Origin of the sequence: Mesorhizobium sp. LSJC280B00, assembly GCF_000502835.1 — a bacterium.
GTDB lineage: Bacteria > Pseudomonadota > Alphaproteobacteria > Rhizobiales > Rhizobiaceae > Mesorhizobium.
The window spans coordinates 278,951-336,621 of sequence record NZ_AYVL01000005.1; the positions used below are offsets into that span (position 1 = coordinate 278,951).

Here is a 57,671-nt window from a genome sequence, read left to right on the forward strand (position 1 = left end):
GATCGAGATAATGCACGCCGGCACTGGCCGCCGCCTCGGCGATGCGCGTGGTCAGATGGAAGGGCGCGGCGCTGAGCACCGCGAACTTGCCGGCCAAGGCGGCTTCGAGCGTGCCGGCGGCTTCGATATCGAGTTCCAGCGTCTCGACCGTTTCAGACAGTTCGGCCGCGCCGAGCTGCGCCGCCGAGCGGTCGATGAGCGTGACATGGTAGTCGCCCGTGGAAGCCAGCATCTCGGCAATGGTCGAGCCGATCTTGCCGGCGCCGACGACGATGATTTCCTTCATGACCGGTCCCTCGCACCAATGCTAAATTCACGGTTAGAATCGCAGCTTGCCTGTCGAAAGGAAGCGTGAGATTGTACGAAACGCAGCCTCTCTTTGGGCAATGTGCCGGTAAGGTTCGTCGAAATGCTCAGCGATGCCGACCAGGCTCTGCTTTCCCTGCTGCGCACCAATGCGCGCGCCTCGACCGCCGAACTGGCGCGGCGGCTCGGCGTCTCACGAACAACGGTGCAAAGCCGGATCGAGCGGCTGGAACAGCGCGGCATCATCGCCGGCTACGGGGTCAGGCTGTTGCCGGATTACGAGCAGGGGCTGGTCAGGGCGCATGTCCTGCTCACCGTCACCCCCAAGCTTGCCGACAAGGTGGTGCGCAGCCTGCAGGCGCTGGCACCGGTTCGCACGCTGCACTCGGTCAGCGGCAATTTCGATATGATCGTCATCGTCGAGGCGCCGTCGATCAGGGATCTCGACACGCTTCTCGACCAGATCGGCGCCATGGACGGAGTCGAGCGCACGTCGTCGTCGATCATCCTGTCGACGCGGATCGACCGCTGAGCCGGCTGGTGTCGCGGGTCCAGACGCTGTCGGGACAGCGCCCCCCTCTCTGCCCTGCCGGGCATCTCCCCCTCCAGGGGGAGATTGGATGTCACCGCGGCTTTCGCCAATCTCCAAGGTGGCTGAATGGATGCTATCGGCGAAGCTGCCGATCTCCCCACTAGAGGGGGAGATGCCAAGTGATCGCAAAGAGGGCAGGACAGAGGGGGTCGCGAAGGATCACCAAGGGCGGTGATCGTTGTGGCGTTACCGCAGCAAAGCGATATAGGCTTTCAAAATGTGGATCGATGGCGTGCAGCCGCCCCCTATCTCTCGCAGCACCGCGCGTTCACCCAAAGAACCTAGACAGGAGGCCTCCTTGCCCAAGCAGTGTTTTGGAAAATCCCATGTGCCGTTGTCGCCGGCGGTCAGGGCCGGCGATTTCGTCTATGTCTCAGGCCAGGTGCCGGTCGGCACAGACGGGCTGGTGGTCAAGGGCGGCATCGCCGAACAGACCGAGCAGGTGCTGTCGAACGTCAAGGCGGCACTGGCGCTGGCCGGCTGTACCCTCGACGACGTAGTCAAGACGACGGTCTGGCTCGAAGACGCCCGCGATTTCGGCATTTTCAACACCGTCTATGCCAGGCATTTCCCGAAAGACCCGCCGGCGCGCACGACAGTGGAGTCGCGGCTGATGATCGACATCAAGATCGAGGTCGAGGCCGTTGCCTACAGGCCGGCCTGACGGGAAAGTGGAGACAGGCGCGATGCAATTCGATCTCCTGATAAAAGGCGGCCGCCTCATCGATCCGGCGTCCGGCCTCGACGCGCAGAGCGATCTGGCGATTGCCGACGGCCGTATCGCCGCGATCGACACCGAAATCCCCTTCGAACGTGCCGCCCGCGTCATCGATGCCACGGGCTCCATCGTCGCGCCGGGCCTGATCGACCTGCACAGCCATGTCTATTGGGGCGGCACGTCGCTCGGCGTCGATGCCGACCGGCTCGCCGCAAAGAGCGGCACCACCACCTTCATCGATGCCGGAAGTGCCGGCGCCGGCAATTTCCTCGGCTTTCGCCGCCACGTCATCGAGCGCTCGAAAGTCCGCATCCTGGCCTATGTCAACATTTCCTTTGCCGGCATATTCGGCTTCTCGCAGACCGTGGCGGTCGGCGAGTGTAGCGATCTCCGGCTCTGCGAACCGCGCGAGACGGTAGCGGCGGCTCGCGAGCACGCGGACGTGGTTGTCGGCGTCAAGGTCCGCTCGGGTCGCCATGCCGGCGGCACCAGCGGCATCGCGCCGGTCGATCTCGCGCTCGAAGCCGCCGACAAAGCCGGCCTGCCGCTGATGGCGCACATAGACGAGCCGCCGCCGGGCCGCTCGGAAGTGCTGCCGCGGCTGCGCAAGGGCGACATCCTCACCCACTGCTTCCGGCCGTTTCCCAACGCGCCGGTCTTCGCCTCGGGGGCGGTGCGGCCAGATATGCGGCTGGCGCGCGAGCGCGGCGTCATCTTCGACATCGGCCACGGCATGGGCTCGTTCGATTTCGAAGTGGCGAAAGCGATGCTCAGCGAGGGGCTGGCGCCGGACGTGATCAGCAGCGACGTGCATCTCTACTGCGTCGACGGGCCGGCCTTCGACATCCTGGTCTGCATGTCGAAGCTGCTGGCGCTCGGCATGCCGCTGGTCGAGGTGCTGCGCGCCGCCACGCAGCGCCCTGCCGAAGCGATCGCCAGGCCCGATCTCGGCAGGCTTGCGGTGGGTGCGGTCGGCGACATCGCGGTGTTGCGGCTGCGTCCGGGCCGCTTCACCTTTGTCGATTCGGTCGGCGCCTCGCTGGTCGCCGAGCAAAGGCTGGTCTCGGACGGAATCGTGGTCGGCGGCAGCTGGTGGCCGAACGAGGCGGTGGACGATCTCGGCGAGACCGAACGCTTCGAAGCGCATGCGCACGACACTCATGTCGATGTGGCGAGCCGGCATTTCGGGCGTGGGTGATCTCCCCCCTTGAGGGGGAGATGTCGCCGAAGGCGACAGAGGGGGTCGGTTCGACCGGGCTCGTCTTCCTGCAACGGATGGAGGTTGGCGCTCGACGCGCGGCGCCCCCCTCTGGCCTGCCGGCCATCTCCCCCTCAAGGGGGGAGATCGGCCGTCACCGCCCCGGCGCTCCATAGACCGGCGTCGCAATGCCTTCCATGCGCGCCTTGATCTGCAGCGCGACGTACTTCGAATAGAAGCGCGACAGCGCCAGATTGCCGCCGTGGAACCACAGCGCTTCCTGTGCCGTCGGCTTCCACATGTTGCGCAATTCGCCTTGCCACGGACCCGGGTCGCCTTTCACGCCCGAGCCAATCCCCCAGCACGGGCCGACCTTGTCGGCGACTTCGCGCGAGACGATCGCCGCCACGGTTTCGTTCATCGAGAGATAGCCGGTGCAGGCGATGATTGCGTCGGCCGCCAGTTCGGTGCCGTCGTCGAAGAGGATGCCTGTCTGCGTCAGCGACTTGATCCCGACGCCACTGCGGATGCCGATCTCGCCGTCGATGATCAGGTCGCAAGCGCCGACATCGATGTAGAAGCCCGAGCCGGTGCGGTAGGCCTTCATCAGGAGCCCGGTCTCGTCGTCGCCGAAATCGATGGCGAAGCCGGCGCCGCGCAAGCGATCGTAGAAGGCCGCGTCGCGCGCCTTGATGATGTCGTAAAGCGCCCGCTGGCCTTGCGGCAGCAGCGCGAACGGCGTCGAGGCGACGATCATGTCCGCTTTCTCGGTGGTGATGCCGCGGGCCAGCGCCTTTTCCGAAAAGATCTCGAAACCGATCTCCATCAGCGTGTCCGACTTGACCACCGTCGTCGGCGAGCGCTGGACCATGGTCACCTCGGCGCCGCTCTCCCAGAGGTCGACGCTGACGTCATGGCCGGAACTTGCCGCGCCGATGACGGCGACCTTCTTGCCGCGGAATTTTTCGCCGCTGGAATACTGGCTGGAATGCAGGATTTCGCCGTCGAAGACCTCGGCGCCCGGCAGGTCGATGCGCCTGGGCGGGCCATAAGCACCGGTTGCAAAGACGATGTGCTTCGGCTTTAGCGTGATGCGCTCGCCGGCGCGGTCGAGCTCGACCGTCCAGACCTTTTCGGTCTCGTCATAGGACGCGCTGACGCATGTCGTGGAGGTCCAGTAGTTGAGCTCCATGACGCGCGTATACATCTCCAGCCAGTCGCCCATCTTGTCCTTGGGCGTGAACACCGGCCAGTTCTCGGGAAACGGGATGTAGGGCAGATGGTCGTACCAGACCGGGTCGTGCAGCACGAGCGAGCGGTAGCGATTGCGCCAGGAATCGCCGGCCTGGGTGTTCTTCTCGATGACGATGGCCGGCACGCCCAATTGCCTGAGCCGCGCCCCCAGCATGATGCCGCCCTGGCCGCCGCCGATAACCAGGCAGTAGGGCTGTTGGCTAACGCCGAGGTCACGCGCCTCGCGGCGCCTCGCCTCCAGCCAGGTTTCGCGTTCCGGGTCTGCCTTGTGGCGGACACCCAGCGGCCGCGCCGGGCCCTTGCGCTCCTCCAACCCCTTGAGATCGCTCATCGCCGTAAACAGCGTCCGGCATTTGCCGTCCCTGAGGCGCATGACGCCTTGACCCCACGCCGATGACGTCTCGAAGCTGAACCAGGCTTCGATCATGCCCTCGTCCGAAGTCGCTTCGCCGCTGAGCTGCCATCGGGCAGGCTTTGTCGTTGCCAGCGTCGCCGCCAGCATGTCGCGGATCGCGGCGCGGCCTTCCATCGTCTTGATGTTCCAGGTGAAGGTCAAGAGATCGCGCCAGTAGCAGTCCTCGACGAACAGGTTGATTGCGGCCTCGACGTCGCCGGCCTCGAGTGCTCGCGCAAAAGAACCAAGCCAGGTGGCCGCCTGTTTCGTCGGTGCGATGTCGAGCATCTGTCTTCCCTAACTTCCAGTGACGTTTGCGCTGCCCTCATTCTTACCCTTTCCGGGTTCTTTGCGGGAGAGGGTGAGGGCAGCGCAAACAGTCCGGAAGCTAAGGGGCCAACGTAGGCCGAAGCGATCGCCGCTGCCGTCAGGCCCGCGCGCGGGCCTGATCCGAACCGCTATCCAGCCATGCAAGATCGTCCGGCGAAAGTGAAATGTCGAGCGCCTGGAGGCTGTCTTCCAATTCGTCGAGCGTGCGCGGCCCGATCAGCGGGACGGACGGAAAGGGCTGCGCCAGGACATAGGCGAGCGCGACGTGGATCGGGCTTTTGCCCAGCCGTCTGGCGAGCTCGATGGCGCGGTCGCGACGGCCGAAATTCCTCTCCGAATACCAGACCCGGACCAGCTCCTCATTGTCGCGCCGGTCGCGGCCGGCGCGGTCGGTGAAGAAGCCGCGGCCTTGGCTCGACCAGGCGAAATTCGGCATCTGCCGGGCGGCGAGCCAGGCCTTCCATTCGTCGCTGGAGGAGGTGACGCAGCCTGCCCAGATCGGCTCCAGCATTTCGGCCAGCGAGAAATTGTTGGAAAGCGCACCGGGCTTCTGCTTGCCGGTGCGCTCGGCATAGGCAATCGCCTCATCCATGCGTTCCATCGTCCAGTTCGAGCCGCCGAACGGACCGCGAATGCGGCCGGCCTTGACCTCGCGGTCCATCGCATCGACGAACTCGTCGACCGGCACATCCGGATTGTCGCGGTGCATGAAATAGACGTCGATATGGTCGGTCTGCAGCCGTTCGAGCGACTGGGTAAGCTGTTTGCCGATGACGTCGGGATAGCAGAGCGGCGAGTGCGCGCCCTTGCCGATGACCACCGACTGCTCGCGCACGCCGCGGTTCTTCAGCCACTGGCCGAGCAGCGTCTCGGTATAGCCGGAACCGTAGACGAAGGCGGTGTCGAACAGATTGCCGCCGGCCTCGAAATAGGCATCGAGCAGGATGGCGCCCGACGAAAAGGTGCGGAAATCCTCGAAGCCGAGCGCCAGGCACGAGGCCGGCCGCGGCAGGCCCGGAATGCTGCGCTTGGGGATGGCGGTTCCGCCGGAGCGCAGCTTCCGTCCGGAGATCGTGTTGACGCGCTTTGCCGGTTTCTCGATGTCGTATTCGAGCCCGATTGCGGCCCGCCATTTGTCGAGCACGCGCAGATTGCCGAGACTGTCGGCCCAGCCCATGCCGGGCCAGGCGAACTCCTGCTTTCCGCCGAGAATGGCCTCGCCGGCGGCGTCGACCTCAAATGCGTACAGCCAGCCGTCCTCCGTGACCTCGACCACCTCGGTGTCACCCGGACGGATGATGCGGATTTCGCCGGTGCCGCCTTGCTGGCCGCCGGCATACCAGAAATCCGCCACCTCGATGCGGCCTTTGCTGCCGACAATACGCAAGACATTGTCCTGAGCGAGCGAGATGCTGCAGGACACTTCCGCGACGATGCCGCCCGGAAAATGCAACAGCGCCGACGCCCATTCGTCGACGCCGGATTGGCCGAGATGCGCAGCGCCGACGACTTTGTCCGGCTCGGCGAAGGGCTTTCCCGCCGCGGCGCCGGCAATCAGCCGCGCCATCGAGACGGGATAACCGCCGACATCGAGAATGCCGCCGCCGGCGAGATCCTTGGCGTAGAGACGGTGCTCCGGCATGAAGCCCGGCATGGCGAAGCCGAAGCTGGATTTGATCATCTTGATGTCGCAGATCGCGCCGGCCCTGATCAGCTCGACCAACTTGGCCGTCTGCGGATGCAGCCGGTACATGAAGGCTTCGCCGAGAAAGGTGCCGGCCTTGCGCGCGGCATGGATCATGGCGTCGGCTTCGAATGCGGTCAGGCCAAGCGGCTTTTCGCAAAGCACGTGCTTTCCGGCCTCGGCCGCCTTGATCGCCCATTCGGCATGGCTCGGATGCGGCGTCGAAATATAGATCGCGTCGACATCCGGATCGCCAACCAAAGCCTCGTAGCCGTCCAGGATGCGAGCGCCGGGGAAAGCCTCGGTGAGCCCCGCCTTGCCGGGATTGCGCGCCCCTAAGGCGACCAATGTGCCGGTGCGCGAATGGGCGACGCCCCCGGCAAAAGCCTTGGCGATGTTGCCGGGCCCGAGAATGCCCCAGCGAACTTTTTCTGGTTTGGACGTCATGTCAAATCTCCGTGGGGTGGCCGCGAGCAATCGCGATCGGACAAAAGAAAGATGGGTTAGCGAATGCGTGCGCCGGTGGCGTCGAAGAGAAGCGAGCGGTCGGCTTTGATCGACACCACCAGGTCGTCGCCGTTCGCGCGATGCCGCGAGGCCTCGCGCTCGATGATCAGTTCCTCGCGTCCGCCCCCGGTACCGGAATTGGCATAGACATAGCTCACCGATCCCAAGTGCTCGGCGACGTCGGCCTTGAGGGTAAGGTCGCAGTCGCCCTGGCCGGCGTCGAAGAAATGCTCCGGCCGCACGCCAAGCACGACATCGCCGCCTGTTGCAGGCAAGGCATCCGAAAGCGGCTTGCGCAGTCGCGCGCCGCGATGATTGACCAGTTCGACGACCGCCGCACCGTTGTCGGCCCCGACCATTTTTGCCGCCAGGAAGTTCATTTTCGGCGAGCCGACGAAGCCGGCAACGAAGCGGTTGGCGGGGTCGTCGTAGAGATCGAGCGGCGCGCCGATCTGCTCGATATTGCCGGCGTTGAGCACGACGATCCTGTCGGCCAGCGTCATCGCCTCGGTCTGGTCGTGCGTCACATAGACCATGGTAACGCCGAGTTCCTTATGAAGGCGCGATATCTCGACGCGCATCTGCACCCGGAGCTCGGCATCGAGATTGCTGAGCGGTTCGTCGAACAGGAACACTTGCGGCTCACGCACGATGGCGCGGCCGATGGCGACGCGCTGGCGCTGGCCGCCCGACAATTGCCGCGGCCGCCGCTTCATCAGCTCGGCGATGCGCAGGATTTCGGAAGCCCGCTTCACCCGCCGCTCGGTATCTGCCTTGGGGTTGCCGGTCATTCTCAGGCCGAAGCTCAGATTCTGCTCGACCGTCATGTGCGGATAGAGCGCGTAGGACTGGAACACCATGGCGATGCCGCGATCGGCCGCCTCGACGTCGTTCACCACCTTGCCGCCAATGGCGATCTCGCCGTCGCTGATGTCCTCGAGCCCGGCGATCATCCGGAGCAGCGTGGACTTGCCGCAGCCGGAAGGGCCGACGAAGACGACGAATTCGCCGTCATCGATGTCGATATTGGCGCCGTGGACGATCTCGAAGACGCCGAAGCGCTTGATGACGTTTTTGAGTGTGACTGCCGCCATGCTGATCCTTACTTGATGGCGCCGGCGGCGATGCCGGCAACGAAATGGCGCTGCAGAAGCACGAACACGACGAGCATTGGCGCCGTCAGCATCACCGCGCCCGCCATGATGCCGCCCCAGGACACCTTGGTGAGACCGATCAGCGTGCCGAGCGCCACGGGCGCGGTCATTGCGCCCGGCTTGGAATTGATCAGCAGCGGCCAGAGATAGTTGTTCCAGGAGGCAAGGAAGAGGATGATGGCGAGCGCCGCCAGCATCGGCCGCGCCAGAGGCAGTGCGACGAACAGGAATATCCGCCATTCCTTGACGCCCTCGACCTTGGCGGCGTCGAACAGCTCGTGCGGCATCATCGAAAAACTCTGCCGCATGAAGAGCACGCCCAGCGAATTGAACAGCGGCGGCACGATCAGCGCTACCCAAGTGTTGGCGAGCTTGAAGTCGCGCGCCACCATGATGAATTGCGGGATCAGCACGACCGCATAGGGCAGCGTGATGGTGCCGAAGATGATGGCGACGACCATGCCCTTGCCGAAGAAGTTGTAACGCGCCAGCGCCCAGCCGGCCATCGAGGTCAGCATCACCGACAGGAAGGTATAGGTCACCGCCACCGAGACGGAGATGCCGATGGCACCGATGAAATTGGTGCCGCGCTGCAGATTGCTGACATTGTCGAGGAAATTGCCATGCGGCAAAAGCTCGATGTCGGGGCTGAAGATGCCGTTGTCGGGCATCGTCGAAAAAACCACCATCATCCACAGCGGAAACAGCCAGACCAGCGCCAGCGGCGTCAGGAACAGATGCAGCGCGATGCTGCGTCCCAATCTGGCCTGGGAACGGCTGACTCTTGAGTGCGAGGTCATTTCGGTTCCCTCGTCAGCCATATCTGCACCAGCGAAATGGCAATCGCCAGCCCGGCCATGGTGTAGGCGACGGCCGAAGCGTAGCCGAAATTGAGCGACCGGAAGCCCTGGCGGTAAAGCAGCAGCCCGAGCGTTTCGGTGCCGCCGCCCGGCCCGCCGCGCTCGGTGATCAGGAAGGGCTCGGTGAACAGCTGCATGGTGCCGATGATCGACAGCACGGCGCAGAACACGATGATCGGCTTGAGCAGCGGCAGCGTGATGTAGAAGAACTGTTTGACCTTGCTGACCCGGTCCAGGGTCGCCGCCTCGTAGACATCCTCGGGAATCGACTGCAGGCCGGCGAGCAGGATGATGGCGTTGTAGCCGGCCCAGCGCCACGTCACCGCCATCATGATCACCGCCATCGCCGGGGTGACGTTGGTAAACCAGTCGACACTGGGCAGGCCGATGCCGTTCAGCAATTTGTTGATGATGCCGTAGTCGAGATTGAACATCAGCCGGAAAACCGCCGAATAGGCGACCTCGCCGACCACGACCGGCGCGAAGAAGGCAAAGCGGAACAGGCCACGGGCCTTGAGCAGTGGCGAATTCAAAAGCACCGCCATCACAATCGCCAGGGAAATCATCACCGGCACCTGGATGACAAGGATCAGCAATGTGTTCTTCAAGGCATTGAAGAAGGCCGGATCGCCGATCAACCGGCCCCAGTTGAAGGTCGGCGCGAAGCGCCACGGCACAGTGCGCGTCGCCTGGAACGAGATCAGGAAGGAATCGATGATCGGCCACAGCCAGAAGATCGAAAAAATCAGCAGATACGGCGCGAGGAAGCGATACGCCGTGGCGTTCTGGTAGCGCATCGTTTTCCTCCTTTCTGCTTTCAAGTTCTTGCCTTCTCCCCTTGTGGGAGAAGGTGGATCGGCGCGTAGCGCCGAGACGGTTGAGGGGTGATGGCCGGAGTGCCGCCGGCGCCAAGCTGGAGCACCCCTCATCCGTCGCCTTCGGCGATACCTTCTCCAACAAGGGGAGAAGGAGCCGCGCGCTCGGAGCCGCCTCGTCTAGATCACGACTTGACCGGCAGGCCGGTCGCCGCGGCGATCTGGCTTGCGGCATCGTCGAGAGCTGCCTTGGCGTCGGGATAGCCGCCGGCCAGATATTTGGTCTGCACCGCGCGGATGATGATTTCGGCGTCGCTCTGGAACGGCGTGCCGCGGCTGGGGACGACCTTGGGCAAGGTGCCGAGGATGTCCTTCCACACGGCCTGGCCACCCCAATAGGGCAGGCCTTCGGAGACATAAGGGTCGTTGAGCGCCGAGATCAGCGACGGCACCAGGCCGAAGCCTTTCAGCATGGTGATCTGGCCCTCATTCGTCGCAAGCGTGTATTTCAGATAGGCGTAGGCGGCTTCCTTGTTCTTAGACACCGAGGTGATGGCGAGCGAGGAGCCGCCGAGATTGGCGGCGCGCGGACCGTCGGCGGTCAGGCTCGGCATCAGATAGACGCCCCATTTGCCTGCCCCATCGGGCGATTCGGTGCGCACGGTGCCTTCATACCAGCCGCCATACATCTGCGTGGCGACCTTGCCGGCGGTATTGTTGGTGATCTTGGTGCTCCAGTCGGCAGAGGAAATGATGCCGGCGTCCTTCATCTCCTTGATCTTGGTCATGGCATCGACGCATTTGGGCTGGTTGACCGTGATCGATTGCCCGTCGGCGGAGAAGTAGGCGCAACCCTGCTCGTTGGAGATCATGCGGAAGAATTCGGAATCGCCGTTGAAATCGGCGTTGGTCATCGTGACGCCGGGATTGGCGGCCTGGATTTTCTTGGCGGCGGCGATGAAATCGTCCCAGGTCTTGATCGAGGACGGATCGACGCCAGCCTTCTCGTAGAAGTCGCGGCGGTAGAACATCGCCACTGGACCGGAATCCCAGGGCATCGCATAGGCCTTGTCGTCAACCTCGAGCTCGGTACGCTTGAAGTCGGGGAATTTTGCCTGGTCTTCCGCGGTGTAGCCGAGCGTATGCAGGTCGACGAAGCAATCCGGGAACTGGCTCCAGTAGTTTTCGGCTTCGCCGTTCTCAATCGTAACGATGTCAGGCAGCCCCTCGCCGCCGGCGGCACAGCCGGCGATCGATTTGTCGTAGGTCGGCTGGTTGCCAAGGTCCTCGACCGTCACCTTGATGTCGGGATACTGCTTGTTGAAGCCCGCTATGGTCGCCTTCAGCGACGAAGCGGCGATATTCCAGCTCCAGATCGTGATTTCACCGGACTGCGCAAAGGCCGGGCTGGAGCCCAAGGCAAGCGCGAGCGCGGCGCAGGTCAATTTTATGCGCATTGAAATCCTCCCATTTCAGTTGCTCTCTGTTTGCGAGCGTGGCTAGACTAGGCCTCGGGAAAGCCTTGTCCGCGACAAAGGGAATAAGAAATGAGCGGAAAGTAAGATGCCGGAAAGGCCGTTTTACCAGCCTGGCGCCAGCAGCGTGGAGGGCCTGCCGCTGCTGCTGCAGATGTTCCACACCCAGCCCCTGGTGATGCTCAAGCCGCATTGGCACGCCCAGGTCGAGGTGAATTTCATCGTGCGTGGCGCCGTGCATTACCGCATGGACGGGCACGGGCTTTCGCTTTCTGCGGGCGACATGTGCCTGTTCTGGGGCGGCCTGCCGCACCAGATGGACGAAGCCTCCGACGATGCCATCTATGCCGGCGCGCATTTGCCGCTGGTGCATTTCTTCCGGCTGCATTTGCCCGTCGAGGTCCGCAACAGACTGATGACCGGGGCGACGCTGGTGACCGACGCCACCGACCGTTCGGACGACCACAATTTCGAGCGCTGGAACCGCTATGCCCGCTCCGGCGACCCGGTCAAGGCCGAGCATGCCGTCAACGAGCTGTTGCTGCGGCTGGAGCGGGTGCGCTTCGAGCCTTACCGGCTGGTGCCCGAAACCCCGGTCGAACAGGAGATAGGCAGTCCCTTCGATCAGCAATCGCTGCGCAATGTCGGGCGCATGTGCGACTTCATCGCCGAGAATTTCCTCTACGAGATCGATTGCGTCGACATCGCCGCGGCGGCCGATATCCATCCCAAATACGCCATGAGCATCTTCAAGAAATCGACCGGCATGACGCTCAATGAATATGTGAATTTGCTGCGCCTCAGCTACGCGCAGGCGCTGCTGATGCATCAGGATGCCAATGTGCTGCGCGTCGCCATGGAATCGGGCTTCGGCTCGCTCAGTGCCTTCAACAAGTCGTTCCGCAAGCTTTCCGGCATGTCGCCGTCGGATTTCCGCAGGGGCGTGGCCGGCGCCAGATAACGGCTGGATTCAGCCGATAATATCCAGGCGCCTCGGCAGGCGGTTCATCGGCGACGGCCCGTTGGCGGTGATCAGGAACTGGTCCTCGAGATTGAAGCTGGCGAGACCGTCGATGTAGAGCGGGATCTCGAATGCCAGCACCATGCCGGCCTCGATCACGACATTGCTGTCGGCCGAGATGAACGGCCATTGCTCGGAAAACACGGAATGGCCGACGCCGTGGCCGAAATGGCCGCGGCGATAGGAACGCAGGCCCTGGCGCGCCAGGCTTTCGCTGGCGGCGCGATGCACGGCGGCTAACGGCTTTCCGGGCATAAGCGCGGCAAGCCCGTCGGCGAAGGCGCGTTCGGCTATCGCATGCAATTCGGCCTGTTCGGGCGACGGCGGCCCGAAGGTGAAATTCCGCGACATATCCGAGGCATAGCCGTTCACGCTGCACACCATGTCGGCCTTCAGCGGATCGCCGGCGGCGGCGACGGCGTCGGCGCCTTTCGGGCGAGCGCCCAGCGTGACGTATTCCGCCGTCGAGATTTGCTGCGACGACCCGGCGGCTGCATCCGCGACGCCTTGCCGGTAAAGCGCGACCAGCTCAGACTGACGCATGCCGTTTGTCGCATGCTGCTGCAGCCGCGACAGGCCGGCTTCCGACAGGGCGATGCCCTGCTGCAGAAGGTCGATCTCGCTCTGCGATTTGATTGCCCGCAGCCTGTCGAGAACCGGTGAGCCGTTGACCAGGGCAGTGCCCGGCAACATCGCCTGCATCGCGGAAAAATCGCTGGCCGAGACGAAATCCAGCTCGATGCCGAGCGTCGCACGCTCCAGCCCGAATTCTGCGAGGATCGTTTTCAGCTCGCGGACGGAGCGGGCAAGCTCAAAGGTCGCCGGACGTGAAAAACCGGGAGCGCGGCCAACCAGGCCGGCCTCGATGCGCTGCGCAACAGGCCGGTCGGCCGTCGCCGGCTCGAGCGACGCCGATTCGATCCAGATCGCATGCGTGCGCAGCACGGCGCCGGCCATCGCCGCCCGGAGCCGGGCAGCCTGGAAATCCGCCACCACGACGCCGATCGGCAGGTCGCCTCGCTTGGGAATAACGACGAAACCGGCGCCGGCCCGCCGGAACAGGCCGGCCGGGCCGATCCAGGCACCGGTGGCATATTGGAACGCCTCGGGCTCGCAAAGCACCAGCGCCTCGATGCCGGCGCGCTGCATCAGGTCAGTTGCGCGCTCGCGGTCGACAAAGCCGGTCATGGGATCTCCTCGAATGCACTCGAATCCGACGCCGATGCGGCGGCGTTTGGCCTTAGCGTAGCTTCAGTGCCGCCGTGGAGCAGCTTTTTTCTGGAAGCGCTGTTCACCTTGAGAGTTCGTCGTCGGGAAACGAAAAAAGCCGCGGCGAACCACGGCTTTCAACGCGACAAGTGGTCTGTTTCGAATGCTTACTCGGTTTCGTCAGAGGTGTCGTCGGCAGTGTCTGCCGCGTCTTTCGCGGCCTTCCTATCCAGCGCTGCCTGCAAGGCCAGCGTTGCCTGCGGTGAGGCCGGTGTCGTGGCAACGACCGCCATTGCATGAGCAACGCCGGTCGTCGACTTGTCCTTGGCCGCGGCGGAAGTGGCGGCTCCGTGTCCCTGCGAGCCGGCCCCGGCCGAGTTTCCGCCGTTACCGTTGCTGCCGCCATTGCCGTTGCCATTGCCATTGCCGCCGGGAGCAGCGAGTACCGGAGATGCGACAAGGGTGAGAGCGGCTACAGTCGCGAATAGACAGGTGCGCGTTTTCATAGTTCCTCCTTCGAGTCGCCCTCCCGCCAGGATGGGTTTCAGATGAAAAACGTCAGGACTTTCGAATCCGAAAGTCGGCTGTTACCTAGCTTTGTTCAAATACAGTATTCTACAAGACGGACCTTGGTCCGAAATCGATACGCAAAAGTCCTGGATTTTATCGACAGCGTACTTCGGACGACCGCAGCGGCGGGATTTTTGCTGCCGGCAGATCCGGCGCCGCTACAGCGCAGTGTGCGTCGGCTGACATCAGGCTAGGGTCGAGGAAACCTAGCTGCTCGGCCATCGGTGAGATCATTCAAGGCGATTGAGGAACATTCCACATTTCGTGAAGTTGGGAGCGCAGGCGCGCTTTTGAGGTGCCAAAATGTTTGATGCCGGCGGGCTTTTGGGAGGAAGCCATGATCCGCGTCACGCCTGCATTTCGTGTTTCGCGCCGCCGCGCGTTGCAGTTTGGCCTGGGAGCAACGCTCGCTTCGGCCACCGGCCTTGCCCCGGTTTCCCGGGCCTATGCGCAGGATGAGGTCAAAGACGAAGACATTTTTTCCGGTTCGCCCTCAATCTCGAATATATGGAAGCCGAATATTACCTGCGCGGCACAACCGGAAAGGGATCGAAGACTCGGATGCCGGTCCGAAGGCCGGCGCTGTCGTTGGCGGCAAACAGGTCAGCTTTGACACGCCTGCAATCGGCGAGTTCATGCGCCCATGGCGTCCAAAAAGCTAGTGAGTTCAATTGGCTCGCCCGAAAAGAGTCGAACTCCTGACCCCTAGATTCTGGTCTGAGAAGTCAAGATCTAGGCGGTTCGAACGTGTCCCCTACTCCGTCAACGCTCCGGCTTCCCACCGCCAAGGCACATCATGGTTTAGGAGCTTGGCTTAGACGCTCGGAGTGAAGTACCCAGCCCATACCTTATTCCATTCTGGAGTTTCCACGTTTTTCGCAGCGGTCAAGGCCGCCGAGAATCCGAGATGGTCAATACCAGTGAAATGATGCAGGTTCTTCTGGACCACGTGGCAAGCAGGCCGCTGAGCAGACGTAGCTTCCTGGTTTCAGCATATGGACCCTCTTTGTAATACGAATTGAAAATTGCGCCCTCATGTTTCAGAACAGGTCGGTAGACCCGCGAGGATGGTTTCGAATCCTGCGGGTCGCTCACGGTCCTCAAGGCGAGAATTCTAAGAGACGTTCAACAATGACCCAGCACGCAGAAAACGCTCGAATTCTCATGTACAGCCACGACACGTTCGGGCTCGGCCATTTGCAGCGCTGCCGGACTATCGCGCATTCGCTGGTCGAGGATTTCCGCGGACTTCAGGTGCTTATCATTTCGGGTGCGACTATCGCTGGCGCCTTCGACTACCGCGCCCGTGTCGACTTCGTGAAGATCCCCAGCGTCATCAAGCTGCGCAACGGCGAATACACCTCGCTGGAAAAGGACATCGATCTGCATGAGACGCTAAGGATGCGCCAGTCGATCATCCGCCATACAGCTGAGACCTTCCGGCCGGATATCTTCATCGTCGACAAGGAACCGCTCGGCCTGCGCGGTGAGATTGAGGACACGCTGTCCTACCTCAAGACGCGGGGCACCACGCTGGTGCTTGGCCTGCGCGAGGTGATGGATGCGCCGCATCTGCTCGAAGCAGAGTGGGCACGCAGAGACGTGATGCGCAAGATAGGCGTCTTCTACGACAAGGTCTGGGCCTATGGTCCGCCGGATTTCTACGATCCGTTGACCGGCTTGGATGTGCCCCCGGCTGTCAGGGCAAAGATGAGGTTCGTCGGTTTCCTGCAACGGAGCCTGCAGCGGAACGAGTTGCCCGGCCACCGGCCCGAGGGCGACTATATCCTCGTTACTACCGGTGGCGGCGGTGACGGCGCCGATCTGATCCACGACGTCATCGATGCCTATCAGCAGGATCCGCAATTGCAGCATAGAGCCCTGATCGTGCTTGGGCCTTACATGCCGGCGCGCAAGCGCAACAAGCTGCTCAAGAAGGGGTCCAAGATCCCCTACATCAAGATCATCGAGTTCGACAACCGCATGGAAGACCTGATTGCCGGCGCCAAGGCGGTAGTGGCGATGGGCGGCTACAACACCTATTGCGAGATACTGTCTTTCGACAAGCCGGCGCTGATCGTGCCGCGCGTCGAGCCCCGCCAGGAACAACTGATCCGCGCACGGCGCGCAGCCGAACTCGGCCTCATCGAGATGCTTTTGCCGGAAGAAGCCGAGGATTCCCGGCGGTTTGCTGATGCACTGAAGGTGCTGCCGGACCGGCCCCGCCCATCGCAGAGCAATCCGCATCTGACGCTGGAGGGGCTGCCTCATATTTCCGAAATCGTCGCGGAACTGCTCGACCGGCGGGCCGGCCATCACCTTTCGGTCATTGAAGGAATGACCTGAGTTGCAACATCGCAAGATCGTCGTGGTTCTGAAGGGTTACCCGCGGCTGTCCGAAACCTTCATCGCGCAGGAACTGCTCGGTCTTGAGCGTGCGGGGTTCGACCTGATACTCGTCGCGCTCAGGCGGCCGACCGACGAAAAACGCCACCCCGTGCATGACGAGATCAAAGCGCCCGTCCATTATCTGCCGGAATATCTGCATGAAGAGCCGCTGCGCGTGCTTCGCTCGCTGTTTGCCTGTCTGCTGCGTCCGGGCTTCTGGCGCGCGCTCGGATCGCTGGCTGCCGATATGCCCCGCGACTTTACGCGCAATCGCGCGCGCCGCTTCGGGCAAGCGCTCGTGCTGGCGGCCGAATGGCCGGAAAACGCGGGCTGGCTGCATGCACATTTCGCGCACACGCCTGCATCGGTGACGCGCTATGCCAGCCAGCTTCGTGGCCTGCCCTGGACCTGCTCGGCCCATGCCAAGGACATCTGGACTTCGGCGGACTGGGATCTGGCCGGCAAGCTTTCCTCGGCGCGCTGGACGGTCACTTGCACGAAAACCGGCTTCGATCGTCTGAAAAAACTCGCTAACGGCAACTCGTCTGTGCATCTGAGCTATCATGGGCTCGACCTTGATCGCTTCGGCAGTTTCGGCGAGGCGCGAAAGCAGCATGACGGCTCGGCTCCGGACGAACCGGTTGTCGTTCTGAGTGTCGGGCGCGCCGTTGAAAAGAAAGGTTACGATACGTTGCTGGAGGCCCTTGCCCTGTTGCCCGGCGATTTGGCGTGGCGTTTCGAGCATATCGGCGGCGGCGAAGAACTGGAACGGTTCAAGGCGCTGGCGCAAAAGCTCGGCCTGGATGGTCGCGTCTCTTGGAAAGGCGCGCTTGCGCAGGAGGAGGTGCTTGAGCGCTACCGCCGCGCCGACATCTTCGCCCTGGCCTGCAGGATCACCGCAAATGGCGACCGCGACGGTCTGCCGAACGTTCTGGTGGAGGCGGCTAGCCAGCGGCTTGCCTGCGTGTCGACCGATATTTCCGGCGTGCCGGAGCTTTTATCGCCGGATGAAACCGGGTTGCTGGTTCCGACGGAAAACCCGATTGCCCTGGCACAGGCGCTGGAGCGCCTGATCCGTGATCCCGTGCTCCGCGACCGCCTCGGCGACGCCGCAGAGCGGCGCGTGCGCGGCAATTTCGATCATATGGCAAGCATTGGACAGCTCAAGGAACTGTTCGAGCGGGAGTGGCGGGCCGCCGAATGAAGCGGCTGCGCGCTTTCTTCTATGTCCAGCACCTGCTCGGCATCGGCCATCTCGCGCGCGCCAGCCGCATTGCGGCGGCTCTGGTCGATGACGGGTTTGACGTTACCGTCGTGACCGGCGGAGCGCCGATCGCCGGGTTTCCGGGACTGGGTGTACAATCTGTAACCCTGCCACCTGTCACCTCCGGTGATGAAGGATTTTCGGGACTTGTCGACCTGCAAGGCAACCCGATCGACGATGATTTCAAGAAATGGCGTTCAGAGATGCTGCTGCAGGCATTCCGGGATTGCAGGCCTGATATCGTCATTGTCGAGGCGTTTCCATTTGGACGCCGGCAGATGCGTTTCGAACTCTTGCCGCTGATCGAGGCCATCGACGCGACGTCGCCCAGACCGCTGCTGGCGACGTCCGTCCGTGATATCCTCCAGGAGCGCGTCAAGCTGGGCCGAAACGAGGAAACGGTCGATCTCATCAACAGGCATTTCGATCTTGTTATGGTCCATGGCGATCCGGCTTTCGCAACCATCGACAAGACATTTCCACTGGCTGGGGCGATCAGGGCCGAGGTCACCTACACGGGGCTCGTTGCCGCGCCGCCATCGCCCGCGGCCTCCGAGCGCTTCGACGTTCTGGTGTCGGTTGGCGGCGGGGCTGCCGGAAAGAGCCTTGTCAGATCCACCATCGCAGCGGCGCGGAATGCCAACAACGCTTGGAAATGGTGTTTGATCACCGGCCCAAACCTGCCGAAAGACGAGTTTGACGCGATCGCACGCGATGCCACGCCGGGCCTGTCCATCTTCCGGTTCCGCGAGGATTTCGCCAGCCTGCTGACCGGCGCCCGCCTGTCAGTCTCGCAGGCGGGTTACAACACGGTCTGCGATGTCCTGCGCGCGGGTTGTCGCTCCCTGCTCGTCCCATTTGCAGCCGGCGGGGAAACCGAACAGACGGTTCGCGCCCTGATGCTCGAAGAACTCGGTCTTGCAACGGTGCTGATGGAAAAGGATCTGACGCCTGAAGGTTTGGCGCAAGCGATCGAACAAGCGCTTGTGGAACCGACGCCATCCGCGCATCGTCTCGATCTGGAAGGCGCGCGTCGCTCCGCGCAAATCCTGCGCGAGCGGCATCGAACATGGTCCCTAAATGTGGGGCCCGGTTTCGGAAAAGTTCATGATTGAACAGACGATAGATCCTAGAGCGGTTCATCGTTTCACGCAGAACCGCTCTGTCTCTTTGTTTTGACGCAATTCCGGACGGAAAGCCGTTTCCACACTTTCCTGCAAATGCTCTAACGCGCGTCGCGTCTGGTGAGATTCGTGCGACGCGCTTCAAGTCCTGTTTTATGCGTGTCGTTGTCCCAAAACCGCTACGCGCTTTTGGGCGAAATGCATTAAACAGTTCCAATCAGCATGAAGCGCGTATAATTTTTTGTCGGCAGTTCGCCGGAGAACCGCACCTCCCGTAGCGCCGCCATTTCCTCGAAGGCTGCAAGCGAAGCCACGCAGTTGATGTGCGTCGGCTCGCTGAAATAATCGTTCGATTGCAGCAGTACATTCGTGCCCGGCGGAAGCAGAGCAAGCCAGGCGCGCAGATCGGCTATGTGTTCGCAGCTCGTATTGACTATCAGATCGGGCCGCCCGGCCGCATAGTCGAGTGCGTACATGTCTGCCGTCAGCGCCCGGAACCGGTCGCCGGCTTCCCGGTTGAGGGTCCGGGCGACCGGCGCGACTTCGGGGTCGATGTCGATGCTATCGACCGCCGCGATGTCGAAGCGGGCGTCGTTGAAAAGCATTGCCGGCAATACGCCGTACCATCCACCCAGAACCCATATGCGCCCGAAGCGGCCGCCGCCGCTTTCGAACAGCCTATCGAGCGCCCACATCTTGCAGGCGACCTGCTTGTGGTTGAAGGCGTTGGCGATATCGGCCTTCGGATGCTTGGCGACGACGCGCGCCAGCCCTGCCACGAGAGGGCAGTTGACATAAGCAGCAATTCCCCGCGTGAGGTCCAAGGCTTGCTCGTGCCAGTCCATGGCATTGCGTGGTTGCGTGACATCCATCATAATTCGTCTTGTATGTTGGGATTTTGGGCGACACAACGCAATCTTGCCTCCCGCAAGACTGTTTGATTCCGCGGACGTGATCATGCTGCAAGCCGCTTGGCTATTGCCCGGTGCCGGAGAGAGCCTGTTGCATCTGTCCGGATCATCGGCGTCCATCCGCCAGCACCAGCCGCGCAGCTGCGGCCTCGTGCTGCTCGGCTGTTCGCCAAAGCCCTACGAAAGCCGCGGACCGTTTGGCCAGCTGCTTTCTTCGCCGATCAACAATGCCCATGTCGTTGCCATCGACCATGCGCCGGAACTGGATCGCGCCGCCTCGCAGATTCCTTGCATCGTTGAGCGCAGGACAATGTCCGTGCACAGCAGCTTCGAGCTTGTCGTTGGCGATGAAGAAATTGCCGATACGCCATTCGCCAGCAGGTGCTTTTACATCCTGCATCCTTCCAACTGAAGGGTCCACAGCCACATATGGAAGCCAGCCTAGCCCGCTATATCTGGACGCACACCAAGAAGCAGCAGCTCTGGATATTGATGATCGTCGTGCTTTCGATGATCCCGTATTTCATGTCCTTCGACCTGCCGAAGCTGATCGTCAACGGACCGATCCAAGGTCGCGGCTTCGAGCAACCGGGCGCGACCCAGCCATTCATGAGGCTACACTACAACCTGCCGTTCATTGGAGAGGTCCAGTTCTTCTCCGGTTTTCAGCTCGACCGCGAGGAGACCCTGTTTGCCCTGAGCCTTGTGTTCCTCTTGCTAGTCGTCATCAACGGCCTGTTCAAATTCTACATCAACACCTACAAGGGCCGCCTCGGCGAACGCATGCTGCGGCGTATCCGCTTCGATCTGGTCGACCGTGTGCTGCGTTTTCCGCCAGTTTACTTCAAGCGGGTGAAATCCGCCGAAGTGGCGACCATGGTGAAGGACGAGGTGGAGCCGCTGGGCGGCTTCATCGGCGACGCCTTCCTGCAGCCGGTACTGCTCGGCGGCCAAGCGCTGACGGCCATGCTGTTCATCATGATCCAGAACGTCTGGCTCGGAATGATAGCGGTCGTGATCGTGGCGATCCAGATCGTGCTCATCCCGCGAATGCGGCGGCGGCTGATCGTGCTCGGGCGCCAACGGCAGTTGACGGCGCGCGCGCTTTCGGGCCGGGTTGGCGAAATCGTCGACGGCATCGGCGCGGTTCACGTCCACGATACATCAAACTACGAGCGCGCCGACATAGCTGCCCGGCTCGGGCTCATCTTCAAGATCCGCTTCGATCTTTACCAATGGAAATTCATGGTGAAGTTCCTCAACAATTTTCTCGCGCAGCTCACGCCCTTTCTGTTCTACATGATCGGCGGGTATCTGGTCCTCCAGGGGCGGCTGGACGTCGGCCAGCTCGTGGCCGTGATCGGCGCCTACAAGGACCTGCCCGGACCGATGAAGGAACTGATCGACTGGGATCAGGATCGGCAGGATGTCCAGGTCAAATATCAACAGGTCGTTGAACAGTTCACCGTCGAAGGTCTCATCGCGCCGAAAATCGGGGTATTGACGATCGACGATCCCGATCCGATGACCAAGCCGCTGTCGGCGATCAATCTGTCCGTAGCAGACGATGGCGGTGCAATGCTCCTTAACCGTATCTCCCTCCAGGTCAAGCCGGGTGAGACGGTGGCACTGGTCAGTACCGCAACAGGTGGAGCGGAGGCGCTTGCAGAAGCCTTCGCGCGGCTGAACTGGCCGGACAGCGGAAGGGTCGCTTCGGGCACCGACGACCTGCTTGAACTCCCCGAAGCAGTAACCGGCCGGCGCATGTCGTATGCCTCGTCGGATGTTTTCCTGTTCCAGGCAAGCCTCCGCGACAACCTGCTCTACGGGTTGAAGCATGCGCCGCTGACATCGGTGCCTTATGACGGTGCTGCGGCAGATCAGCACCGCTGGAACATTCACGAGGCGCGCCGGTCGGGCAATCCGGATCTTGATATCCACAGCGACTGGATCAACTATGCTTCCGCTGGCGCTACCGGCCCGCACGACCTCTTTGAAGCCGTGCGCCGGGTGCTCGACGCGGTTGTTCTGTCGCGTGACATTCTGGATCTCGGCTTGCGCTCTTCGGCCGATCTCACGCGTCACACGGAGCTTGCCAGGCGGATCGTCGAACTGCGTGCGGCGCTGCGGACCCGGCTGGAACAAGAGGGGCTGAGCGGATTGGTGGTTCCTTTCGAACCGGGCGCCTACAACAAGGAAGCAACGATCGGCCAAAACCTGCTCTTCGGCGCTGCCGCCGGCCCCGAACTGGCCGACAGGGCCCTGGCGGCCAATCCCTATTTTGCTTCCGTGCTGAGGCAAGCCGGCCTCGACCGCACGCTCTACGAAATGGGCTTGGAGATCGCCAAACAGGCGATCGAGCTGTTTGCCGACCTGCCGCCCGATCACCAGTTCTTCCAGCAGCTCGCCTTCATGAGCGCGGAGGAGATACCCGCCTACGAAACCTTGCTGCAACGGCTCAAGAACCGTCCCTACGAGGCGGTTTCGGAGAACGATCGCGCCATGATCGTCACCTTGAGCTTTGCCTATATCGAGCCCCGGCACCGCTTCGGCCTGCTGAGCGACGAGCTGATGAGCAAGATCGTCGCTGCACGCAACCGGTTCTATGAAGACCTGCCGCCCGAGATGCACAATGCGGTCGAACGGTATGATCCTGCCAAATACATTGCCGCGGCCACCGTCATGGATAATGTCCTGTTCGGGCGTGTGGGCAACAATCATCCCGACGCGCCCGACCGCATACGCTCCATCGTCTATGACATTCTTGACGAACTGGGGCTTTATGGCGAACTTCTGGATGTCGGCCTGGACTTCAACGTCGGCTCCGGCGGCAGGCGGCTGACCGGTGGACAGCGACAGAAGCTCGATGTTGCCCGGGCCTTGCTCAAGCGTCCCGATTTTCTCATTCTCAACCGGCCGCTGTCGGCGCTCGACCAGCGCATGCAGGATAAGGTGCTGCGAAATGTGCTCGAGGAAGCCAGGCGCGACGGCCATTCGCCGGCAATTGTGTGGGTCGTGACGAATCCGGCAATGGCGATGATGTTCGATCGCGTTATCGTCTTCGACTCGGGTCAATTGGCGGAAGACGGAACACACGAGACACTTTTGGCAGGGAACGGTATCTTCAAGGAACTGTTGTCATAGAGCAACGGACATTCAGATGGGATCATTCTGCCGGTGCACGATATCGGGCTCGCCACCTTTCGCGTGGTTTGTCTCGCCATCCCGGAAAGAGAATTGATTCCATCTGGGCGTCCATTGCTCTAGTCTGGCAAACGCGAATTTTGGAAGGTTTGCGACAATGCTGCTCAAGGATGAAGTTGGAATGCTGCAACGCGTTCCCTTGTTCTCTGCCATCGAGCCGACAAAGCTCAAGCTGCTTGCGTTCACATCCGATCGTGTGAGCTACAGCGCCGGCCAGATCCTTTTCCGGCAGGGCGACGAGGGAGACGCCGCCTATGTCATCCTTTCAGGCAGGGCGGATATTCTTGTCGATTCCGACAGCGGACCGATAAAAGTTGCCGAACTGGAGCCAAATTCGATCGTTGGCGAGATCGCCATATTGTGCAACAGCTCCCGCACTGCCACCGTCAGAGCGGCAAGTCCGCTGGAAGCCCTGAGAATCCGCAAGGATCATTTCCTGAGGCTTATGAGGGAGTTCCCGGAAATGACCATCGAGATATTGCGGGTTCTTGCCGATCGCCTAAGCCATACGACCGCGGATCTGATCGACGCACGAAGCGCCAAATAACGAAGGACGTGCGCTCGATCCTCGCCGTCGTGACGGCACTGTCCTCTCGCTGAGAAGATCACCCGGAGAAAGCCTGTCTCGCCTAGCAGCAGTTGTTTGGATATGATGGGCGAAGGGGTAGCATGGACGACAACGTTTTCCTGGTCAGGTTTTGGGGTGTCCGCGGCAGCATTTCGGTATCAGGGCCAGAATTCTCTCGCTATGGTGGCAACTCAATCTGCGTCGAGATGCGATGCGGTAAGCATACGCTTCTGTTCGACGCAGGCTCTGGCCTACGGCCTGCCGGCGCGGCGCTTCAGGCGTTGGGCGTGACCGATTTCGACCTGCTTTTCACCCATTGCCATTACGATCACATCATCGGGCTGCCGTCTTTTGCGCCGATCTATGACCGGGGCGCCAAGGTTACGCTTTGGTCCGGGCATCTTGCAGGACACATGACGACCCGGCAGATGGTCGATGAGTTCATGCGGCCGCCGTGGTTTCCGGTGAAACTGGAGGCCTGCAAGGCAAGCCTCGACTATCGCGATTTCGTATCTGGAGACGTGCTTCACCCGCGCGAAGGGGTGGTGGTCCGAACCGGCAGTCTTATGCATCCGGGCGGCTGCATAGGCTACCGGGTCGAATGGGGCGGCGGCGTCGTGGCGGTGATCACAGACACTGAGCACGAGCCGGACAAACTCGATCAGGCGGTGCTCGGCCTGATCGAAGATGCCGACCTCGTCATTTACGATTGCACCTACACCGAGGAGGAAATGGAACGCCGCCGCGGTTACGGGCACTCGACTTGGCAACAGGGCGTCAAGCTCTGTGAGGCGGCCGGTGCGCGGAGGCTTGCGCTGTTTCACCACGATCCGACACGCACCGACAAGGAACTGGACAAGATCCAGAAGCTGGCCAAGGACAGGTTTACCGGCGCTTTTGCCGCGCGGGATGGCCAGACGCTCAAACTTCCAGTCTCATTGCGCAAAAGGCGCTGAGCTATTTTCCTCTATCTCTTTGTTTTGACGCAATTCCGGACGGAAACCGTTCATACTTTCCTGGAATTGTTCTACCGGCGCTGCGCCCGATCAATGTCCTGATCGGAAGCCATGCGCAGGCTTCAGTCTGTGCGGTGACTGTGAACAGCCGTTCGAGGAAGAGCCAGGCCGATTCATCATGTACGAGATGGTGGGTGAGCAGGCCCACCGGTTCGCCCCCATCGAATGCATGCTGCAATTGCGCGATGATAGTCTGAACCAATAGGCCATGATCGCGGCAGCCGCGCGTGCCATGCCAATCCATGATGTCGACATTGCTGTTGATGACCGCAAGTGAAGCCGGCCTTGGCGGCCCATAGACCGACAATGCCGAAAATCCTATCGATCCAAGGTCGGATACCAAGCCGGCGTCGATCCTGTTCCAGGGTGGCACCAGCATCGGAACGGCACGTGCGCCGTGCAGGCCGGTTACGTGCGCCAGCCCGCGAGCCAGATCATCGAGCACCGCCTCGCGTGGCCGATGCGCGCCGAGCTCCTGCTTCTTCTGGCCCTCGGGCGCATGATTTCGGTGCGCCCAGCCATGGATGGCGACCGTGGCATGCGGCGCCTCGTCAAGCCGAACGACAAGCTTCTCGTCAGTCAGGGCGGGAATGACGGCCAGAGTCACCGGAACCGCGAATTCACCGGTGAGGTCGAGCAACCGATCAAGCGCAGGCGTCGGATCCACGGCGTCATCGTCGCGCAGCCAGAACTCTGCCTTACGGTCCGCCCGTTGCCGGCTCGCCAGTTCCTCCACCAAGGGTTGCCAGATTTGATCGGATGTCATCAGACCGGGATCTTCGCAAGAAGTTCGGCCAGACGCGCCGCTGCAGCACCGAGAGAACGTTCTTCGAGGATGAAACGTCTGGCTTCTGCGGCCATGATGGATCTTTCGTCGTTACGGGCCAGAAGCCTTTCAATGGCAGAAGCGAACGCCGCCACATCGTCCGGCGGGGTGAGAAACCCGGCCTGGCCATTCCGGACGACCTCCGGCACGCCGGCGACGTCCTGAGCCACAACCGGAAGGCCGGCGGCCTGTGCTTCAAGATAGGCAACGCCATAGGCCTCGCCGAAACCCGGCCAGACGTAAATTCCCCCACTGTAGAGGACATCCGGCACGGCGGCTGGCTCAATCGCGCCAAGCCATTCGATACGCTCGGCGGGCAAGCCGGCGAATTGCGCTTTGATCTCCTCGCGGGCAGGTCCGTCCCCGACGACCGACATGGTCCAGGGCAGGTGACCGATCGAACCGAGCGCCTGCGCCAGCATGCGATAGCTTTCGACTTTGTCGCCCGGGCGCATCATGGCGACGGTAACGAGGCGCGTCGGACAACCGCGTGCCGGCGTTTCCCGGAATAGCGATGTGTCGATGAAGGGCGAAAGCATGCCGAAAGCGGCGTCGGGTACCGCATCTGCCAGTCCCTGACGATCCCTTTGCGTGAAGCAGATGTTCAGCGCCGCCTGTTCGACGGCTCGCGCCACCAACGCTTGCGTATCGGCCCACAAACCGGTGTTGCGCCGCCTCGAATAGGAGGCTTCCGCTGTCACATAGGGGACACCAAAGGCCAACGCCAGTTCGGGCCCGATCAGGTCGGGCGCCTTGTAATAGGGATGATAGGTGAACCACAGATCGGGCTTGCCGTCACGATCCCAAAGCCTTGCCAGCCGCGCGGCTTCCTCCCGGGCCTCGATCTTGAGCGCATCGAAACTTTTCGAATCCGGTTCGCGTAGATAGAAGCGCAATTCGGATGCCAGTTCGACGCTATGTCCTCCATGCTCCAGCGCCTTGACCAGCATCCGTGCCATCTGGCGGTCGCCGGAGGCAACGGGATGATTGGGCGACTTCAGCGGCGCATAGAAGGCAATTCGCATCCCCGGACCCTATCATCGGAAAGCCTGCGCAAGTCAATTTCGAAGCATGATCGACTTCACCCTCAAGCACTGGAATGTGCTATCTGATGCTCATGGAAACAGCTGCCGCGTCCGATCCGTTTGTTGCTTCTCTGCCGGTCTTCGCAAAGTTTGAAAGCGTTGCCGATATCGATAACTATCGGCCTCTCCCCGATGGCTGGGCGCTGGCCACCGCAGACATCGTCGGCTCGACCAAGGCGATCGAGGCGGGGCGCTATAAAACCGTCAATATGGCCGGTGCCAGCGTCATTTCGGCGCTGCTCAATGCGCTGGGTAGGCAAGATCTTCCCTTTGTCTTCGGCGGCGACGGCGCGCTCGTGGCGTTTCCTGGCTCGGCGCTGGAGATCACCCGTAACGCGCTGGCGGCTGTCCAGAGATGGGTGGCGGACGAACTGGATCTGACCTTGCGTGCCGCAATCGTGCCGATAAAGGATATAAGAGCGCAAGGCCTCGATGTTCGCGTGGCGAGGTTCCAGGCCTCTGATGCGGTCTTCTATGCCATGTTCGCCGGAGGTGGCGGCAGTTGGGCGGAAGCCGAGATGAAAGCGGGGCGCTACCGCATCGATCCTGCGCCGGCCGGCACGCGACCGGATCTGACTGGCCTCTCGTGCCGCTGGAACCCGATCGAAGCCCGGCATGGCGAAATCGTCTCGATCATAGCCATACCGGGGGCGTCGCGCGACTTGCGCGGTTTTCAGTTTCTGGTTTCCGACATCATCGCCCTTGCCGGCAGGCAGGAACGCGATGGCCACCCGGTGCCGGTGAACGGGCCGGACTATAGTTTGCTGCCCGCCGGCCTCGATGTCGAGGCGCGGGCCACGGCGCCGGCAGGACGGCGGTGGCTGTCGAAGCTGTGGATAGTGTTCCTGATGACGCTTACGGCTGTTGCGGATAGATTTGGCTGGACGATCGGCAGATTCGATCCGAAGATCTACAAACGCGAAGTGGCCAGCAATTCGGATTTCCGGAAGTTCGACGATGGCTTGAAGATGACCATCGACGTTGACGCGGATGTGTTGCAACGGATCGAGAACCGGCTGAAACAGGCGGAAGAGGCGGGCATCTGCAACTATGGCCTGCACCGCCAGAAATCGGCCTTGATGACATGCCTCGTCGCATCGCCGCTGCAGCGCGATCACGTTCATTTCATCGATGGCGCCGCCGGCGGCTATGCGATGGCTGCCGCAAGCCTGAAGGCGAAGGTGCCGATCTGACGGCTTGCGGACATCGATTTTCCGCAATATGCCTCGGGGTTCTTGGGAGCGGTGAGCCTCACCATGGAAGCGGACGGCCTGTCCGAATTGACGGGAAGCAGATTTTTGGACGCCTCACGATCGACATATGACCGTCTTCTGAACCGGATTTCGACGCGCGCCGCGCAAGTCGGCGTGATCGGACTGGGCTATGTCGGGTTGCCGCTGGCGGTCGCGATCGCTCGCGCCGGCTTCCCGGTTTCCGGCTTCGACATCGAAGGCCAGAAGGTCGAGAGCCTGAACAACGGCCAATCCTACATCGAGGCGGTGACGTCGACAGCCCTTGCCGGCCAGGTGGCAAGCGGACGGTTCCGCGCCACTGCGGATTTTGCCGAACTGGCCGTCTGCGATGTCATCATCATCTGCGTTCCGACGCCACTGACGAAACACCGCGAGCCGGATCTCTCCTTTGTCAGGAACACGGCAGGCAACATCGCGAAGCATCTGCGTCTCGGCCAGCTGATCGTGCTGGAATCGACCACCTATCCCGGCACCACCGACGACGTGATCAAGCCCATCCTGGAAAAAACCGGCTTGCAGTCGAGGACAGACTTCTTCCTCGGCTTCTCGCCCGAACGCGAGGATCCCGGCAACCGCAGCTTTGAGGTCGCGACAATCCCCAAGGTCGTGGCAGGGGACGGCATTGAAGCGGCAACGCTCGTGCAGGCTTTCTACCAGGGCGTGGTCAAGACCGTCGTTCCAGTTTCCACCACGGCGACCGCCGAGGCGGTCAAGCTGACGGAAAACATCTTCCGCTCGGTCAACATAGCCCTCGTCAACGAGTTGAAGGTCGTGCTCGGGGCGATGGGAATCGACATCTGGGAGGTGATCGAGGCGGCAAAGACCAAGCCCTTCGGCTACATGCCTTTCTATCCTGGCCCTGGACTTGGTGGGCACTGCGTTCCGATCGATCCCTTCTACCTGACGTGGAAGGCTCGCGAATACGAACTGCCGACCCGCTTCATCGAGCTGGCGGCAGAGATCAACACGGCCATGCCGCGTCATGTGGTCGATGAACTGGCGAAGGCGCTGGACCGGCGCTGCGGCAAGGCGCTCAGCCGCTCGCGCATTCTCATCATCGGGCTCGCCTATAAGAAGAATGTGCCCGACATCCGCGAAAGCCCCTCATTGCGGCTCATTGAACTCATCGAGGAATGGGGCGGCAAGGCGGAATTCCACGATCCGCATGTTGCCGAAATCCCGGGCACACGGGAGCATATGGCGATCAAGGGGCGTCGCTCGGTCGAATTGACCGAGGTGGCCTTGAAGGATTTCGACGCTGTCGTCGTTGCGACCGACCACGACGCGATCGACTATCAGGCGATCGCGGATCACGCTCTACTGATCGTCGACACACGCAATATTTTTGGCCGCCTCGGGCTAGCCCGAGAGGCGGTGGTGAAGGCCTGACGGCGTCCGAGCCGGCGAATTTGTGCAAGGAGATTTCGAGATAGCATGAGCACAGCGCAAGCAGAAATTTCTGCCATTCTCATGGATAAGGTTGCCGATTGGCTGACCCAATCGGCGTTGGCGGGCGACGACCTGGAAACATTGGTAAGGGGCTTTTGTGAACGGCTGGCTGCTGCCGGCCTGCCGTTGAAGCGGGTGCATTTGAGCTTTTCGATGCTTCATCCGCTTTATGACGCGCTCGGCTTCACCTGGCTCCGCGGCCAGGGCCTGGAAGTGGAAGGCTTCCGCAAGGAGAACGGCGTTCATTCCGACAGATTCCTGACCAGCCCATACTACCATCTGCTCAGCCACAAGCTCGACCATCTGCGGCGCCGGCTCGACCCGTCGGTGCCGTCGGAATTTCCTGTTTTCGATGACCTCAAGCTGATGGGCGTCACCGATTACATGGCTTTCGTCCATCCCTTCAGCGGCAACACCAGTCAGGGCATGATCGGGTCTTGGTCCACCGACAGTGCTGCAGGCTTCAGCGACAGCATGATTTCGGCGCTGCTGCGCATCCAGAACCATCTCGCTATCGCAACCAAGATGGCGGTGCTCACCAAGCTTGCCGACAACATGATGACCACTTATCTCGGCGGCGACGCCGGCAGGCGCGTGCTCGACGGCCAGATCAAGCGCGGCGAGGGTGATACAATCCGGGCGGCACTGGTCATGGGCGACATGCGCGGGTCGTCAAGACTTGCCGAAACCTCCGGCCGCGAAGTCTATATCGATACGCTGAACCAGTTTTTCGACGCCGCTGCTGCACCTTTCAATCGCAAGGGCGGGCAGATCATGAGTTTCATAGGTGATGGCTTCATTGCCGTCTACCCTTGCGCAAGGCACCGTTCACAGTCCGAGATCGCCTGCCAGGCTGCTCTTGCAGCAGCGCACAAGGCCACCGCGCGCATGATGGATCTCAATCTGCGCAGAAAGCAGCAGGGATTGAGCGACATAAACTATGGTATCGGCCTGCATGTCGGCAATGTGATGTTCGGCAATGTCGGGCTTACCGACCGGCTCACATTCTCTGTCTTCGGTTCGGCTGTAAACGAGGTCCAGCGCCTCCAGACCCTGACCAAGAAATATCCGCACAGCGTTCTCGCCAGCAAAGACTTCGCCGGCTATTGCGGCGCCAACAACTGGCTGGCGCTCGGCATGGAGGAACTGGCGGGCATCAGGCAGAAGCTAACGGTGCTTTCACCCGATTTGTCGGGTGCTCTCTCGCTCGACGAAGACGGTGCGCTGGAGCCGATTTACGACCGAATATCGGACGCCGAGCAGGTCATGCTGCTTCATCGCAATGCCGCGCGGCCGTCCGCGGGCGACCCGAGGAAGCTCCAGTAACCGCCACGATCTGATCCGAACGCGTTTGGTATGCAGTCCGGTCGCCGGTTCCGCCAGGGAACTGGGGACTGTTCGAATCCAAGTTGCTCTAGGCTGGCAATGCGCTAGTCTCGCCTTCTGGACCTGCCAGAGTGGGGGCTGGTGTGAGAATGAATTTGGGCGTTGATCTGCTGCGGATCGAGGATGTTGGCATCTCTTTTGCCATTATAGGGGGACCGTTGCATGCCGTCAGGCGTGCAAATCTTCGCGTCCTGCCCGGCAAGGTTACTGCGCTTGTGGGCGAGTCCGGTTCCGGAAAATCGGTTCTTAGCCAGGCAGTGATGGGCATTTTGCCGAACACAGCCCATGTTCGCGGGCGTATCCTGTTTTCCGATCCTGAAAAGCCCGGCACGACGCAGGATATCCTGCAGATGCCGCGTGACGGACCCGAAATCCGGGCGTTGAGAGGCAGCCGCATAGGCAAAATATTTCAGGAGCCGATGACATCACTGTCGCCGCTGCATACGATCGGCAATCAGGTGAGCGAATCCCTGCAGATTCATACGCCCATGGCTTGGGTGGAGCGCAAGGCGCGGACCAAGGAAATGCTCGGACTTGTCGGCTTTCCCAACCCCAAGCGCGCCTATGACATGTATCCCTTTGAACTTTCGGGAGGATTGCGTCAACGCGCCATGATCGCCATGGCGCTTATCTGCCGGCCCGCGCTGTTGATCGCCGACGAGCCGACGACGGCGTTGGACGTCACCATCCAGGCGCAAATCCTGCAATTGCTGCGCGAGCTTCAGACGAAGCTGAACATGGCGATGCTGCTGATCACGCACGACCTTGGCGTAGTCGCCAACGTCGCCGACGAGGTGGTGGTCATGTACCATGGCGAGATCATGGAAGCGGGACCTGTGGAGGCGATATTCCGCCGGCCGGGCCACCCTTACCTGAAGGGCCTGATGGCAGCCGTTCCGCATTTCGACCTGAAGCCCGGCGAAAGGCTAAAGGCGCTCCGCGAGGTGCCGGTGAATGTCGGGAACCTGCTCGGCAAGCAGACGGCGCCGGCATCGAAGGGGCCGGACGACATCCTGCTGTCGGTCAGGGATCTGACAAAGACCTTCACGATCCGCAAGTCCGGATGGTTCGGCGGAGATCATCAAACCTCTGTTCGCGCCGTGGACGGCGTGAGCTTTGATATCAGGCGGGGTGAGTGCCTGGGTCTTGTCGGCGAAAGCGGCTCCGGCAAAACCACCGTCAGCAAGATCCTCATGCGGGCTGTCACCCCTACCGGCGGCTCTGTGATCTTCAATGGCCGCGATGGTCCGATCGACGTCTTGGAAGCCGAGGGAGACGCCCTGCGCATGCTGCGCGCGAAAATCCAGATGGTATTCCAGGATCCGGTTTCGTCGCTTTCACCCCGCATGACGGTGGAGAACATTTTGAGCGAGCCGCTGGAAATCCATCGACGTGGCAGTGCCGCGTCCCGACTCGCCACGGTCAAGAGCCTGATGCAGGCAATCGGGCTCGACCCGCGCTTCATAAAGCGTTATCCGCATAGTTTCTCCGGCGGGCAGCGTCAGCGTATCGGCATCGCGCGCGCGTTGGCGCTGGGGCCTGAACTCCTGATCTGCGACGAGCCGGTTTCGGCACTCGATGTCTCTGTCCAGGCGCAGATCCTGAACCTTCTGAAGGACCTGCAGAAGGAACTGGGCCTGACCTACCTGTTCATATCCCACAACCTCGCGGTGGTGGACTACATGGCAGACCGTATCGCGGTGATGTGCGGCGGGCGTATCGTCGAGCTCGCGCCGCGCGAAATTCTGCTTAGGAAACCGGTCCACCCCTACACGCGCTCATTGGTCGCCGCAGTACCTTTCCCCGATCTCGACAGGCCGATGGATTTCAAGACGCTGAAACTCAGCGGCGCTTCCGACACCAGCGCATGGGGACCGCAATTCCGCGACGAGGGCGACGAGGATATGCTGTCGCCGCTCGATCTTGGCGGCGGCCACCTCGTGCTGGCCCGACGTTCGGCCGATTTCAGCGAGCTACGCCATTGATCAGCCGGCGCACCGTCCTTGGACTCATGGCTTCGGCATTTCTGCCGGGCACGTTGCGCGCCGGCGACCTGGAGCCGGAATTTCTTGAGCCGCAGCTGAAGGCCAGAGCGCTGCCGGCACTCGCCGAACGCCTGCCCAAGCGCCCTCGCGCGTTGAATCTCGCCGCGATGGGCCGGCAGCCCGGCCAATATGGCGGCACGCTGCGCACGATCATCGGCAGCCAGAAAGACATCCGGATGATGACAATCTACGGGTACGCTCGCCTGGTCGGCTATGACGAAAAGCTTAACCTGCAAGCCGACATTCTCGAAAGTTTCGATGTAGCGGATGATCGTGTCTTCACTTTCAAGATACGAGAAGGACATAAATGGTCTGACGGTAGCCTGCTGACGTCGGAGGATTTTCGCTATTGCTGGGAAGATGTCTGGCTGAACGATGAGCTTTCGCAAGGCGGGCTCGCCCCGGCCCTGCTGGCGGACGGCAAGCCGCCACGCTTCGAGATCGTCGATCCGTTGACGGTCCGCTATAGTTGGGATGCGCCCAATCCCGACTTCCTGCCCAAGCTCGCCGCTGCTTCGCCCCTATCGCTTGTTCTGCCGGCCGCCTATCTCAAGCAGTTCCACAAGAAATACCAAGATCCATTCCGGCTCGCCGGCCTAATGAAGGAGAACCGGGCCCAGAAATGGACGCTCTTGCATATCCGCATGTCGCGGCAGTATCGCCCGGAGAACCCGGAACTGCCGACGCTCGATCCCTGGCAGAACCGGACCAAGCCGCCGGCTGAGCAGTTCGTCTTCGAGCGGAACCCGTTCTTTCATCGAATAGACGAGAATGGCCGGCAACTGCCTTATGTCGACCGGATTGTCATGAATGTCAGCTCGTCGGCGATCATTTCCGCCAAGACCGGTGCGGGCGAGAGCGACCTGCAAGGCATGGGAATTGACTTCACCGATTACTCCTTCCTGAAGGATGCGGAGAAGCGCTACCCGGTGAAGATGCATCTCTGGAAACGCACACAAGGTTCGCGGCTGGCGCTGCTGCCCAATCTGAATTGTGCCGACCAGGTGTGGCGTGGCCTTTTTCGTGACGTGCGCGTGCGCCGCGCACTTTCGCTCGCTGTGGACAGGCGCGAGATCAATTTGGCTGTGTTCTACGGATTGGCGCAGGAAAGTGCCGATACGGTCCTGCCGGAGAGCCCGCTCTACCGGCCGGAATTCGCGAAAGCCTGGGTCGCCCATGATCCCGACCAGGCCAATGCCCTGCTCGACGAGGTCGGGCTTCAGGCGCGTGACGATGACGGCCTGCGGATACTCCCCGACGGACGCCCGGCGCAGCTCGTAGTGGAAACGGCCGGCGAAAGCACGCTGGAAACCGACGCGCTCGAGCTCATCACCGATCACTGGCGCAAGATCGGCATCGCCCTGTTCATCCGGACTTCGCAGCGCGACATCTTCCGCAGCCGCGCGCTTGGTGGCCAGATCATGATGTCGATGTGGTCGGGCATCGACAATGGCGTGCCGACCGCCGACATGAACCCCTACCAACTCGCCCCCACCGTCGATGACCAGCTGCAATGGCCGCTCTGGGGTGCTCACTACTTGTCCCGTGGCAAGGTCGGCGAAGCGCCCGATCTTCCGCCCGTGGTCGAGTTGATGGCTTTACTCAAGCGCTGGAACGCATCGACCGAAGCCACGGAGCGCGCCGAGATCTGGAATTCAATGCTGTCGATCTATACCGATCAGGTGTTTTCGATCGGCACGGTAAACGGAACGCATCAGCCGATTCTGGCATCCTCGCGGCTGCGCAATCTGCCTGACAAGGCGCTCTACGGCTACGACCCGACCGCCTATTTCGGTGTCTATATGCCGGATACATTCTGGCTTGGAGAGTCCTGAGCGTGCTTCGATATTTTGTCTGGCGTATCGCCGTGATGGTTCCAACGCTGCTGGTCATATCGGCACTGGTGTTCACGATCATCGAACTTCCTCCAGGCGACTATTTCGACAGCTATGTTGCCGAGCTTCGGGCTCAAGGCGAAGCGGTGGATTCCGATCGCATCGAGATGATGCGCAAGGAATATGGTTTCGACAAGCCACCGGTCATTCGCTACTTCTACTGGGTCGGCGGGATGCTGCACGGCGATTTCGGCTATTCCTTCGAATATGAGCTGCCGGTTCGCGACGTCGTCGGGGACCGAATGTGGCTGACGGTGCTGGTTTCCTTCGTCACGATCATCTTTACCTGGCTCATCGCCTTTCCGATCGGCATGTACTCCGCCACGCATCAATACAGCTGGGGCGACTACGGCCTGACTTTCTTCGGCCTTCTCGGCCTTGCGATTCCGAACTTCATGCTGGCGCTGATCCTGATGTATTTCGCCAACATCTGGTTCGGCACGTCTATCGGCCATCTCATGGACCAGCAATATCTCGGCGAGCCGATGAGCTGGGCCAAGGCGAAATCGATCCTCGCCCATCTCTGGATTCCGGTCTTGATCATCGGCACCGGGGGCACGGCAAGCATGATCCGGCGGCTGCGCGCCAATCTGCTCGATGAGCTACATAAGCAATATGTCGTGACCGCGCACGCCAAAGGCCTTCATCCCTTCAGGGCGCTGGTCAAATATCCGCTGCGCATGGCGCTCAATTTCTTCATTTCAGATATCGGCTCTATCCTGCCGGCCATCATCTCCGGCGCCGAAATCACGGCAATCGTGCTGTCTTTGGAGACGACCGGGCCGATGCTGATCAAGGCGCTGCAAAGCCAGGACATGTATCTGGCAGGGTCGTTCCTGATGTTCCTCGCCTTCCTGACGGTCATCGGCGTCCTGATTTCCGACTTGGCGCTGGCGCTACTTGATCCGCGAATTCGTTTGCAAGGCGGCAGCACCAAATGAACACGCAATCGCCGCTGCCCGCTCCGGGCGCCCCGCTGCAACACTACGTTTCCATTGCGCCCTTTGACCTGGAGTCGGTCGAGGCGATGACGCCGGAGCAGTCGAAGGTCTTTCAGGCGTCGCAGCTGCGGCTGATGTGGTGGAAATTCCGTCGGCACCGGCTTGCCCTTGTATCCGGCATATTCCTGGCAGCGCTCTATTTCGGGATACTGATCTGCGAGTTCCTGGCGCCCTACGATCTGCACACGCGCAACATGGACTACATCTATTCGCCGCCGCAGCGAGTGCACCTGTTCCACAACGGCCAGTTCGTCGGGCCGTTCGTCTATGGCCGCCAGATGACGCTGGATATGGACACGCTCAAGCGGAACTACGTCGAGAAACAGGATGATGTTCAGCGGATCCGTTTCTTCTGCAAGGGCGACAGTTACCGGTTCTGGGGCCTTATCGAAGGTGACAGGCATTTTGTCTGCCCCGCCGAAAACGGCCAGCTCTTTCTGGCCGGCACTGACAGGCTGGGGCGCGATGTGCTCTCGCGCATCATCTATGGCGCACGCATTTCACTGACAATCGGCCTCGTCGGCATCAGTTTCAGCTTCCTGCTCGGCATTGTCATCGGCGGACTGGCCGGCTATCACGGCGGTATCTTCGACCTGATCGTCCAACGGATAATCGAAGTTCTGCAATCGATCCCCAGCATTCCGCTATGGCTGGCTCTGGCGGCGATCATGCCGATAACCTGGAGTCCGATCCTGATCTATTTCGGCATCACCGTCATCCTCGGGCTGCTCGACTGGACCGGACTGGCGCGGGCCGTGCGTTCAAAGCTTCTAGCCTTGCGCGAGGAGGATTACGTTCTGGCCGCGCAATTGATGGGCGCCAGAAGCAGCCGCATCATCGGGCGGCATCTCATTCCCGGCTTCATGTCGCATCTGATCGCGACGGCGACGATCTCCATACCCGGCATGATCCTGGGCGAGACGGCGCTGAGCTTCCTCGGGCTCGGCCTGAGGGCGCCGATAACCAGCTGGGGCATCCTGCTCACCGAGGCGCGCAGCGTCAGCGTGATCGCGTTCTATCCATGGCTGCTTTTGCCGATGCTCCCCGTCGTTCTCGTCATCTTGGCGTTCAACTTCCTCGGCGACGGGTTGCGGGACGCCGCGGACCCCTACAAGTGACAGCGCTATTCCGCCGCGCGCAGTGCCGCCGACTCCACCCGTATGATCCTTGTCGGCAACTGTTCGCTTGTTGCAGTGTTCATCGTCCGCCTCTACACGCGGCAAGACTCGATCGGGGCTTAACACGTCGGCCTCGGGTTTCAGCCGCGAAACGCTCTGGTCGGGGGCAGTTGATTTCGTGAACTGGTTCTGGACATACAATCGCACATGAGTCGCCTTGACAGTTTCATCCGGAGGATGACCGCACAGCGCGACATACTTGATCATGTCTGCGCCGAGGTGGCGAAGATGGAGGGGCCTGTGCTCGAGCTCGGCCTCGGCAATGGCCGGACGTTCCACCATCTGCGCGAGCGCCTGCCCGGACGCCGGATCGTAGCGTTCGACCGCGCACTTGCCGCACACGCCAGCTCAATTCCCGAAGCTGAAAACCTCGTGCTCGGCGAAATACGCGAGACGGCGAGCAGGTTCATTGGCATCGACGCCGCTCTTGTTCATGCCGACATCGGCACCGGCTATGAAGATTGCGATGCAGTGACCTCTACCTGGCTTCCCGATCTGACCGCGCGCCTGCTTCGCGTCGGCGGCATCGCGGTCAGCGGCACGCCGCTAGATCACCCGCAGTTGCAACGCCTCCCGCCGCCACCTTCGGTTCCCGCCGATCGTTATTTTATCTGTAGGCGCGTGTGAGGGGCCGGGACGAGCCAAATCTTCAGGGGCCAAGCCTTCAGGGGATCGTGTATACTGCTATCTCCCGGCCAATGCCGCGCAGCGAGACCTCGTGGGGCACGGGCGTCAGCGCGTTCCTGTGTAAGAGATCGGCGGTGAGATTGTCGTCGACCACCGCTCGAGTGGCGAAGATCGCCTGTGCGTTGGCAAGGTTCTGGACCCGCGAAGCAATGTTGACCGTCTGGCCGAAATAGTCCTGTCGCTCATTCATAGACACGGCGATGCAGGGGCCGGCATGGACTCCGATCTTGAGCAGCAGATCCTCGCGCCCGCTCTTGTCGTTGAGCGTACGCATGGCATCGCGCATCCTGAGGGCTGCAGCAATCGCACGATCAGGCGTCGCGAAGGTCGCCATCACCGCATCACCGATCGTCTTCACCACCGCGCCTGCCTCCGCCGTGACGATCTCGTGCAGAACCTGGAAATGCTCGCGCACGAGATCGAAGGCTGAAAGGTCGCCCACCCGCTCGTAAAGCTCGGTCGATCCGCGCAGGTCGGTGAACAGGAACGTCAGGCTGGTGATCTTCAGGCGCTGGTTGATGTCGAGTGTATCCGTGCGATAGAGATCGCGGAACGTCTGGTTGGTGAGCAGGCGCTTGGCGGTCAGGAAGGGCCGGCGTTTTCCCAGGAAATCATGCAATGCCTGGCCGGCGATGAAGACCGTCGGCAGCACGCGGGTGTCGGTCCGGTTTTCCAGCGAAATGCGCAACGGGCCGGGTTGCATCTCCAGCGTCTGGTTCTGGACATGGTCGCGGTCGAAGGCCAAAGAGAGGCTCCGGCGCTCCTTTGTTGGTTCGCCCTTCCCGTCGATGAACTGCGCTGAATGGGTGACCGGCTCGAAGACGATGATGAATTCGGACGGAAGCTGTATGGGCAGAACCGCCTTTTCACCGGGCGCAAGCTCGATATCCTCCAGCGAGAACGCTTCTAGCTTTTTCGCGAAATCCTCTTCCGGCAGATCGACGCCGGACGCCCAGTAGATTTGGCGGAAATATTCCGCCACCGGCAGTTCGTGTGGATTGTGGGCGGCAATCCTGCGCACGCGGGGACTGACGGTGAATGTCACCTCGACCATCTCGTCGAGGGTCGGTGAATAGCCCTCGGAGCACAGCGCGCAGGTGTATTCGTCCTTTTGCAGGGTTTTCAGCGTGGCGTTGGTGTCGAGCACGCCGCCACAGCCGGGGCACAGTACATTCCAGGAAATGTCGAAGATACCCACCCGCGCCGCATGGAGAAAGGCGCTTATTGCGCGCTCCTCGTCGAGGCCATGCTTGCTGGCGAAGGCTGGCGCATTGATGCGGCAAAGTTCGCGGTCCTCGCCCTCCGCGATGGTTCGCTTGATCGCGTCGATCGCCTGCGGATCGACATCGGCCGATTGTCGCAGAAGTGAGAACAGATCCTGAGCTTCGTTCATCGTGCAGGCTCCGGAAAATGCACCCCGAGGCGTTTTGACCGGACCGGTCTTTGGTCCGAGTGCTCCATCTTACTTCGAAACGGACCGTACGGCCATTCGAATGGATAAGCCTGGTGACCGTTCAATTTCCATTCGGCGGATTTTAACCGGCCGCAAGCAGCACTATGATGGTCCATGGAGCATTCATCTTTGGGATTTTCTCCCATGCCGACATCCGACAATCCGCCATTTCCCGCGGCCCTGCGCCTTTTTTCTGCGGTGGTCATCATCGTCCTGATCGTAGGCGCCGGCCTGTTTTTCATGCCTGCGCTGGTGAAACCGGGCTGGCCTTGGGCCGTCACGCCGTTCAATGCGCGCTTCCTCGGTGGCTTCTACACCGCCGATATGGTCGTGATGGCGGCACTGCTGGTCTGGAATCGCTGGTCGCCCGGCAGGCTCGTGCTCGTCATGGCCTTCATCTTCACCGTCATCGTGTCGGTGGCTTCGTTCATCAATCTCGGCTATTTCAACTTCGAGCGCAAAGCGCCCTGGCTGTGGTTTTTGTCTATCTTGCTTCGGTCGCGGTATCCGGGCTGTTCCTGTGGCGGGCCAGGGCCCGTCCTTCTGCAAAAGGCGTGACCTTAAATCCCGCATGGAGCGGCTACATGCCGGCGGAATCCGCGATCCTTGGGCTCTATGGCGTCGGCCTGTTGCTGTTTCCCCTGACATTCAGTGGCATCTGGCCATGGCCGATCGATGCCTTCCACGCTCAGGTCTACAGCGCCATCTTCCTCGCCGGTGCGGGCGGTATATATCTCGTCTGGAGAAGCGCGCCGCGCGAGGAACTGCTGGTGCTCGGGTTGGCGCAGTTTCTGGTTGGCCTGCTTGCCATCCTCGGCGTCGTCATCACCGACGCTGCGGTGCACCGGATCGACTGGACGGCGACCGGGACATTGTGCTGGCTCGCCCTTTTCGGCTGGATAGGCATCAGCGGCGTCTTCAAACTCTACGCCGCCTCCCGGAATTTTTAGCTCGCAATCGGCATCATAGGTCAGAGACGGCTGGATTTTCAGGTGGCGTCCGGTGCATCGTACCGGGCCGATTGCCTTCGCCGGGAACGCCATGACCAGCACGACCTCGCCACCCTCCGAGAAAATCCAGCCGCTGCTGCGGTCCGTCCGGCCAAGCGATGCGGAGGCGCTTTGCGCTATCTTCAACATGCCGGGCTTCCGCTGGGGCACGTTCAGGATGCCTTTCGAGATGGTGGAGCAGGTGGCGCGGCGCATTGCCAAGTCCGGCCAGGAAACCACCTGGATCGTTGCCGAGCTGGACGGCAAGGTCGTCGGCCATGGCAGCCTGGTCGTGCAGGGTTCACCGCGCCGTTCGCATATCGGCGAGATCAATGTTGGCCTTGACGATGCCTTTGTCGGCAAAGGTATCGGCTCTGCCATACTTGGCGCGCTGCTTGACGTGGCCGACAACTGGCGCGCCCTGAAGCGGGTCGAATTGACCGTCTATGCCGACAACGAACCGGCCCTCCGTCTCTACAAGAGCCACGGCTTTGAGATCGAAGGCCGGCATGTGAAGGCCGGCTTTACCGACGGGCAGTACCACGACCTCCTGAGCATGGCCCGGCTGCGGTTCTAAGATCCGCTGTTTGGCGTTAGCTGTTTAGCCAGTCTGACAATTCGTGCGGAGCGAACAGGTGATTGCTCATGGAGAGCTGCGTAGGATACGGCCATTTCGTCTCACGCCATCTTAATCGAGTTGACGATCTATGTGTGGGCCGGCCGCATCCAGCAAGTCTGGTCTCGCTTGGCGTTTGCACCGCAAGCGGCTAGACGGGACCAATGACCGCCGTCTTTGACCCAAGCCCTACCCCTCCGGTGGAAATTCTGGCTGTGCTGTCGCTGCTCTGCCCGGAGGTCGTGCGCGACATCGAGCAGAACTGGAATGCACCGGTTTCCGACTACGCCCGCCATCTTTGGCGGCCGGTGGCAAGGCCTGCATCGGGCCCGGCGATCGCTGCCCGCTCGATCCTGCGCGAAGTCCTGCATCAGCGCCTCGGTAGGATCATGCAGCCTGACGAGATCGGCAAAGCCCTCGACGAGTTCGAGCACAGACCGGTGATTCAGTCCGGCCTGCACTGCCTGCTTCTGATGGACCGGATCACCTTCGATGCCCTCCTGCTTGCCTGGCTCGGCGCGGTCGAAAACGGGCTGTCGGCCTTCGTCGGCTTCATGGGAACGACAATGACCATGGAGACAGTTGGCCGGGAGGGGCCGGGATGGCTCGACGTCGGCGACGACAAGATCAACCTGTTTGGCATGGGGCGCCACAAACTGTGCCGCAAAAGCGCCTGCGTGGCCGGTCCCGTCTCCCTCAACAAGCGCGCGCTCGAAGCGGTGGGCGACGAAACGGATGCCAGCCGCTGGCTGGGCACACTGCTTGCCAGCCAGGACAAGGTGTTTGAAACCGCCGCCGATGCGCTGACTGCCCTGAACCAGGATCTGGTCGCCAATTGGGATCGTGCCGGCATGGCCCTGCCGGTTTTCATCGATGATCGGGCCGCCGCGGCTGCCATGGCGCGGCATCTGGAATATGACGGCAGCCTTCTTTCCAGGCTGCTCATTGAACCCGCAAGACGCCAGCGTCTCGAACATGCCTGGCAAGAGGCCGCATCGAGCCCATTTGGCAGATTCCTGCCCAATGCCACGGACTATTTCTGGGGAATCCGCGAGGAGCGCGTGCGCAAGCTCGTTCTCGAGAACGGGCACCTGATCGAGCCTGACAGGCCGCAAGGTCTTTCCATCCCGTTCGAGCGGCCACATCTCAGGCGGGCGCTGCTGGAAGGCGTGCTGCTGCCGAACTTGTTCCTGACGTTCCTCGTCCTTGCCATATTGCCGCGCGTGCGGGTCGTGGGCGGCCTGAGACAGATTGGCTACGTAGCGCTTTTCCACTCGATCCTTCTGGCCGTGCTGGACGAAAACGCGCCGGAAGAGCGCGATCTGGCCGCGGAGCTGCAGGTTCGGGAAAATGCCTGGGGCATGCGGGTCATCGATGAAAAGATCTCAGTCCGCGAGCAGCTTGCCGGCCTGCCGGAAGTGGCGCTCTTCCCAAACCTGCTCCGGCAATACCGATTGCGGACATTTGCCGAGACGACCGACGACCTGAAACTGGTTCGCGAAAACGCCAGATGGCGCAAGATCGGCCAGGCAGAGATCAAGCCGACCTGAGACTAGTGCGCAACCGCAAGCGACGGCGATCTATCGGGGAGCCTCTAGCGTCTGATCCGGCCGCATAGGCCTCACCTGTCATTGCACCGCACCGCCCCTTGCGGAGCCCATCCACCACGTGTTCGAAATCGACCGGTTCTTGTAGGGCAAGACTTTGCTACGGTATTCCAACGAATAGTCGGGATTGACGCGAAGCACCTCCTGCCATGCCGCGCGGGCTTCGGCGAAACGGCCCAGATGGCCGTAGCTGCGGGCCGGAAGCGCGCGAGACGTCGGTGACAGCGTTGCGAGTCAGCCCGTTGCATCAAGAGGTCAACGGCCTCTCATCTTCATGATAGCAGGAAGACGGAGGGTAAGAGGGAACTTTCGCAGACGACGGCCACGCAGCCGCCCGAATGGGCAGCGCTCTGCCACCGGACCCACACGGATCGCTCGCTGCCGCTTGCCCGTCGACGACTATCGGTGCATCCTTGTGAATAGTCTGGCCGTGAAGTGCGGGCGAGATCACGCCGTCACGGCCACTAGTGAGGTCTTGTTCGATGGACTGCTCGGGCTGCGGTTTCGAGATTGAGGGCGGTTACGCCTTCTGTCCGAGGTGTGGCAGGCGCCAGCCCGTGCCATGCGCCAGTTGCGGCTACACCTGCGCACCTGATTTCGAGTTCTGTCCGAAATGTGGGGCAAGCGTCGGTGCGCCCGCAAAAGCCGTCGAACGGCCTGCTCCGGCACCAAGCCGGACCATTGTGCCGCCTTCTCGAACTCCGTCGCTGCTTCCGAACATCGAAAGCGAAGAAGGGCTGCATCCCGTCTCTGACGCCGATCGCCGGACGGTAACGGTCCTGTTCGCCGACCTTTGCGGCTTTACGACACTCAGCGAGCAGCTCGACCCCGAGGTCATGCAAGCGCTGCAGAACAAACTGTTCAAGGAATTGACGGCGGCCGTGCGAAACTTTGGTGGTTTCGTCGACAAATTCATCGGCGATGCACTGCTCGCTTTGTTCGGTGCGCCGGTCGCGCATGAGGACGATCCGGAACGTGCGCTTCGCGCCGCTCTCGACATGATCGCCCGGACGGCGCGGCTCGGCGAAAGCACCCCCCACTCCGGCTCGCCTCTGTTACTCCACATCGGCATAAACACTGGTCCGGTCGTTACTGGCGGATTGGGCATCGGCACCGCCAGATCCTATTCCGTGACCGGCGACACAGTGAATACGGCGCAACGCCTGCAATCGCTGGCCGCACCGGGTGAGGTGCTGGTAGGCGAGCTCACTCACAGGCTGACCCGGCATGCCTTCTCTTACGAGTCGCTGGGTGATGTCGTGTTTCGCGGCAAGGCTGGCAGCGTGCTCGTTCATCGACTGGACGCACCGCTAGCGGTGCCGCGTGCAGCGCGCGGGCTCGAGGCGCTCGGCCTCAGTGCGCCGCTAATAGGTCGTGGTGCGGAGCTCAATAGAATGATGGCGAGCCTTGACCAGGCGTGCGGCGGCTCGGCCCAACTTGTCCGCCTCGTCGGAGAAGCCGGCATCGGGAAATCGCGGCTGGTGAAGGAGTTCGTCGCCCGCGTCGGCGACGAGGAGCGTTTTCGCAACGTTGCCGTGCGGCAGGCCACGTGCTCACCGCTGGGTGAACAATCTTTTGGCGCCTTGGGCGCAGTGGTGCGCAGCGCTGCCGGGATGATGCAAAACGACAATGGGGACGAAATGCGGGGGAAGCTCGCAGGCTTGCTTGCCGATCTCGGCCTGCAGGGCGAGGAGGCGAAGCGGCTGATGCCTTTGCTCTACCATGTGCTTGGCCTTGGCGACCCCGATGCCACCTTGCAGCATGTCGAGCCCGAGCAGCTGCGGCGGCAAATTCTCTACGCAGTCCGCACAATCATCGAACGGCGGCTTGCGTTGTCGCCGCTATTGATTGTCGTCGAAGACCTGCACTGGGCCGACGCCGTGTCGCTCGAGGCACTACGTTTCGTGATGGACAGGTTGGAACGCACGCGGTTGATGTTGCTGGTCACGCATCGTCCGGCGCCGGACAACGACCAGCTCGACTCAAGTCGGGTCAGTCACACAGCGCTCAGGCTTCCGCCACTCAACAATGATGACGGACGCAGCCTGCTGGCAGCGCTTTTCGGCGAGAGCTGGGTAAGCTCCGCGGGAGGGCTTCTCGACCAGATCCTCGAGCGCGCGGGCGGCAACCCCCTTTTTGTGGAGGAAATCGTTCGCGGCCTTATCGATCGCGGTGTACTGATGCGAGAGGGCCAGCGATGGCGGACTGTGGCAGGCGAAGTCGCAACCGGCATCCCCGCCACTATCCAGGCAATGTTGCTTGCCCGCGTCGACCGGCTGCCCCAAGAGGTGCGCCGGTTGGCCCAGGAGGCCGCGGTAATCGGCCCGCGCTTCGATGCCACACTTCTGAAAACCGTGACAGCCGACCCCGGCCGGCTCGAAGCCGGCTGCGAACTGCTTTGCGATGCGGAAATCATCGAGGAAGTTGCCGGATCAGGCTCGGTCTCGTCTCAAATCTACCGCTTTACGCAAACATTGCTGCAGGACGTGATCTACCAGAATCTGCTCCTGCAACGCCGGACCGAAATCCACGGGCGGATCGGTGCTGCCTTGGAGCAACTGTGCGGCGACGAGCCGGAACGGCTCGAGGATTTGACCGTGCTCGGTCATCATTTTGCACAGAGCGCCGAGCGGGAGAAGGGCGCGCATTACCTGCAGGCGGCAGGCGATCGCGCTCGCATGATATATGCCAACGACGACGCCCTTCGTTTCTACGAGCGAGCACTGGCTGCGTTGGGCGCGATCGGGCAAACACCGCTCAAACTGGCAATTGCAGAGCGCATTGCCGATTTGAGCGGCCCGGCAGGCCGCCGCGAGATCGCGCACCACCACTACGAGACGGTGTTGCAGGCATACCGCGAGTCGGCCAATCGCGTCGCCTCGGCGCGAGTTTTGCGTAAGATCGGTCGGCTACTCTGGGATGTCGGCAAGCGGGACAAGGCAGAACCCCGCTATGCTGAGGCGGCAGCGCTCCTCGATGGAGCGGATGCCCCGATCGAGCAGGCGCATCTGTGGCAAGAACGTGGCCGACAGGCGTTCCGTAGCGGAGATCACGCTCTCGCGGCAAAATGGGCAGACGCGGCGCTGGATTGCGTAGGCACACTGACAACGGAGCATGTCTCCGAGGTAAGGTGTGATGCCACTCTTGTGACCGCCGAGGCACTCAATACCAAGGCTGTCGCGCTGGCTCGCCTTGGGCGAAACCGTGAGGCCGTGCGTCAGGTTGAGCGTAGCATTGAATTGGCCGAAGCCGCCGGTCTGCTGGGCGCGGCCTGCCGCGGCTACACCAATCTCGGCGTGCTTTACACGACCATCGATCCCGCAAAGGCGATGGAGGTCTGTCGGCGCGGTCTTGAAGTGGCGCGCCGTATTGGTGATTTGGGTTTCCAGGCGCGCCTCCTCGCCAATCTGGCGGTCGCTTGTTGTACTTTCACGGATCGCTGTCCAACGGAGGGCGTGCCTGCTGCCGAGAAGGCCATCGAGATCGACCGGGCGCTCGACCAGCGCGAGCACCTGCCGGTGCCGTTGATCGTGCTTGGGCAGATCCACCAGTGCAACGGCCGTCCGGACCTGGCGGTTGGGTTGTTCCACGAAGCACTGGACGTAGCTCGCGAAACGGGCGAACCCCAACTGCTGTTTCCGTGTTATGATGGTCTCGCAACGCTTAATCTCGACCTCGACAATCTGGCCGAGGCCGAACGCTACTTTTCCCTGGCGCAGGGTATATGCGCCCAGCACGGGCTCGACCCGGAAGCGCTTGTGGTGCTGCCTTTTCTCGACTAGCCGGGGTTGGAGGTTGGAAATGTCCGCGCGTAGTGACTTGGTGCCGCTTCAACCGGGCGACCGTGCGCCAAACGTGGTACTCGACGCCATTACCCAGGAAGGCAAGATCGCGCTTGACGATTTTCGCGGCCAAAAACCGGTGCTGGTCGGCCTGTTTCGAGGTCTGCATTGCGCGTTTTGCCGGCGCCATATCGCCGCCCAGGCGCGGCTTGATCCGGAGCTGCGCGAAAAGGGGGTGGAGAGCCTGACGGTGGTCAACACGCCGATCGAACGGGCGCGTCTCTATTTCCGCTACCATCCGATGCCGAATCTGCTTGCGGCCTCCGATCCTGAACGCGCTTCACATCGTGCTTTTGGACTGCCCAATCTCGAATTCACCCAAAACGAGACGAACTGGCCGTACAAGGTCTCGATGGCAGCGGCAAAGGATATGCGGGTCGACATACCAGGCGAGTTGCCCGGTCCTATGGATCCTCTTGCGGCCAGCGAAATCCTCAACAAGAGGGACCACTACGAGCTGACCGAAGCCGACGAGCAGATGCTAGCAACGGGACACGGACAATTGGTCGGTCAGTTCCTGCTGGACCGGCAGGGGATCGTCCGCTGGAGCTTCACGGAGGTTCCAGAGGGTGGGCGATACATGTTTGGGGCGCCAAGCCCGCAGGAGCTGATGTCAGCCGTATCCCAAGTCGCCCAATAGACTTGCGAACGAGGTAAGCGGGCGGGACACCGAATAAAAAGCGGAACCAATTTGTTACAAATCTACTGACAAGTTCACCGTTCATGCGAGCACGGCCTCGACTTTGCCAACAAAATCATCGAGCGAGTGATCTCCGCGAATCTCGATGCGCGGAAGGTCGATGGGATCGCAATCGAGGTCCGCCGGCCCGTGTCTGCCGCCGAAGCCGATTCGATAGCCGCACTCCTTGGCCAGCCTGCCAAGCCGTCGGTCGGTGACAGAGAAGGGTGCCGCGAACGCCGTGGTTGGCCGACCGGTCCATCGTTCGATGAACATACGAGAGCGCAGGAGCTCGGCGGCCAAGTCAGAGCTCGACAGACCATCGATCGCGCGATGCGTCGCCAGATGGCTTCCGAAGAACGCACCTTCGCCGGCGAGGCGTCGCACCGTCCCGGCGTCCATAAGCTGCGTCGGCGGGCCGCTGTAGGCGTCCCATTGTGCACTTTCACCCACCAAGTCCGTCACCAGGAACACTTCCGCGGTCAGGTCGTTCGTGCGCAAGGCCGGCCAGGCATGGTCGGCAAAGTTCTGGAAGCCGTCATCGAACGTGATGAGCACTGGGCGGCCAACGAAAGGCTGACGGTTGACGATGAACCATTCCAGCTGCTCGGACCTAATCGCGTGAAAGCCATTGGCGCGCAGCCATGCCATTTGGCTGGCGAATGCGGCGGGCGCGAGCCGAAAACGGGCGAGCGCGGCCGGACCTTCATCGGCGACGCTGTGATACATGAGGACGGGGATACGCTGCCGCCGCTCGCTATGTGCCACGTCGCGGCGCAAGGCCCGCGCCCCGCCCCAGACGATATTTCGCGCGACCCCGATTTCAACGGGTGCGCGGATTGGCACATGATCTACCATTGGTTCCGTCGCCACGTCGCCTGGTGACAGGCGGCGGAAGCGGTCTATGCGGTAGAGCTCGGTCTGGATCGATTGCTCGAGGACGAGGCCGTCGGTCGCTGCCAGCGTTTCTGAGATCGCTTGTGCACCGAATGTGTTCCAGTCGAAGCCCGTCCTTCCAACATTGTCTCGTAGCACGAATGCGTGTGCGCTGATGAAACTGCCGCCAGGCGCCAACGCCTCAATGAGTTTTTTGGCGATGCGCCGCACATCGGCGAGATCATCCAGGTAGTAGAGCACTTCCGAACACACGATCAGATCCATTTCGCCCGGCAGCGTGTCCGCAGAGAAATCCAGTAAGCCGAACTCAACATTCGGCTGATCGCTGCATCGCGCGCGCGCCCGTCCGACGGCTACGGCGGAGATGTCAGTTGCGGTCAAATGGCCCACGCGCGGCGCCAGCTGCCGCGTGAAGTGGCCCTCCGCGCAGGCCAGCTCAAGCGCCCGTCCGATGGGACCGGCAGGCAGAATTTCGAGCTGCCGCTCATATTTTTCCTGCTCATAGGGCGAACCGTAGTTCCAGGGATCCTCGGTCGCGAAATGGCGATTCCAGAAAGATGTGCGATCATTGTCGCGCCCATCCGCGGCCCGTGCACGGCGCGGCGCTGTAAAAGGCTCTTTAGTTTCGGCGCTCGACCGAACCAGCGCCTGCGCGTCCGCGGCCAATCCCGCGAGTTTGCCGAAATGGCTGTCCCGATCAGACCGGCGTCCCGCCATGGACAACAATGCCTCGGCTGCAAACATGTTTGACTTGTCGGCACCGGCGCCCTTTTGCGGTGCATCTACAGGCGATCGCCTCGCAAGTCGCGCGGCACTGTGCATAGGCCGCTCAGGGGGCACGAAATTCAGGATCAATTCAATCCAATGACGCCTTGTCACTCTCCCGAGTACGCCGAACTGCACGAGAGCCTCGATCTGGCCATCCATCATCAGATGGGCATAGATTTGATCGATTCCTTCCGGCACTTCGATCGAGGCCGGATTTCGCGCGTCGACACGAATTCCAAGTGTCCGCGCCAGCCTGCGCGGCGCGGCAAGATCGTCGACATCGAGCAGCATTTGCTCAAAGTGATACTGCACGCGGCGAGCCGCGTCGGGATTATTCCAGACCTTGCCGAGTTCGATGATCAACTCGGTGAGGGAGCCGCCGAACCTGTCCCACCTGGCAGCCAATTGCGCTGGCACCGACAGGCTTCCTACCATAAGGCCATCGACGGCCACCTTGGCGATCTCACGCGCCCACTTACGTCCTGCCGGGAGCGTGCGCAGGGACTGCGGGTTGATCGAGCGCGAGCCGCAGCCGCAATCCGATGCGGCGTTCCACAACGCGAACCACGCGAGTGCTTCTGAAGCGGTGTGGCCATTCGCGTCGGTCGCTCCATTGGCGTGAGCCGATGCCGGGTGTTTGACCCTGGGATCGGCGGAAAAGCCGCGGGCGATCACGATTTCCGCATCTGCCAGCATCTGCGTCGAATTGCGGCTGAGCGAGTTGGGGCTGACCCGATAAAAAGCGAGCGGCTCGTCGACCATCACCCAATGTTTGCCTAGACGTGCGAGGCGCTGCCACAGATCCCAGTCCTCGCAGGTGCGCAGCGACACATCGAAGCCGCCCAACTCGGCAATTGTCTTCCGGTCGACGAGCAGCGCGTGAGTGCGGATCGCGCACCGGCGCGCGAATGTTTCGAAGGGCTGGATCGCAACCTCCGTCGCGATGCTCGACTGGGTGAGTTCGCCATCGGGCATCACGCGCCGGGAACCGCAATAGGCGGCGACCGCATCGGGCGCGGCTTCAAGTGCGGCCAGCATTTTCGCAAGGAAGCTGGCATCCACCCAATCGTCCGCATCCAGAAACATGAGCCAGTGGCCGCGCGCTGTCGACATCCCGATATTGCGCGCGCCGGCGGCGCTATACGCGCAAGAGCTCAACGTCCGAAACCGGGCATCGTGCTCCACATAACCGGCGATGATCGCGGGGGTGCGGTCCGTGGAGGCGTCGTCGACGATGATCGCCTCCCAATCCACTATTTCCTGATCGAGAAGGCAATCGAGTGCGCGCGCCAGCGTTACCTCCGCGTTGTGCGCAGGAACCACGATTGAAACCAAGGGATTATGCGCCACGCCGTGTAACCCGCGCGTTGGTTCGAAGGTAGAACAAGAGTCCCGAAACATATCCGGCGATTTCCTGCCAAAGGAAACGGTCCTCAGGGACGCTGCGTCCAAACAGTCTCCTGCGAACTCTTCCGAGCCGCCGCGACGCCGCCATTTGGCTGCAGAGCGAGCTTGCTCCTGTCGTGCTACCGAAGTTGGAAGCCTGGCACAGCATTCGCATCCGTGCCGCCGAGCTTGGGCGCCAGCTGTCGCAGATGCACGTCAAAGCCAAGCATGCCGCATACTCATGTCGATCCCCGGAGTCGGCGCCATGACCACAGGCGGCGGTCCCGGGCACCGTATGAGTGCAATAGCTATGGCAACCTGACGTCTTTTGCAATTGGGGGCGCAACAAATGCCGCCCACTGAAGCTTTGGTGTGAATGACTGCAGTTATTGGGACTGTCGCTCCCCTCCTATCGACCGAAACGCCTCGATTCCGAGGTGCATTCTCGAACAGCCATTCTCCGTGCGAAAGAAGACCTTCCTTCTACCGTTGGGCCCGCATCGGAAGCTGATCGTCGCAGTATACAGTCGGGTGCGAGACGGTACGTGGACCGCCAGACCAGCTACTTTAGACACTTCTAATGAGTCTGCGCTACTTAATTGCGCTCCAGTAGCTATAGCCTGACATTGTATTACTCATTTCGATAGTAGATTGCGTCCAATGATCGATTAGATTAGCCGGTTACGGCTGCTATCACAAAGAGATGCGAGAGCGACATCAATCGGAACTCGTGCATTTGCTGCTAGTCCAAGAGATGTAAAAGGGAGGCACGAATTGGCTTAAGCCAAGAAGATTCTGGCTTGCGAGCCGGGTATTTTGCTGGCATGCTTGCTGGTTTCTGAGTGGTGCACTGTGGCAATTGTTCAAAGAAGGGGGCATAAAGATGGCCAAGGAATCTTCGAATACCGCTTCTTCAGCAAATAAAGCGGACGCAAATCTGATAAGTAATGCAGACGGAAGCGGGCTGACCTTCATGGCGGGCCAGGCTCGCGAGAGCGGGGCCCCCGGCGACGCTGTAGGTGTCGACAAGATACGTGATCTGCTGTTCGGCAACCAGATGCAGGACTATGACCGCCGCTTTTCCAAGCTTGAAGAACGGGTCTTGCAGCGCTTCAAGGATGTCGAATCCGAGGCCAAGCGCAATCTTGAAATGTACGAGTCAAATGCAAAGAAGCAGGTCGACTCGCTTGCGGCGCAATTGCGGAACGAAAAAGACGCGCGAGCCGACGCCGATAAGGAGATTGATCGGAATCTTCGCGAGCAAAATCAGGCGCTCGAAAAGCAGGTGCGCGCGTTGTCGGATCAGTTGAGCGAGCTTGAGCGGGAAGTTGCGGACCGGATAAATCGAAACGATCATTTGCTGCGTGAGGAAATCAAGCAAAAGAATGAAAGCATTCAGATGCTGATGGAGAAAATGTTTTCCGATCTTGGCAATGTTAAGACCGACCGAAATCTTTTGGCTGGCCTGTTTGTCGAGGTTGCAAAATGTCTAAATCAGGATCCCGTCGGCAGCAAGAACAACTCGGAGCGTACCTGGAAAGTGAGTTGATCGGAACTTGACGTCGACTGTCGACCCAATCAGCCTCCCTCAAAGAGCAGCTTCGAACGATACAGAGATTGATCGCGAGGCTCTGGCTCGCCTTTTGATCGAAATTGCCCGGAACGTTGATCCGGACTATCGTGCGCGTCTCGACGGAATCCCAACCGCCGACCCTCGCATGGCAACGCTGCGCCAGTTGCTGGTCGGCCGCGAAATTTCGGAGCTTTCACGAGTTACGCACCTGCTCGACGAACCCGAGCAGCTTGCGGCTGCAGTGGGGAGCGTTCTCCCCCGTGCAGCCGCACGTGCGCCTCATGCGCAACTCGGAGAGGCCCTTGCGCCAGCTGTCGAGAGGGCCGTGCAACGGTCCATCCAGAAGAGCCCGCGTACGCTGACGGATATATTGTACCCGGTGTTTCTGCCGGCTATTCGCAAGTCGATCGGCGAAAAGATCGACCAGACCTTTCAATCGCTGAATGAAACTTTAAGACATATATTTACCTGGCATGGGCTCAAGTGGAGACTTGAAGCTTGGAGGACAGGAGCAAGCTTCTCAGAAGTTGTTCTTAAGCATTCTCTTGTCTATCGTGTGGAACATGTGTTTCTCATCAACCGCAATTCCGGGCTTTTGATAGCGCATGTAACTGCCGATAATGCAACTAGCGAAGACCCTCAACTCATTTCTTCTATGCTTAGTGCAATTCAAGATTTTGTAAAAGACTCATTTAACGAGAAAGAACAGAGTGGCCTGGACACTATTCGTTTCGGAGAGCTTCGTCTCTGGTCGGAAGTTGGACCGTTTGCGACCTTGGTTGCGGTGATCCGGGGAAATCCGCCGGAGGAATTACATGAAATAATTCGCGATGTATTGCTTCGCATCCATGATGAATGCTCACAGGCTCTAGAGCAGTTTGACGGCGACAGTTCGCAGTTGGCCGGCGTAGAGACGCAGTTGCAGACCTGCGTTGAACTGAAGCAGGAGGAATCAAACCAGGGATTTCCGTGGCTGGTAGTCGCTGCAGTCCTGCTGGTTTTGATTCCGGCAGGCGGTTGGTTCTTTCTTTCTTGGCAATCCGGGCAGCGCTGGCAGGCCTATGTGTCGCGACTGGGGACCCAGCCGGGCATCATCGTTGCCGAACAAAAGGTGCGCGATGGCCAATTCTATATTGCCGGCCTGAGAGACCCGCTTGCCGCCGACCCGCAGGCTCTGTTGGCCGGAACGCAGGTCGATCCCGCCCGCGTTCATTCGCAGTGGCAATTCTATCAGAGTCTTGATCCGGAGTTCGTGTTGAAGCGGCTAACGGCGTCGCTGGTTCCGCCGGATTCAGTACGACTTTCGATCGTCAATGATCGCATCGTTGCCGAGGGTGAGGCTCCCGACACCTGGATAGATCGGGCGCGCGCAGCGGCCCAACAACTTTCGGCAGGCGGACCGGAATTCGATATCTCCAGGGTTCGTGATGTGAGCCCCGAAGCACGCGCGGCGGAGCGCTGGCAGGCCTATGTGTCGCGACTGGAGGCCCAACCGGGAATCATCGTCGCCCAACAAACGGCGAGGGGCGGACATTTCTATATTTCCGGCCTGAGAGACCCGGAGGCCGCCGACCCGAAGGCTCTGCTGTCCGGAACAGGGGTCGATCCTGCTCGCGTTCATTCACAGTGGCAATTCTATCANGCCGACCCGAAGGCTCTGCTGTCCGGAACAGGGGTCGATCCTGCTCGCGTTCATTCACAGTGGCAATTCTATCAGAGCCTTGATCCGAAGTTCGTCCTGAAGCGGCTGGTGGTGTCGCTGACCCCGCCGAAATCGGTTCGGCTTTCGATCGTCAATGATCGCATCGTTGCCGAGGGTGAGGCTCCCGACACCTGGATAGATCTCGCACGCGCAGCGGCCCGACAGCTTTCGGCAGGCGGACCGGAATTCGACATCTCCAGGGTTCGTGATGTGAGCCCCGAAGCACGCGCGGCGGAGCACTGGCAGACTTATGTGTCGCGACTGGAGGCCCAAGCGGGAATCATCGTCGCCCAACAAACGGCGAGGGGCGGACATTTCTATATTTCCGGCCTGAGAGACCCGCAGGCCGCCGACCCGAAGGCTCTGCTGTCCGGAACAGGGGTCGATCCTGCTCGCGTTCATTCACAGTGGCAATTCTATCANGCCGACCCGAAGGCTCTGCTGTCCGGAACAGGGGTCGATCCTGCTCGCGTTCATTCACAGTGGCAATTCTATCAAAGCCTTGATCCGAAGTTCGTGGTGAAGCGGCTGATGGCGTCGCTGACTCCGCCGGATTCAGTACGGCTTTCGATCATCAAGGATCGCATCGTTGCCCAGGGTGAAGCTCCTGCCGCCTGGATAGATCGGGCGCGGGTCGCCGCCCAACAGCTGTCCGCGGACGGACTCTCTCTAGAAATCTCCGAGCTGCGTGAGTTGACCCCTCCGCAACTCACTCATTTGAGGGAGGCTATTCAAGCGGTCGACATTTTGTTCGATTCTGGCAAGGCTGTACCGGGACCAGAGCAACTGCCGGTTCTCGACAAATTGGCGAATCAGTTGAAGGAATTGGCCAAGGCCGCCCGCAAGGCAGGCGTAACAGCACAGTTCATGTTGACCGGCCATTCGGACGAGACGGGCCGTGAAACGGCCAAGTTGTCGATCAGCGCCGCGCGCGCGGAAACAGTTCGTGCGCTTCTCAAGAAGCGCGGCGTCGATCCGGAGTTGCTCTTGGTTCGCGGCGCGGGCACCTTTGAGCCAGCGGAGATTGAAAATAGCCGAACCGGGAACTCCGCCAACCGCAGAGTTTCGGTTACGGTAAACTTCCACTAGGCGGAGCCCAGGATATTGCAAAAGAAGATCTGCATGTTGGGCGGGTTCGCTGTCGGAAAGACCAGTCTGGTTCGCAGGTTTGTGCAAAGCATCTTTTCAGAAACCTACTTGACCACGGTGGGAGTGAAAATCGACAAGAAGAGCGTCGCATTCCCGGACAAAACCGTGGATCTGATTTTGTGGGATTTGGCCGGCGAAGACGATATCGGCTCATTCCGCGTCAGCTATGTGCGAGGTGCGAGTGGGCTCGTGCTTGTCGTCGATGGAACACGCGCTGCTACTCTTGCCGTGGCGCTCACGTTGCGCGAGCGGGCCGAGGCTGAATTCGGCGCTATGCCGTTTGTATTGCTGTTCAACAAATCCGATCTGGCCGATCGGTGGGCAATATCGGATAGTGAAATTGACGAACTGAGGCAACTTGGATGGCAAGTCTATCTAACAAGTGCGCTTTCGGGTGAGCATGTTGATGATGCGTTTCGTCAACTTGCTTCGATGGTCAGCAAATAAACCATGCACGTCTTGCCAAGAGAAGTTAAAAGCTGGATTTACGATTTCTTCTACAACGAGCGCTCGGTCGCATATCTGAAAATCGACGCCCAGCTTTGCATAGCTGCGAAGGGCGGTAACGTTAAACATTACGGACTCTCGTCAGTTCGCATAGGTAAGCCTGTTGCCGAGCAGCTTGAATTCATGGAAGGTTTGTTGCCCTGCCCGGAGCTTCCATATGATATGGCCATGGTCGAACTTCCCAGCGGGCGTGTCGCGGACCTCCATCTTTTTGCTGACAATGCCTGCGTGTGGCTGCTCTTTCTTGACGCCAATGCCGAACGCGACAATAGGCAGCGGCTTCAACAGAAGGCTTATGAAATGACGCTCCTGCAAGAGAGGGAGCGTCAACTCAACGAGAAATTACAATCGATGAACGAGGCGTTGAGGGCGAGCCAAGAGGGATTGTCGCGTGAATACCAGCGCGCCGAAGCCCTGCTCCTCAACATTCTTCCGGCGTCTATCGCGGAGCGGCTAAAAGCGCACGAAGAAATTGCAGACAACTACGCAGAGGTGAGTGTGCTTTTTGCCGACATCGTCGGTTTTACGGAAAGAGCGCGGAACGTCGGAGCCGTGACGACGCTCGCTATTTTAAATTACTTCTTCAAAGCGGCGGATCTGCTCTCGGAGCGATACGGCTGCGAAAAGATCAAGACAATCGGCGATTGTGTGATGGTGGTCGCTGGCCTGCCCGCCGCGCGATCCGATCATGCGGAAGCCCTTGCGCACTATGCGCTTGAACTGCGGAAGGCGGTTAAGCTCGAACGCTTCGCAGGAGAACCGATAAGACTCAGAATTGGAATTCACTCAGGACCAATCGTGGCGGGCGTCATAGGCAAAAGGCGGTTTGCCTATGACCTATGGGGCGACACCGTTAATCTCGCCGCACGTATCCAAACGTCCGCGGAGCCCGATGAAATCCGTATTTCGGATGCAACTCATCAACTGCTTGGACCAAATTTTGCTTGCGACCCGCTCGAGGAAACGGAATTGCGTGGTACAGGTCGTGTGCGAATGTGGCGGCTCCCGGCCTGATTTGCCGCATGGCAGTGCCGACCCGGAAGCGCATTGCATCTCAAGCAACATCATGGTTTCGAATGTCCGCAGCGGTGCGCGAAGCAGTTGACCACCGAGCGACCGCCAAAGGTCTGTCCTGGTCAACTCAGGAAATCAGTTCCTGAGATTTAACGTCGATGCCCAGTTCATAGAACTGGCCGGAGGCCTGGGCCGAGGTCGGAATGCCCTGCCCCCGCGGCTAAATAAACACCGCCAAGTACCCGGCGCAACGGTCTGGCTCGGAACGATGACGTCTTGCACCGCAACATCGGTTTCTTCAAGGTAGGGCAACAACGGACATAGATGTCGTTGCTCGCCGATCTGACCGGAAGGTTAACAGCACGATGCCACTCATGACTCGACGATTGGGAGCCAGGAACCTGGCGCGCCCGGCACGGCGTCTCGGAGACCTGACTGCGATGTTTGCCCTGATTGCCAGGCCGCTCGTCTTTGGGATCGCCCTTTTGTTGGCTGGTCAGGCGCAGGCGCAGGCGCCGGCGACCGTCCCGCCTGAAAGGGTCAAACAGTTGTTCGAGCTTCTCGACGATCCGTCAGTGAAGGCCTGGGTGGCCGAACAGCGAAATCAGGACGCCGGGTCAACGGGAGCGCCCGCCGAGAGAGGGGCTTCGCCGACCGACGCATCGTCCGGCGCCGTGGCCGCACCAGGCCAGATGAATACGATGGCATCCTCGACGCTCGATGGAATCAGGCATCATATCGAAAGAATCGTGCGAACTTTGCCCTTGCTGCCAGGCCAGTTCGCGCGCGTTCGGGCAGAGACGATGGAGGATATGTCCAGCAAGGGGCCTGCCGGCGTATTTGTGCTGATTGCAATGTTCATCGCTGCCGGCCTGGCACTCACTTGGGCAACGTTCAAGCTCACCCGTCCATTTCGTCTTTGGATTATCGCGCAACCGAAGGATACGCCCGTTGGGCGAGCCAAGAAGATTGGTGGCCGCCTGCTTTATTCCAGCATGCTGATAGTCTCTTTCGCACTGGGCAGCGCCGGCGCGTTCATGTTGTTCGACTGGCCGATGCTTATCCGCGAGATTGTACTGACATTTCTGATGGCGGCAGTCGTTACATGGGGTGTGCGCATGTACGTCATGGCGATGCTCGTCCCTTCCTTCATGAACGTCGAGAACGCCGTCGAGGTTCGTGCTTTGCCGATCACCAACGAAGCGGCTGACCATTGGTCCTATTGGCTACCCCGGATCGTCGGCGTCTTCGCCTTCTTCGGCGCCGCGTTTATCCTCTTGCCAGGTCTCGGCATCGATCAGGACGGAATGATGGTCCTGTCACTGGGCGCCGATTTCGTGCTGCTGTTGCTCCTGCTGCTCGCCATTTGGCGTCGGCCAAGAACGCAGCGAGACGGTGCGCGCCACATCGGTCACACGGAAGCGACATGGCTATTGACTGCTTATTTCGTCGTCCTGTTCCTGCAGCGTATCGCCGGCCTTTATACATACTTCTGGTTCACCTTCGCCGCATTCTTCCTGCCTTTGGCAATCGTGGTGACGCAGCGCGGGGTTAATTTCGTTCTGCGGCCAGGTTCGGAAGATGTCGGCCGGCCCACGATCCCGGCGGTGACGATCGCTGTCATCGATCGCGGAATCCGAATGATTTTCATCCTGGCGGCGGCTTACCTTCTCGCACGTGTCTGGGGTCTGGACATGCAATCCATGCGGGACAGCGATACGACGACGACGTTCATATTGCGCGGCTTGATCAATGTCGTGGTCATTGCCCTCGCCGCCGACTTCGGCTGGTCGATCATCAAAGCTTTGATCGAACGAAAGCTGGGCATCGAAACACCGCACCCTGTGATCAGCGACGAGGACGTCCCGATCCTCGATCCGCAGCAGGCGCGGCTGCACACGCTCTTGCCGATCCTCCAGAATATTCTGCTCGCATCGATCATCGTGATGGCGGTGCTTATGATGCTCGCCTCGCTGGGTATCCAGATCGGCCCATTGATCGCCGGCGCTGGCGTCGTCGGCGTCGCCGTGGGCTTTGGGGCACAAACCATTGTCAAGGACGTCATTTCAGGCGTGTTTTTTCTGCTCGATGATGCGTTCCGTGTTGGCGAATACATTTCATC

General features: G+C 61.0%; 44 protein-coding genes and 3 pseudogenes (2 of these 47 running past the window's edge). 31 read left to right on the forward strand and 16 right to left on the reverse strand.

Annotated features, from left to right (window positions below; genetic code table 11):
* Positions 1–286, reverse strand: partial view of a saccharopine dehydrogenase family protein gene (locus tag X773_RS50165; RefSeq protein ID WP_023675938.1) — the start only. Its footprint begins 818 nt before the window's first position; the window shows 286 of its 1,104 coding nt (coding positions 1–286); the start codon lies at positions 284–286; the stop codon falls past the left edge of the window.
* 123 nt (positions 287–409) lie between these two features.
* Here X773_RS50165 and X773_RS50170 point away from each other — a divergent pair, with 123 nt between their 5' ends.
* From X773_RS50170 to X773_RS50180, 3 genes are all read left to right on the forward strand, one after another.
* Complete coding sequence (locus X773_RS50170; protein WP_023675939.1) at positions 410–838, forward strand: Lrp/AsnC family transcriptional regulator; 429 nt, start codon at positions 410–412, stop codon at positions 836–838.
* A 358-nt stretch (positions 839–1,196) separates the two neighbouring features.
* Positions 1,197–1,562, forward strand: coding sequence for a RidA family protein (locus X773_RS50175; RefSeq protein WP_023675940.1), 366 nt, complete (start codon positions 1,197–1,199; stop codon positions 1,560–1,562).
* A 22-nt stretch (positions 1,563–1,584) separates the two neighbouring features.
* Entirely contained in the window at positions 1,585–2,814 is a 1,230-nt protein-coding gene (locus X773_RS50180; RefSeq protein WP_023675941.1) for an amidohydrolase/deacetylase family metallohydrolase, read from the forward strand.
* Between the two features lie 154 nt (positions 2,815–2,968).
* Here X773_RS50180 and X773_RS50185 read toward each other — a convergent pair whose 3' ends face one another.
* From X773_RS50185 to X773_RS50210, 6 genes are all read right to left on the reverse strand, one after another.
* The gene (locus tag X773_RS50185) at positions 2,969–4,750 is read right to left on the reverse strand and encodes an NAD(P)/FAD-dependent oxidoreductase (protein WP_023675942.1); all 1,782 of its coding nucleotides are present in this window, start codon (positions 4,748–4,750) and stop codon (positions 2,969–2,971) included.
* Between the two features lie 139 nt (positions 4,751–4,889).
* A complete protein-coding gene (locus X773_RS50190; protein ID WP_023675943.1) occupies positions 4,890–6,923 on the reverse strand; it encodes an aldo/keto reductase in 2,034 nt (677 codons plus the stop codon).
* 56 nt (positions 6,924–6,979) lie between these two features.
* On the reverse strand, positions 6,980–8,077 hold the full coding sequence (gene ugpC, locus X773_RS50195) for a sn-glycerol-3-phosphate ABC transporter ATP-binding protein UgpC (protein WP_023675944.1): 1,098 nt from the start codon (positions 8,075–8,077) through the stop codon (positions 6,980–6,982).
* 8 nt (positions 8,078–8,085) lie between these two features.
* Positions 8,086–8,937: a carbohydrate ABC transporter permease gene (locus tag X773_RS50200; RefSeq protein ID WP_023675945.1), complete on the reverse strand. Its 852-nt coding sequence runs from the start codon at positions 8,935–8,937 to the stop codon at positions 8,086–8,088.
* Positions 8,934–9,794 (reverse strand): sugar ABC transporter permease, encoded by an 861-nt coding sequence (locus X773_RS50205; RefSeq protein WP_023675946.1) that lies wholly within the window; start codon positions 9,792–9,794, stop codon positions 8,934–8,936. The genes X773_RS50200 and X773_RS50205 overlap by 4 nt, the downstream gene beginning before the upstream one ends.
* A gap of 203 nt (positions 9,795–9,997) precedes the next feature.
* On the reverse strand, positions 9,998–11,269 hold the full coding sequence (locus X773_RS50210; RefSeq protein ID WP_023675947.1) for an extracellular solute-binding protein: 1,272 nt from the start codon (positions 11,267–11,269) through the stop codon (positions 9,998–10,000).
* Between the two features lie 106 nt (positions 11,270–11,375).
* Between X773_RS50210 and X773_RS50215 the strand changes: the two genes are divergently transcribed.
* Complete coding sequence (locus X773_RS50215) at positions 11,376–12,248, forward strand: helix-turn-helix domain-containing protein (RefSeq protein WP_023675948.1); 873 nt, start codon at positions 11,376–11,378, stop codon at positions 12,246–12,248.
* 9 nt (positions 12,249–12,257) lie between these two features.
* Here the strand turns inward: X773_RS50215 and X773_RS50220 are convergent, their stop codons facing one another.
* Complete coding sequence (locus X773_RS50220; protein ID WP_023675949.1) at positions 12,258–13,496, reverse strand: Xaa-Pro peptidase family protein; 1,239 nt, start codon at positions 13,494–13,496, stop codon at positions 12,258–12,260.
* Between the two features lie 188 nt (positions 13,497–13,684).
* Entirely contained in the window at positions 13,685–14,023 is a 339-nt protein-coding gene (locus tag X773_RS0137590) for a hypothetical protein (protein ID WP_023675950.1), read from the reverse strand.
* A gap of 401 nt (positions 14,024–14,424) precedes the next feature.
* On the opposite strand from X773_RS0137590, the pseudogene X773_RS74375 reads away from it, so the two are divergent.
* From X773_RS74375 to X773_RS50235, 4 genes and pseudogenes are all read left to right on the forward strand, one after another.
* A pseudogene (locus X773_RS74375) lies at positions 14,425–14,728 on the forward strand (ferritin-like domain-containing protein); the annotation flags it as partial.
* A 490-nt stretch (positions 14,729–15,218) separates the two neighbouring features.
* Positions 15,219–16,433, forward strand: coding sequence for a glycosyltransferase family protein (locus tag X773_RS50225; RefSeq protein WP_023675951.1), 1,215 nt, complete (start codon positions 15,219–15,221; stop codon positions 16,431–16,433).
* Between the two features lies 1 nt (position 16,434).
* Entirely contained in the window at positions 16,435–17,679 is a 1,245-nt protein-coding gene (locus X773_RS50230; RefSeq protein WP_023675952.1) for a glycosyltransferase, read from the forward strand.
* Positions 17,676–18,854 (forward strand): glycosyltransferase family protein, encoded by a 1,179-nt coding sequence (locus X773_RS50235; RefSeq protein ID WP_023675953.1) that lies wholly within the window; start codon positions 17,676–17,678, stop codon positions 18,852–18,854. The genes X773_RS50230 and X773_RS50235 overlap by 4 nt, the downstream gene beginning before the upstream one ends.
* A 212-nt stretch (positions 18,855–19,066) precedes the next feature.
* Here the strand turns inward: X773_RS50235 and X773_RS50240 are convergent, their stop codons facing one another.
* Positions 19,067–19,735, reverse strand: a complete 669-nt coding sequence (locus tag X773_RS50240; RefSeq protein ID WP_156937317.1) for a class I SAM-dependent methyltransferase — start codon at positions 19,733–19,735, stop codon at positions 19,067–19,069.
* A 145-nt stretch (positions 19,736–19,880) separates the two neighbouring features.
* Positions 19,881–20,201 (reverse strand): hypothetical protein, encoded by a 321-nt coding sequence (locus X773_RS76310; RefSeq protein ID WP_156937314.1) that lies wholly within the window; start codon positions 20,199–20,201, stop codon positions 19,881–19,883.
* A 2-nt stretch (positions 20,202–20,203) separates the two neighbouring features.
* Between X773_RS76310 and X773_RS50245 the strand changes: the two genes are divergently transcribed.
* From X773_RS50245 to X773_RS50255, 3 genes are all read left to right on the forward strand, one after another.
* Positions 20,204–22,918, forward strand: a complete 2,715-nt coding sequence (locus tag X773_RS50245; RefSeq protein WP_023675956.1) for an ABC transporter ATP-binding protein — start codon at positions 20,204–20,206, stop codon at positions 22,916–22,918.
* A 157-nt stretch (positions 22,919–23,075) separates the two neighbouring features.
* Positions 23,076–23,525 carry a cyclic nucleotide-binding domain-containing protein gene (locus X773_RS50250; RefSeq protein ID WP_023675957.1) on the forward strand — a complete coding sequence of 150 codons (450 nt, stop codon included), beginning with the start codon at positions 23,076–23,078 and terminating at the stop codon, positions 23,523–23,525.
* Between the two features lie 122 nt (positions 23,526–23,647).
* The gene (locus X773_RS50255; protein ID WP_023675958.1) at positions 23,648–24,502 is read left to right on the forward strand and encodes an MBL fold metallo-hydrolase; all 855 of its coding nucleotides are present in this window, start codon (positions 23,648–23,650) and stop codon (positions 24,500–24,502) included.
* 1 nt (position 24,503) lies between these two features.
* On the opposite strand, the gene X773_RS50260 is transcribed toward X773_RS50255, so the two are convergent.
* Complete coding sequence (locus tag X773_RS50260) at positions 24,504–25,328, reverse strand: polysaccharide deacetylase family protein (RefSeq protein WP_023675959.1); 825 nt, start codon at positions 25,326–25,328, stop codon at positions 24,504–24,506.
* Positions 25,328–26,413, reverse strand: a complete 1,086-nt coding sequence (locus X773_RS50265) for a glycosyltransferase family 4 protein (protein ID WP_023675960.1) — start codon at positions 26,411–26,413, stop codon at positions 25,328–25,330. Before X773_RS50265 ends, X773_RS50260 begins: the two co-directional genes overlap by 1 nt.
* Before the next feature lie 92 nt (positions 26,414–26,505).
* On the opposite strand from X773_RS50265, the gene X773_RS50270 reads away from it, so the two are divergent.
* The 8 genes from X773_RS50270 (at position 26,506) to X773_RS50305 (ending at position 37,307) form a co-directional block, all read left to right on the forward strand.
* Positions 26,506–27,666, forward strand: a complete 1,161-nt coding sequence (locus tag X773_RS50270) for a DUF3095 domain-containing protein (RefSeq protein ID WP_023675961.1) — start codon at positions 26,506–26,508, stop codon at positions 27,664–27,666.
* Positions 27,667–27,771: 105 nt separating this feature from the next.
* Positions 27,772–29,115 carry a nucleotide sugar dehydrogenase gene (locus tag X773_RS50275; protein WP_031211573.1) on the forward strand — a complete coding sequence of 448 codons (1,344 nt, stop codon included), beginning with the start codon at positions 27,772–27,774 and terminating at the stop codon, positions 29,113–29,115.
* Positions 29,116–29,160: 45 nt separating this feature from the next.
* A complete protein-coding gene (locus X773_RS50280) occupies positions 29,161–30,501 on the forward strand; it encodes an adenylate/guanylate cyclase domain-containing protein (protein ID WP_023675963.1) in 1,341 nt (446 codons plus the stop codon).
* Between the two features lie 149 nt (positions 30,502–30,650).
* Positions 30,651–32,546 carry an ABC transporter ATP-binding protein gene (locus tag X773_RS50285; RefSeq protein WP_023675964.1) on the forward strand — a complete coding sequence of 632 codons (1,896 nt, stop codon included), beginning with the start codon at positions 30,651–30,653 and terminating at the stop codon, positions 32,544–32,546.
* The gene (locus X773_RS50290; protein ID WP_023675965.1) at positions 32,543–34,441 is read left to right on the forward strand and encodes an ABC transporter substrate-binding protein; all 1,899 of its coding nucleotides are present in this window, start codon (positions 32,543–32,545) and stop codon (positions 34,439–34,441) included. The genes X773_RS50285 and X773_RS50290 overlap by 4 nt, the downstream gene beginning before the upstream one ends.
* Positions 34,442–34,443: 2 nt before the next feature.
* Entirely contained in the window at positions 34,444–35,442 is a 999-nt protein-coding gene (locus tag X773_RS50295) for an ABC transporter permease (RefSeq protein ID WP_023675966.1), read from the forward strand.
* Positions 35,439–36,620 carry an ABC transporter permease gene (locus X773_RS50300; RefSeq protein WP_031211575.1) on the forward strand — a complete coding sequence of 394 codons (1,182 nt, stop codon included), beginning with the start codon at positions 35,439–35,441 and terminating at the stop codon, positions 36,618–36,620. Before X773_RS50295 ends, X773_RS50300 begins: the two co-directional genes overlap by 4 nt.
* Before the next feature lie 207 nt (positions 36,621–36,827).
* Positions 36,828–37,307: a class I SAM-dependent methyltransferase gene (locus X773_RS50305; protein WP_023675968.1), complete on the forward strand. Its 480-nt coding sequence runs from the start codon at positions 36,828–36,830 to the stop codon at positions 37,305–37,307.
* 37 nt (positions 37,308–37,344) lie between these two features.
* Here the strand turns inward: X773_RS50305 and X773_RS50310 are convergent, their stop codons facing one another.
* Entirely contained in the window at positions 37,345–38,760 is a 1,416-nt protein-coding gene (locus X773_RS50310) for an adenylate/guanylate cyclase domain-containing protein (RefSeq protein WP_023675969.1), read from the reverse strand.
* 204 nt (positions 38,761–38,964) lie between these two features.
* On the opposite strand from X773_RS50310, the gene X773_RS78035 reads away from it, so the two are divergent.
* The 4 genes from X773_RS78035 (at position 38,965) to X773_RS50325 (ending at position 41,975) form a co-directional block, all read left to right on the forward strand.
* Positions 38,965–39,378 (forward strand): hypothetical protein, encoded by a 414-nt coding sequence (locus X773_RS78035; protein ID WP_023675970.1) that lies wholly within the window; start codon positions 38,965–38,967, stop codon positions 39,376–39,378.
* 26 nt (positions 39,379–39,404) lie between these two features.
* Positions 39,405–39,770 carry a hypothetical protein gene (locus tag X773_RS78040; protein ID WP_023675971.1) on the forward strand — a complete coding sequence of 122 codons (366 nt, stop codon included), beginning with the start codon at positions 39,405–39,407 and terminating at the stop codon, positions 39,768–39,770.
* 91 nt (positions 39,771–39,861) lie between these two features.
* The gene (locus X773_RS50320; RefSeq protein WP_023675972.1) at positions 39,862–40,386 is read left to right on the forward strand and encodes a GNAT family N-acetyltransferase; all 525 of its coding nucleotides are present in this window, start codon (positions 39,862–39,864) and stop codon (positions 40,384–40,386) included.
* A 203-nt stretch (positions 40,387–40,589) separates the two neighbouring features.
* Positions 40,590–41,975: a hypothetical protein gene (locus X773_RS50325; protein ID WP_023675973.1), complete on the forward strand. Its 1,386-nt coding sequence runs from the start codon at positions 40,590–40,592 to the stop codon at positions 41,973–41,975.
* 97 nt (positions 41,976–42,072) lie between these two features.
* Here X773_RS50325 and X773_RS79270 read toward each other — a convergent pair.
* Positions 42,073–42,298: pseudogene (locus tag X773_RS79270) on the reverse strand (tetratricopeptide repeat protein); the annotation flags it as partial.
* 216 nt (positions 42,299–42,514) lie between these two features.
* Here X773_RS79270 and X773_RS50330 point away from each other — a divergent pair.
* Both X773_RS50330 and X773_RS50335 read left to right on the forward strand, forming a co-directional pair.
* Positions 42,515–45,814, forward strand: a complete 3,300-nt coding sequence (locus X773_RS50330) for an adenylate/guanylate cyclase domain-containing protein (protein ID WP_023675974.1) — start codon at positions 42,515–42,517, stop codon at positions 45,812–45,814.
* 19 nt (positions 45,815–45,833) lie between these two features.
* Positions 45,834–46,514, forward strand: a complete 681-nt coding sequence (locus tag X773_RS50335; RefSeq protein ID WP_023675975.1) for a redoxin domain-containing protein — start codon at positions 45,834–45,836, stop codon at positions 46,512–46,514.
* A gap of 81 nt (positions 46,515–46,595) precedes the next feature.
* Here the strand turns inward: X773_RS50335 and X773_RS50340 are convergent, their stop codons facing one another.
* A complete protein-coding gene (locus X773_RS50340; protein ID WP_245274666.1) occupies positions 46,596–49,619 on the reverse strand; it encodes a trifunctional glycosyltransferase/class I SAM-dependent methyltransferase/polysaccharide deacetylase in 3,024 nt (1,007 codons plus the stop codon).
* A 110-nt stretch (positions 49,620–49,729) separates the two neighbouring features.
* Here X773_RS50340 and X773_RS76315 point away from each other — a divergent pair.
* From X773_RS76315 to X773_RS50365, 6 genes and pseudogenes are all read left to right on the forward strand, one after another.
* Positions 49,730–49,875: pseudogene (locus X773_RS76315) on the forward strand (IS110 family transposase); the annotation flags it as partial.
* A gap of 612 nt (positions 49,876–50,487) precedes the next feature.
* Positions 50,488–51,153, forward strand: a complete 666-nt coding sequence (locus X773_RS50345; protein ID WP_031211579.1) for a hypothetical protein — start codon at positions 50,488–50,490, stop codon at positions 51,151–51,153.
* A gap of 94 nt (positions 51,154–51,247) precedes the next feature.
* Positions 51,248–53,968 (forward strand): OmpA family protein, encoded by a 2,721-nt coding sequence (locus X773_RS50350; RefSeq protein ID WP_245274667.1) that lies wholly within the window; start codon positions 51,248–51,250, stop codon positions 53,966–53,968.
* 15 nt (positions 53,969–53,983) lie between these two features.
* Entirely contained in the window at positions 53,984–54,475 is a 492-nt protein-coding gene (locus X773_RS50355) for a Rab family GTPase (protein WP_245274668.1), read from the forward strand.
* Positions 54,476–54,478: 3 nt separating this feature from the next.
* A complete protein-coding gene (locus X773_RS50360) occupies positions 54,479–55,549 on the forward strand; it encodes an adenylate/guanylate cyclase domain-containing protein (protein ID WP_023675981.1) in 1,071 nt (356 codons plus the stop codon).
* Positions 55,550–55,989: 440 nt separating this feature from the next.
* Positions 55,990–57,671, forward strand: partial view of a mechanosensitive ion channel family protein gene (locus X773_RS50365; protein WP_023675982.1) — the 5' portion only. The gene runs 544 nt beyond the window's last position; 1,682 of the gene's 2,226 nt are visible here — the first part of the coding sequence; it begins with the start codon at positions 55,990–55,992; the stop codon falls past the right edge of the window.

Coding starts and splice junctions, on each gene's coding strand:
- X773_RS50170 (WP_023675939.1), top strand. CDS start 410: ATGCTCAGCGATGCCGACCAGGCTCTGCTTTCCCTGCTGCGCACCAAT.
- X773_RS50180 (WP_023675941.1), top strand. CDS start 1,585: ATGCAATTCGATCTCCTGATAAAAGGCGGCCGCCTCATCGATCCGGCG.
- X773_RS50185 (WP_023675942.1), bottom strand. CDS start 4,750: ATGCTCGACATCGCACCGACGAAACAGGCGGCCACCTGGCTTGGTTCT.
- X773_RS50190 (WP_023675943.1), bottom strand. CDS start 6,923: ATGACGTCCAAACCAGAAAAAGTTCGCTGGGGCATTCTCGGGCCCGGC.
- ugpC (WP_023675944.1), bottom strand. CDS start 8,077: ATGGCGGCAGTCACACTCAAAAACGTCATCAAGCGCTTCGGCGTCTTC.
- X773_RS50200 (WP_023675945.1), bottom strand. CDS start 8,937: ATGACCTCGCACTCAAGAGTCAGCCGTTCCCAGGCCAGATTGGGACGC.
- X773_RS50205 (WP_023675946.1), bottom strand. CDS start 9,794: ATGCGCTACCAGAACGCCACGGCGTATCGCTTCCTCGCGCCGTATCTG.
- X773_RS50210 (WP_023675947.1), bottom strand. CDS start 11,269: ATGCGCATAAAATTGACCTGCGCCGCGCTCGCGCTTGCCTTGGGCTCC.
- X773_RS50215 (WP_023675948.1), top strand. CDS start 11,376: ATGCCGGAAAGGCCGTTTTACCAGCCTGGCGCCAGCAGCGTGGAGGGC.
- X773_RS50220 (WP_023675949.1), bottom strand. CDS start 13,496: ATGACCGGCTTTGTCGACCGCGAGCGCGCAACTGACCTGATGCAGCGC.
- X773_RS0137590 (WP_023675950.1), bottom strand. CDS start 14,023: ATGAAAACGCGCACCTGTCTATTCGCGACTGTAGCCGCTCTCACCCTT.
- X773_RS50225 (WP_023675951.1), top strand. CDS start 15,219: ATGACCCAGCACGCAGAAAACGCTCGAATTCTCATGTACAGCCACGAC.
- X773_RS50235 (WP_023675953.1), top strand. CDS start 17,676: ATGAAGCGGCTGCGCGCTTTCTTCTATGTCCAGCACCTGCTCGGCATC.
- X773_RS50240 (WP_156937317.1), bottom strand. CDS start 19,735: ATGGATGTCACGCAACCACGCAATGCCATGGACTGGCACGAGCAAGCC.
- X773_RS50245 (WP_023675956.1), top strand. CDS start 20,204: ATGGAAGCCAGCCTAGCCCGCTATATCTGGACGCACACCAAGAAGCAG.
- X773_RS50250 (WP_023675957.1), top strand. CDS start 23,076: ATGCTGCTCAAGGATGAAGTTGGAATGCTGCAACGCGTTCCCTTGTTC.
- X773_RS50255 (WP_023675958.1), top strand. CDS start 23,648: ATGGACGACAACGTTTTCCTGGTCAGGTTTTGGGGTGTCCGCGGCAGC.
- X773_RS50260 (WP_023675959.1), bottom strand. CDS start 25,328: ATGACATCCGATCAAATCTGGCAACCCTTGGTGGAGGAACTGGCGAGC.
- X773_RS50265 (WP_023675960.1), bottom strand. CDS start 26,413: ATGCGAATTGCCTTCTATGCGCCGCTGAAGTCGCCCAATCATCCCGTT.
- X773_RS50270 (WP_023675961.1), top strand. CDS start 26,506: ATGGAAACAGCTGCCGCGTCCGATCCGTTTGTTGCTTCTCTGCCGGTC.
- X773_RS50280 (WP_023675963.1), top strand. CDS start 29,161: ATGAGCACAGCGCAAGCAGAAATTTCTGCCATTCTCATGGATAAGGTT.
- X773_RS50285 (WP_023675964.1), top strand. CDS start 30,651: ATGAATTTGGGCGTTGATCTGCTGCGGATCGAGGATGTTGGCATCTCT.
- X773_RS50300 (WP_031211575.1), top strand. CDS start 35,439: ATGAACACGCAATCGCCGCTGCCCGCTCCGGGCGCCCCGCTGCAACAC.
- X773_RS50305 (WP_023675968.1), top strand. CDS start 36,828: ATGAGTCGCCTTGACAGTTTCATCCGGAGGATGACCGCACAGCGCGAC.
- X773_RS50310 (WP_023675969.1), bottom strand. CDS start 38,760: ATGAACGAAGCTCAGGATCTGTTCTCACTTCTGCGACAATCGGCCGAT.
- X773_RS78035 (WP_023675970.1), top strand. CDS start 38,965: ATGCCGACATCCGACAATCCGCCATTTCCCGCGGCCCTGCGCCTTTTT.
- X773_RS78040 (WP_023675971.1), top strand. CDS start 39,405: ATGCCGGCGGAATCCGCGATCCTTGGGCTCTATGGCGTCGGCCTGTTG.
- X773_RS50320 (WP_023675972.1), top strand. CDS start 39,862: ATGACCAGCACGACCTCGCCACCCTCCGAGAAAATCCAGCCGCTGCTG.
- X773_RS50325 (WP_023675973.1), top strand. CDS start 40,590: ATGACCGCCGTCTTTGACCCAAGCCCTACCCCTCCGGTGGAAATTCTG.
- X773_RS50330 (WP_023675974.1), top strand. CDS start 42,515: ATGGACTGCTCGGGCTGCGGTTTCGAGATTGAGGGCGGTTACGCCTTC.
- X773_RS50335 (WP_023675975.1), top strand. CDS start 45,834: ATGTCCGCGCGTAGTGACTTGGTGCCGCTTCAACCGGGCGACCGTGCG.
- X773_RS50340 (WP_245274666.1), bottom strand. CDS start 49,619: ATGTTTCGGGACTCTTGTTCTACCTTCGAACCAACGCGCGGGTTACAC.
- X773_RS50345 (WP_031211579.1), top strand. CDS start 50,488: ATGGCCAAGGAATCTTCGAATACCGCTTCTTCAGCAAATAAAGCGGAC.
- X773_RS50360 (WP_023675981.1), top strand. CDS start 54,479: ATGCACGTCTTGCCAAGAGAAGTTAAAAGCTGGATTTACGATTTCTTC.